Annotated in this window: 37 protein-coding genes; 21 read left to right on the top strand and 16 right to left on the bottom strand. The window is 61.4% G+C overall.

All coding sequences use genetic code 11. The features are described 5' to 3' along the window. Positions 1 to 90: 90 nt before the first annotated feature. Positions 91 to 909 carry a pyruvate, water dikinase regulatory protein gene (locus HX803_RS25920; RefSeq protein WP_176996340.1) on the bottom strand — a complete coding sequence of 273 codons (819 nt, stop codon included), beginning with the start codon at positions 907 to 909 and terminating at the stop codon, positions 91 to 93. 178 nt (positions 910 to 1,087) lie between these two features. Here HX803_RS25920 and ppsA point away from each other — a divergent pair, with 178 nt between their 5' ends. The 8 genes from ppsA to HX803_RS25880 all read left to right on the top strand — a co-directional run bounded on the left by ppsA (position 1,088) and on the right by HX803_RS25880 (position 9,188). Beyond that, positions 1,088 to 3,463: a phosphoenolpyruvate synthase gene (gene ppsA, locus HX803_RS25915; protein ID WP_178924609.1), complete on the top strand. Its 2,376-nt coding sequence runs from the start codon at positions 1,088 to 1,090 to the stop codon at positions 3,461 to 3,463. 106 nt (positions 3,464 to 3,569) lie between these two features. Continuing rightward, the gene (locus tag HX803_RS25910) at positions 3,570 to 4,559 is read left to right on the top strand and encodes an alpha/beta fold hydrolase (RefSeq protein ID WP_178924607.1); all 990 of its coding nucleotides are present in this window, start codon (positions 3,570 to 3,572) and stop codon (positions 4,557 to 4,559) included. A 188-nt stretch (positions 4,560 to 4,747) separates the two neighbouring features. After that, positions 4,748 to 5,239 (top strand): ribonuclease E activity regulator RraA, encoded by a 492-nt coding sequence (rraA, locus tag HX803_RS25905; protein WP_178924604.1) that lies wholly within the window; start codon positions 4,748 to 4,750, stop codon positions 5,237 to 5,239. A 25-nt stretch (positions 5,240 to 5,264) separates the two neighbouring features. Then, complete coding sequence (locus HX803_RS25900; protein WP_178924603.1) at positions 5,265 to 6,260, top strand: zinc transporter ZntB; 996 nt, start codon at positions 5,265 to 5,267, stop codon at positions 6,258 to 6,260. An 86-nt stretch (positions 6,261 to 6,346) separates the two neighbouring features. Continuing rightward, on the top strand, positions 6,347 to 6,592 hold the full coding sequence (locus HX803_RS25895) for a hypothetical protein (RefSeq protein WP_005790375.1): 246 nt from the start codon (positions 6,347 to 6,349) through the stop codon (positions 6,590 to 6,592). 2 nt (positions 6,593 to 6,594) lie between these two features. Then, positions 6,595 to 7,419, top strand: coding sequence for a mechanosensitive ion channel domain-containing protein (locus HX803_RS25890; RefSeq protein ID WP_122717981.1), 825 nt, complete (start codon positions 6,595 to 6,597; stop codon positions 7,417 to 7,419). Between the two features lie 87 nt (positions 7,420 to 7,506). Next, positions 7,507 to 8,097 carry an RNA polymerase sigma factor SigX gene (sigX, locus tag HX803_RS25885; protein ID WP_003193286.1) on the top strand — a complete coding sequence of 197 codons (591 nt, stop codon included), beginning with the start codon at positions 7,507 to 7,509 and terminating at the stop codon, positions 8,095 to 8,097. Between the two features lie 107 nt (positions 8,098 to 8,204). Next, positions 8,205 to 9,188: an OmpA family protein gene (locus HX803_RS25880; RefSeq protein ID WP_176996335.1), complete on the top strand. Its 984-nt coding sequence runs from the start codon at positions 8,205 to 8,207 to the stop codon at positions 9,186 to 9,188. A 60-nt stretch (positions 9,189 to 9,248) separates the two neighbouring features. Here HX803_RS25880 and cobA read toward each other — a convergent pair whose 3' ends face one another. From cobA to HX803_RS25840, 8 genes are all read right to left on the bottom strand, one after another. Continuing rightward, entirely contained in the window at positions 9,249 to 9,992 is a 744-nt protein-coding gene (gene cobA, locus HX803_RS25875; protein WP_178924601.1) for a uroporphyrinogen-III C-methyltransferase, read from the bottom strand. 10 nt (positions 9,993 to 10,002) lie between these two features. Next, positions 10,003 to 12,711 carry a nitrate reductase gene (locus HX803_RS25870; RefSeq protein WP_178924599.1) on the bottom strand — a complete coding sequence of 903 codons (2,709 nt, stop codon included), beginning with the start codon at positions 12,709 to 12,711 and terminating at the stop codon, positions 10,003 to 10,005. Then, a complete protein-coding gene (gene nirD / locus HX803_RS25865; protein WP_178924597.1) occupies positions 12,711 to 13,028 on the bottom strand; it encodes a nitrite reductase small subunit NirD in 318 nt (105 codons plus the stop codon). The genes HX803_RS25870 and nirD overlap by 1 nt, the downstream gene beginning before the upstream one ends. Next, complete coding sequence (gene nirB / locus HX803_RS25860) at positions 13,025 to 15,478, bottom strand: nitrite reductase large subunit NirB (RefSeq protein ID WP_178924595.1); 2,454 nt, start codon at positions 15,476 to 15,478, stop codon at positions 13,025 to 13,027. Before nirB ends, nirD begins: the two co-directional genes overlap by 4 nt. Before the next feature lie 234 nt (positions 15,479 to 15,712). Next, the gene (locus tag HX803_RS25855; protein WP_178924613.1) at positions 15,713 to 17,383 is read right to left on the bottom strand and encodes a bifunctional protein-serine/threonine kinase/phosphatase; all 1,671 of its coding nucleotides are present in this window, start codon (positions 17,381 to 17,383) and stop codon (positions 15,713 to 15,715) included. Further along, complete coding sequence (locus tag HX803_RS25850) at positions 17,383 to 18,594, bottom strand: NarK/NasA family nitrate transporter (RefSeq protein ID WP_178924593.1); 1,212 nt, start codon at positions 18,592 to 18,594, stop codon at positions 17,383 to 17,385. The genes HX803_RS25855 and HX803_RS25850 overlap by 1 nt, the downstream gene beginning before the upstream one ends. Positions 18,595 to 18,805: 211 nt before the next feature. Continuing rightward, positions 18,806 to 19,381: an ANTAR domain-containing response regulator gene (locus HX803_RS25845; protein WP_176996329.1), complete on the bottom strand. Its 576-nt coding sequence runs from the start codon at positions 19,379 to 19,381 to the stop codon at positions 18,806 to 18,808. 13 nt (positions 19,382 to 19,394) lie between these two features. Further along, positions 19,395 to 20,621: a CmpA/NrtA family ABC transporter substrate-binding protein gene (locus tag HX803_RS25840; RefSeq protein ID WP_178924591.1), complete on the bottom strand. Its 1,227-nt coding sequence runs from the start codon at positions 20,619 to 20,621 to the stop codon at positions 19,395 to 19,397. Between the two features lie 299 nt (positions 20,622 to 20,920). Here HX803_RS25840 and HX803_RS25835 point away from each other — a divergent pair, with 299 nt between their 5' ends. From HX803_RS25835 to HX803_RS25820, 4 genes are all read left to right on the top strand, one after another. Continuing rightward, complete coding sequence (locus HX803_RS25835) at positions 20,921 to 21,679, top strand: secretin N-terminal domain-containing protein (RefSeq protein WP_372339946.1); 759 nt, start codon at positions 20,921 to 20,923, stop codon at positions 21,677 to 21,679. Between the two features lie 195 nt (positions 21,680 to 21,874). Beyond that, positions 21,875 to 22,243 (top strand): winged helix-turn-helix domain-containing protein, encoded by a 369-nt coding sequence (locus HX803_RS25830; RefSeq protein ID WP_178924589.1) that lies wholly within the window; start codon positions 21,875 to 21,877, stop codon positions 22,241 to 22,243. After that, on the top strand, positions 22,236 to 22,697 hold the full coding sequence (locus HX803_RS25825) for a transglycosylase SLT domain-containing protein (protein ID WP_178924587.1): 462 nt from the start codon (positions 22,236 to 22,238) through the stop codon (positions 22,695 to 22,697). Before HX803_RS25830 ends, HX803_RS25825 begins: the two co-directional genes overlap by 8 nt. 85 nt (positions 22,698 to 22,782) lie before the next feature. Next, entirely contained in the window at positions 22,783 to 23,802 is a 1,020-nt protein-coding gene (locus HX803_RS25820) for a quinone-dependent dihydroorotate dehydrogenase (protein WP_178924585.1), read from the top strand. Between the two features lie 263 nt (positions 23,803 to 24,065). Here the strand turns inward: HX803_RS25820 and rmf are convergent, their stop codons facing one another. Continuing rightward, positions 24,066 to 24,281, bottom strand: coding sequence for a ribosome modulation factor (rmf, locus tag HX803_RS25815; protein ID WP_002553055.1), 216 nt, complete (start codon positions 24,279 to 24,281; stop codon positions 24,066 to 24,068). Positions 24,282 to 24,813: 532 nt separating this feature from the next. Here rmf and rlmKL point away from each other — a divergent pair. Both rlmKL and HX803_RS25805 read left to right on the top strand, forming a co-directional pair. Further along, on the top strand, positions 24,814 to 27,078 hold the full coding sequence (rlmKL, locus tag HX803_RS25810) for a bifunctional 23S rRNA (guanine(2069)-N(7))-methyltransferase RlmK/23S rRNA (guanine(2445)-N(2))-methyltransferase RlmL (protein ID WP_178924583.1): 2,265 nt from the start codon (positions 24,814 to 24,816) through the stop codon (positions 27,076 to 27,078). A gap of 139 nt (positions 27,079 to 27,217) precedes the next feature. After that, the gene (locus HX803_RS25805) at positions 27,218 to 29,602 is read left to right on the top strand and encodes a GGDEF domain-containing protein (protein WP_178924581.1); all 2,385 of its coding nucleotides are present in this window, start codon (positions 27,218 to 27,220) and stop codon (positions 29,600 to 29,602) included. A 123-nt stretch (positions 29,603 to 29,725) separates the two neighbouring features. Here HX803_RS25805 and dacB read toward each other — a convergent pair whose 3' ends face one another. Next, positions 29,726 to 31,186 (bottom strand): D-alanyl-D-alanine carboxypeptidase/D-alanyl-D-alanine-endopeptidase, encoded by a 1,461-nt coding sequence (gene dacB / locus HX803_RS25800; protein WP_178924579.1) that lies wholly within the window; start codon positions 31,184 to 31,186, stop codon positions 29,726 to 29,728. A gap of 238 nt (positions 31,187 to 31,424) precedes the next feature. On the opposite strand from dacB, the gene HX803_RS25795 reads away from it, so the two are divergent. Further along, entirely contained in the window at positions 31,425 to 31,769 is a 345-nt protein-coding gene (locus tag HX803_RS25795) for a YggL family protein (protein ID WP_033900540.1), read from the top strand. A 37-nt stretch (positions 31,770 to 31,806) separates the two neighbouring features. On the opposite strand, the gene HX803_RS25790 is transcribed toward HX803_RS25795, so the two are convergent. Continuing rightward, positions 31,807 to 32,997: a benzoate/H(+) symporter BenE family transporter gene (locus tag HX803_RS25790; RefSeq protein WP_178924577.1), complete on the bottom strand. Its 1,191-nt coding sequence runs from the start codon at positions 32,995 to 32,997 to the stop codon at positions 31,807 to 31,809. A 247-nt stretch (positions 32,998 to 33,244) separates the two neighbouring features. Here HX803_RS25790 and HX803_RS25785 point away from each other — a divergent pair, with 247 nt between their 5' ends. Next, positions 33,245 to 34,009 (top strand): GntR family transcriptional regulator, encoded by a 765-nt coding sequence (locus tag HX803_RS25785; protein WP_176996320.1) that lies wholly within the window; start codon positions 33,245 to 33,247, stop codon positions 34,007 to 34,009. Between the two features lie 156 nt (positions 34,010 to 34,165). Here the strand turns inward: HX803_RS25785 and guaD are convergent, their stop codons facing one another. The 4 genes from guaD to xdhA all read right to left on the bottom strand — a co-directional run bounded on the left by guaD (position 34,166) and on the right by xdhA (position 40,278). After that, positions 34,166 to 35,470: a guanine deaminase gene (guaD, locus tag HX803_RS25780; RefSeq protein ID WP_178924575.1), complete on the bottom strand. Its 1,305-nt coding sequence runs from the start codon at positions 35,468 to 35,470 to the stop codon at positions 34,166 to 34,168. Between the two features lie 12 nt (positions 35,471 to 35,482). Beyond that, positions 35,483 to 36,322: a xanthine dehydrogenase accessory protein XdhC gene (xdhC, locus tag HX803_RS25775; protein ID WP_028617496.1), complete on the bottom strand. Its 840-nt coding sequence runs from the start codon at positions 36,320 to 36,322 to the stop codon at positions 35,483 to 35,485. A gap of 115 nt (positions 36,323 to 36,437) precedes the next feature. Next, the gene (gene xdhB, locus HX803_RS25770) at positions 36,438 to 38,837 is read right to left on the bottom strand and encodes a xanthine dehydrogenase molybdopterin binding subunit (protein WP_178924572.1); all 2,400 of its coding nucleotides are present in this window, start codon (positions 38,835 to 38,837) and stop codon (positions 36,438 to 36,440) included. Further along, positions 38,830 to 40,278 (bottom strand): xanthine dehydrogenase small subunit, encoded by a 1,449-nt coding sequence (gene xdhA, locus HX803_RS25765; RefSeq protein WP_178924571.1) that lies wholly within the window; start codon positions 40,276 to 40,278, stop codon positions 38,830 to 38,832. Before xdhA ends, xdhB begins: the two co-directional genes overlap by 8 nt. Before the next feature lie 101 nt (positions 40,279 to 40,379). Here xdhA and HX803_RS25760 point away from each other — a divergent pair, with 101 nt between their 5' ends. The 5 genes from HX803_RS25760 to ligA form a co-directional block, all read left to right on the top strand. Continuing rightward, entirely contained in the window at positions 40,380 to 40,562 is a 183-nt protein-coding gene (locus HX803_RS25760; RefSeq protein ID WP_178924569.1) for a hypothetical protein, read from the top strand. Then, the gene (locus HX803_RS25755; protein WP_176996315.1) at positions 40,559 to 41,218 is read left to right on the top strand and encodes a GntR family transcriptional regulator; all 660 of its coding nucleotides are present in this window, start codon (positions 40,559 to 40,561) and stop codon (positions 41,216 to 41,218) included. The genes HX803_RS25760 and HX803_RS25755 overlap by 4 nt, the downstream gene beginning before the upstream one ends. Before the next feature lie 2 nt (positions 41,219 to 41,220). Further along, a complete protein-coding gene (gene smc, locus HX803_RS25750) occupies positions 41,221 to 44,709 on the top strand; it encodes a chromosome segregation protein SMC (protein WP_178924566.1) in 3,489 nt (1,162 codons plus the stop codon). Positions 44,710 to 44,968: 259 nt separating this feature from the next. After that, positions 44,969 to 45,835, top strand: a complete 867-nt coding sequence (zipA, locus tag HX803_RS25745; protein WP_178924564.1) for a cell division protein ZipA — start codon at positions 44,969 to 44,971, stop codon at positions 45,833 to 45,835. 87 nt (positions 45,836 to 45,922) lie between these two features. Further along, positions 45,923 to 48,190, top strand: a 2,268-nt coding sequence (ligA, locus tag HX803_RS25740; RefSeq protein WP_178924562.1) for an NAD-dependent DNA ligase LigA, incomplete at its 3' end; no start/stop codon positions are given.

The following is a 48,190-nucleotide window of genomic DNA, read 5'->3' as shown; positions in this document are numbered from 1 at the left end:
CTGCATTCCAGAGTTGGAACTCGGTCAGATGTGGGAGCGGCGGTGCGACGATTCGACTTGCTCGCGAAGGGGCCAGCCCGGGCAACGCAATTACTTGAACCTGCGCTCCACGCCTTTCTCCACCAAAATCTTCGCCGAAATCTCTTCCACCGAAAAATGCGTGGAATTGATGTGCGCAATGTTCTCGCGACGGAACAGGTTTTCCACTTCACGTACTTCGAACTCGCACTGGGCGTAGCTGGAGTAGCGGCTGTTGGGTTTGCGCTCGTTGCGGATGGAGGTGAGGCGGTCCGGGTCGATGGTCAGGCCAAACAGCTTGTGCCGGTGCGAGCGCAAGGCCGACGGCAGTGTCAGGTGCTCCATGTCGTCTTCGGTCAGCGGGTAGTTGGCTGCACGGATACCGAACTGCATGGCCATGTACAGGCAGGTGGGCGTTTTGCCGCAGCGGGACACGCCCACCAGAATCAGGTCGGCCTTGTCGTAATAGTGGGTGCGGGCGCCGTCGTCGTTGTCGAGGGCGAAGTTCACCGCCTCGATACGCTCCATATAGTTGGAGTTGTGGCCAATGGAATGGGACTTTCCTACCGAGTATGAGGAATGTTCACTCAGCTCCTGTTCCAGTGGCGCCAGGAACGTGGAGAAGATGTCGATCATGAAACCATTCGACGTTGCGAGAATCTCACGAATGTCCTGGTTGACGATGGTGTCGAAAATGATCGGACGAAAACCGTCTTTTTCGGCCGCCAGATTGATTTGTTGTACCATGGCCCGCGCTTTATCCACGCTGTCGATATAGGGCCGTGTGAATTTGGCGAAGGTAATGTTTTCGAACTGCGCGAGCAGGCTTTGACCCAATGTTTCGGCTGTGATGCCGGTGCCGTCGGAGATAAAGAAAGCAGATCGTTTCATTTGAGCCCTGGGCCTTAAGCTGATGACGAATCTTGGATATGATAGGCGCGATTTTGCCGTCCCGCAGTGGGCCGCATTCTCACTTATTTTCCAGGTCCAGGCCACAAACGCAGGCGAACGCTCCTACTGAGCAGCCGGCGTCCTGAGCTTTTCCAACACAGAAAGTGGAGAGATCACCTTGGTAGAGTACGTAGTTTCCCTCGATAAGCTCGGCGTCCATGATGTAGAGCATGTGGGGGGCAAGAACGCATCCCTCGGCGAGATGATCAGTAATCTTGCAGGCGCTGGCGTCTCGGTGCCTGGTGGTTTCGCCACCACGGCCCAGGCCTACCGCGACTTCCTCGAGCTGAGCGGCCTCAACGCCCAGATCCACGCCGCGCTGGACGCCCTGGACGTCGATGACGTCAACGCCCTGGCCAAGACCGGCAGCCAGATCCGCCAATGGATCATGGAAGCCGAGTTCCCCGAGAAGCTCAACGAAGAAATCCGTACCGCCTTCGCCACCTTGTCGGCCGGCAACCCGGACATGGCCGTTGCCGTGCGTTCCTCGGCCACCGCCGAAGACTTGCCGGACGCCTCTTTCGCGGGTCAGCAGGAAACCTTCCTTAACATCCGCGGCGTGGAAAACGTCATCCGTGCGGCCAAGGAAGTGTTCGCCTCGCTGTTCAACGATCGTGCCATTTCCTATCGCGTACACCAAGGTTTCGACCATAAGCTGGTGGCCTTGTCTGCCGGTGTGCAACGCATGGTGCGTTCGGAAACCGGTACGGCCGGCGTAATGTTCACCCTGGACACCGAATCGGGCTTCCGTGACGTGGTGTTCATCACCGGCGCCTACGGCCTGGGCGAAACCGTCGTACAAGGCGCGGTCAACCCCGACGAATTCTACGTGCACAAGCACACCCTTGAGGCTGGCCGCCCGGCTATCCTGCGCCGTAACCTGGGCAGCAAGGCAATCAAGATGATCTACGGCGACGAGGCCAAGGCCGGTCGCTCGGTAAAAACCGTTGAAGTCGACAAGGCCGAACGCACGCGTTTCTGCCTGACCGACGCTGAAATCAGCGAATTGGCCAAGCAAGCGATGATCATCGAAAAGCACTACAAGTGCCCGATGGACATCGAATGGGCCAAGGACGGTGACGACGGCAAGCTGTACATCGTGCAGGCCCGTCCTGAAACCGTGAAGAGCCGCACCTCGGCCAACGTCATGGAACGCTACCTGCTGAAAGAAACCGGTACCGTGCTGGTGGAAGGTCGCGCCATCGGCCAGCGCATCGGCGCCGGCAAGGTGCGGATCATCAAGGACGTGTCCGAAATGGACAAAGTCCAGCCAGGTGACGTGCTGGTCTCCGACATGACCGACCCCGACTGGGAACCGGTGATGAAGCGCGCCAGCGCCATCGTCACCAACCGTGGCGGGCGCACCTGCCACGCGGCGATCATCGCCCGTGAACTGGGTATCCCAGCGGTCGTGGGCTGCGGCAACGCCACCCAACTGCTGAAAGATGGCCAAGGCGTTACTGTGTCTTGTGCCGAAGGCGACACCGGTTTCATCTTCGAAGGTGAGTTGGGCTTCGATATCAAGCAGAACTCCATCGACGCCATGCCGGACCTGCCGTTCAAGATCATGATGAACGTCGGCAACCCAGACCGCGCCTTTGACTTCGCACAGCTGCCGAACGCCGGCGTGGGCCTGGCCCGCCTGGAGTTCATCATCAACCGCATGATCGGCGTGCACCCCAAGGCCTTGTTGAACTACGACGGCCTGCCACTGGACCTCAAGGAAAGCGTCGACAAGCGCATCGCCGGCTACAACGACCCGGTGGGCTTCTACGTCGAGAAGCTGGTGGAAGGCATCAGCACCCTGGCGGCGGCGTTCTACCCGAAAAAGGTCATCGTGCGTCTGTCGGACTTCAAGTCCAACGAATATGCGAACCTGATCGGCGGCAAGCTGTACGAACCGGAAGAAGAAAACCCGATGCTGGGCTTCCGTGGCGCTTCGCGTTACATCAGCGAATCGTTCCGTGACTGCTTCGAACTCGAGTGCCGCGCCCTCAAGCGCGTGCGCAACGAGATGGGCCTGACCAACGTTGAGATCATGGTGCCGTTCGTGCGCACCCTGGGCGAGGCGAGCCAGGTGGTGGACCTGCTGGCCGAAAATGGCCTGACCCGTGGTGAAAACGGCCTGCGCGTGATCATGATGTGCGAACTGCCATCCAACGCGATCCTGGCCGAAGAATTCCTGGAATTCTTCGACGGGTTCTCCATCGGCTCCAACGACCTGACCCAACTGACCCTGGGCCTGGACCGCGACTCGGGGATCATTGCCCACTTGTTCGACGAGCGTAACCCTGCGGTCAAGAAGCTGCTGGCCAATGCCATCCAGGCTTGCAACAAGGCCGGCAAGTACATCGGCATCTGCGGCCAAGGCCCTTCCGACCACCCTGACCTGGCCAAGTGGCTGATGGAGCAGGGCATCGAAAGCGTCTCGCTGAACCCCGACTCCGTGCTGGAAACCTGGTTCTTCCTGGCAGAAGGCCAAGCGTCCGTCTAAGGTCGTTACGTCAAAAGTGCCGGTCACTCTCACAGGGTGACCGGCATTCTTATCTGTACAGGGCGGGAATCCTTGCGGACGCCGCCCTTTTTTGTGCAAGAGCATTATGCAAAGCAGCAGCAACCTGTTTCCCGTCGCCCTGATCAGCGCTGAACGTCGTGGCGACCTGAGTGAAGATGTGTACCGCCTCAAGCCCGGTAACAGCCCCGACGGCACCGTCGAGTTGGCCGTGACCCGCTTGGGCTTGGCCGATGTCCCGGAAAACCGGGGCATCCCGGTTATTTTATTGCACGGCAGTTTTTCCAACCGGCGCTTCTGGTACTCGCCTAAAGGCATCGGCCTGGGCGCTTACCTGGCGCGGTTGGGGTTTGATGTCTGGATCCCGGAAATGCGCGGCCATGGCCTGTCCAAGCGCAATCATGACTACGCCCGCAACCGTGTGGCCGACTACGCACGTTACGATTTGCCGGCAATTGGGGCGTTCGTGCGTGAACAAAGCGCGCAGGTTCCCCACTGGATCGGCCATTCCCTGGGCGGCATCAGCCTGGCGGCGGCCCTTGGCGGGCAGCACTTGGGCGCGCCGGCGGTGGCTTCGGTGGCGCTGTTTGGCAGTCAGGTCAGTCGCACCCACTGGCCGTTGAAACTACCACCGGTGGAGTGGACGGGCCGCTTGCTGTTGAAACGCTTTGGTGAGGTCTCCGGCTCGCGCCTCAAGCGCGGCCCCGAGGATGAACCGGCCGGCGTGATGATCGAGGCCATGCGCTGGAACGGCCTGTTTGGCCGCTTTGGCGAAGGCAAGAACGATTGGTGGAAAGGCTTGGCAGAGGTCGATGTGCCGCTGCTGGCGGTGAGTGCGGCGGGTGACCAGCAAGACCCGGACTGGGCGTGTCGCAAGTTGTTCGAGCAAGTCGGTTCAGAGCACCGTCAATACCTGTGTCTGGGCAGCCAGCAAGGGTTTACCGGGGATTTCGGCCATGTGGAGATGCTGGTCAGCAAGGCCGCCCAGGCCGAAGTGTGGCCATTAGTGGCGCAATGGCTGAAAGACCCGCTGACACCTTTATTCGGGGCACAATCGGAGGTGGCGGCAACGGTTTGACGAAGCGCTCTGCCAAGGGCGTTTCACTCGTGTGTGGTTGCGGCTAAGATATGACGCGTTAAACGCTTCTGGTCATATTCAGTCGCGCAGTGGCTATTGCGTTGCGCCGTTGGGGGTGGGAAGGTCTGCCCCCGCTGTGCCTGGCGCTTCTTTCGAAAGACACCTCTTTGCCAGAAAGGAATTTTTCAATGAACCATTACGTGACCCCCGACCTGTGCGACGCCTACCCTGAACTCGTACAGGTGCTTGAGCCGATGTTCAGCAATTTCGGCGGCCGAGATTCCTTTGGTGGCGAGATCGTCACCATCAAGTGCTTTGAAGACAACTCCCTGGTCAAGGCGCAAGCCGACCTGCCGGGTGCAGGCAAAGTGCTGGTAGTGGACGGTGGCGGCTCCCTGCGCCGTGCCTTGCTGGGTGACATGATCGCCGAGAAAGCGGCGAAAAACGGCTGGGAAGGGATGGTGATCTACGGCTGCATTCGCGATGTCGATGTCATTGCCCAGACCGACCTGGGGGTGCAGGCCTTGGCGAGCCACCCGATGAAGACCGACAAGCGCGGCATTGGCGATCTGAACGTGGTCGTGACCTTTGCCGGCGTGACATTCCGTCCGGGCGAGTATGTCTATGCCGACAACAATGGCGTGATCGTGTCGCCAAGCCCGCTGAAAATGCCTGAATAAACCGCTGCAGACGAAAGGGGTGAGGATGTTCGAGGAAGAAAACGCGCAATGGGGGCTGGTGCATGCCCTGGTGCTGGACGGTAAAGGCGGTGCGCGTTCGATTGCCCGGACAGAGCTAGACGACCTGCAACTGCAGCCTCAGGAAAGCCTGTGGCTGCATTGGGATCGCAGCCACCCGCAGACTCAGACCTGGCTGCGCCGGTCCAGTGGCTTGAGCGAGTTCGCCTGCGACTTGCTGCTGGAAGAAAATACCCGTCCGCGCTTGTTGCCGCTGCCGGATGACGAATTGCTGCTGTTTCTGCGCGGGATCAACCTCAACCCGGGCGCCGAGCCGGAAGACATGGTCTCGGTGCGGATCTTTGCGGCGGCCAGTCGCGTGATTTCCCTGCGTCTGCGGCCCTTGCGCGCCACGGACGAGCTGCTGGTGCAGCTGGCGGACGGTAAAGGCCCGAAAACCGCTTCGGAACTCATCCTTTATATGGCGCAGTACCTGACTAATAAAGTGCAGGACCTGGTCACCGACCTGTCTGAAATCGTCGATTCCGAAGAAGAAAAACTCGATGCCGACGAACGGTATACTCCGGAGCACGGCAACGTTTTGCAGATCCGTCGGCGAGCGGCTGGGCTGAAGCGATTCCTTGCGCCGCAGCGGGATATTTTTGCCCAGCTGACGCGAATCAAATTGCCGTGGTTTTGTGACGACGATGCCGACTACTGGAACGAATTGAACAACAGCCTGACCCGCTACCTGGAAGAGCTGGAATTGACCCGGGAGCGCGTGGGGCTTGTGCTGGAGGCTGAAGACCGGCGCTTGAGCGTGCGCATGAACCGCACCATGTACCGCTTCGGCATCATCACCGGGATCTTCCTGCCAATGAGTTTTCTCACCGGCTTGCTGGGCATCAATGTGGGCGGCATTCCGTTCTCCGCCAGCCCCTACGGATTCGTGATTGCCTGCCTGATGATGGTGGCGGTTGCGCTCGGACAATGGTGGCTTTTTCGACGATTACGCTGGGTTTGACCTGAATATGACCTGAACGTAGGAAAGGTCCCATGTGACCCCAAGAATTTTACCCTCGTCTTTTAAATCACTTGCGAGAGGTCTTTATGCACGATCCGTTCGAACAGTCTTTGCGTGACATGCTCAATGCCTCGCCATCCAACCGGGATGACGATGCCTGCCTGGGCCGCGTGTTGAAAACCGCCAACCGTCAGGTAGGGGCGGGTGACCTGTTCGGCCTGCTCGGTCGTTGGCTGCCGGCGTTGATGATGGCCCTGAACAATGGTTCGGCCCACGTATCGCCGGTTTCCCGTCGTAAACCTCTTGCTCGCACTGCTGATAAGGCTGATTGAATATGGAACTTGATCTCTGGACCCAGAGCCTGGTCACCGCGATGACCGCATTGTGGACCAAGGTGGCTAACTTCATCCCCAACCTGTTTGGTGCCCTGGTCCTGGTGTTGCTGGGTTTTGTCGTGGCCAAGCTGCTCGACACCCTGCTGTCCAAACTGCTCGCCAAATTGGGCCTGGACCGCTTGATGGCAGGCACTGGCCTGACCAAGCTGCTGGGGCGTGCCGGCCTGCAAGTGCCGATTTCCACCCTGATCGGCAAGATCGTCTATTGGTTCGTTCTACTTATTTTTCTGGTTTCTGCGGCTCAATCCCTTGGCCTTGAGCGAGTTTCAGCTACGCTCGACATGCTGGCACTGTATTTGCCGAAGGTTTTCGGCGGTGCGCTGGTACTGCTGGTAGGTGTCTTGCTGGCGCAACTGGCCAATGGGCTGGTGCGCGGCGCCGCTGAAGGCGTGGGGTTGGACTATGCTGCCGGCCTTGGGCGGATTGCCCAGGGCTTGGTCATCATCATCAGTATTTCGGTCGCGATCAGCCAGTTGGAGGTCAAGACTGACCTGCTCAACCACGTGATCGTGATCGTTTTGATTACCGTTGGTCTGGCCGTTGCGCTGGCCATGGGGTTGGGAAGCCGGGAAATTGCCGGGCAGATTCTTGCGGGAATCTATGTGCGTGAGCTGTATCAGGTTGGGCAACAGGTGCGTATAGGCGAGGTCGAAGGACAGATCGAGGAGATCGGCACGGTCAAGACGACGGTGCTGACCGATGACGGCGACCTGGTGTCGCTGTCCAATCGGATCCTCCTGGAGCAGCAGGTCAGTAGCCGCTAACCCGGCAAACCCTGCTAATGTACGCCGCCGCAAACCCGGGTAGCCGGGCTGTAGCGGACATTGACCTGACTGTCGGCACGACTTGTTTTGAATAAAGCCCAAACGCTGTCCACGCGCTATGACCCCCGTGAGCTCTCTGATGAGGAGTTGGTCGCGCGCTCGCACACGGAGCTGTTTCACGTAACACGCGCGTACGAAGAATTGATGCGCAGATATCAACGCACTTTGTTCAACGTTTGTTCAAGGTATTTAGGGAACGATAGAGATGCGGATGATGTCTGTCAGGAAGTGATGCTCAAGGTGCTGTATGGCCTGAAGAACTTTGAGGGCAAATCGAAGTTCAAGACATGGCTATATAGCATCACGTACAACGAGTGCATCACGCAGTATCGCAAGGAACGGCGAAAGCGTCGCTTGATGGACGCGTTGAGTCTAGACCCCCTCGAGGAAGCGTCTGAAGAGAAGGCGCCAGCACCCGAGGAGAAGGGCGGACTTGATCGCTGGTTGGTGCATGTGAACCCGATTGACCGGGAAATTCTGGTGCTACGATTTGTCGCAGAGCTGGAGTTTCAGGAGATCGCTGACATCATGCATATGGGTTTGAGTGCTACAAAAATGCGTTACAAACGTGCTCTTGATAAATTACGTGAGAAATTTGCGGGCGAGACTGAAACTTAGTGCGTGGCAAATATCTCTTACGTGTAGGCAAGTTCTGTTAGACTTGTCGCCGAGTTGTCCCCCGGTTTGTGGGACTGCTTTACAATCACCAGATGGGGATTTAACGGATGAAACTGAAAAACACCTTGGGCTTTGCCATTGGTTCTCTTATTGCTGCCACTTCTTTCGGCGCTCTGGCACAAGGCCAAGGCGCAGTTGAAGGCCAGCTGTTCTACAAGAAGCAGTACAACGATAGCGTCAAGCACATCGAAGACGGCTTCAACCCTGGCGCAAGCATCGGTTACTTCTTGACCGACGACGTGTCGATCAACCTGAACTACGACACCACCAACCACACCCGTTCGAACGACGGTACTGGCAACCAGAAGATCAAAGGTGACACTGGCAGCGTGACTGCTCAGTACCACTTCGGTCAGGCCGGTGTTGATTCCCTGCGTCCATACGTAGAAGGTGGTTTCGGTCACCAATCCCGTACCAACGTACAGGCTGACGGCCACAGCGGTCGCGACCAGTCGACCCTGGCTATCGCTGGCGCTGGTGTGAAGTACTACTTCACCAACAACCTGTTCGCCCGTGCTGGTGTTGAGTCTGACTACAACCTGGACAACGGCAAGTGGGACTACTCCGCACTGGTTGGCCTGGGTGTGAACTTCGGCGGCAACGCTGGCGCAGTTGCTCCAGCTCCTACCCCAGCACCAGCTCCAGAGCCAACTCCAGAGCCAGAAGCTCCAGTTGCTCAGGTTGTTCGTGTTGAGCTGGACGTTAAGTTCGACTTCGACAAGTCCGTTGTTAAGCCTAACAGCTACGGCGACGTGAAAAACCTGGCCGACTTCATGAAGCAGTACCCACAAACCACCACCGTGGTTGAAGGTCACACTGACTCCGTAGGTCCAGACGCTTACAACCAGAAGCTGTCCCAGCGTCGTGCTGACGCTGTTAAGCAAGTTCTGGTCAAAGACGGTATCGCTCCTAACCGCGTTAGCTCGGTTGGCTACGGTAAATCCCGTCCAGTTGCTGACAACGCAACTGAAGCAGGCCGTGCTATCAACCGTCGCGTAGAAGCCTCGGTAGAAGCTCAAGCTGCTCAGTAATTACTGAGTGGTAGAAAAAAGCCCGGCTTAGGCCGGGCTTTTTTTCGCCTTGAGTTTGCCTCAGGCGCTGGCGAGCGCAACGGCGCAAGCGGCTTGAGCAGAGGCGGCAACACGGCCGATCACCAGGATCGCCGGGCTCTTAAGGGCAAATGCGTGCGCGTCTTCCTGCAGGTGCAACAGGTTGCTGCGGCATTCCCGTTGCTGGGGCAGTGATGCATTCTCGATCATCGCCACCGGCATATCGGCAGCCATTCCGCCGTCGAGCAATTGCTGGCGAATCTCCTCAAGCTTGGCCACCCCCATGTACACCACCAATGTGGTGCCGCCTTCGGCCAGTGCACGCCAATTAAGGTGGCTGTCGTCCTGAGTGTGCGCCGTCACCAGCGTCACCCCACGGCTCACACCCCGCAAAGTCAGCGGAACAGCGCAATTCGTCGCCCCCGCCAGGCCGGCGGTAATGCCGTTGACCAATTCCACTTGCACCCCACGTTCGCGCAGCCAGGCTGCTTCTTCGCCACCCCGGCCGAAAATGCACGGATCACCCCCTTTAAGCCGCACCACGCACTTGCCCTGGCGGGCATAACGCAGCATCAGGCGGTGGATGAAATCCTGCGGGGTGGAGCGGCAACCGCCACGCTTGCCGACGGTGATCACCCGCGCACCGGCACAGTGTTCCAGTACGGCCACGTTGACCAGGTCGTCGATCAGCACCACATTGGCCTCACGCAGCGCTCGCACCGCCTTGAGGGTCAACAGCTCGGGGTCACCGGGGCCTGCGCCCACCAACCAGACTTTTGCACTCATGTTGTTCCCCTCACACACTGATCGCGATTGGCTGCGGGCTGCTGGCCAAAAGACGTTTGATTTCCGGCACACAGGAGCCGCATTGGGTGCCGCAGCCCAGTTCCCGCTTGAGCCCATCCAGGTCCAGGCCCCGGGCGATACCTGTGCACACCGCGTTTTCGCTGACGTTCTTGCAGTTGCACAGCACTTTGTTGCTCGCCGCGGTTCCGCCCGGGGGGGCGCTCAACGGCGCCAACAGCCAGCGCCGCAGTTGGTCGTCGGTGCGGCCCTCCAGCCACAGGCTTTGCAACCAATGCCGCGCCAAGGTTTCGCCGGCCAGGCGCAAGGCCGTGATGCGGCCTTTTTCGATCTTCACGCGTTTGCCGATCGAGCGGCGTGGGTCGTCGTAAGCCATCACTGGCCCGTCGTTGAGGCCCAGCAGTTCATCGATTCGGGTCAACAGCTGCAGGTCGGGCGCCTCGCTATGGGCGGCGCGTATCAATAACGCGGGCCGCTCCCGCCCGGCCAGGCTGAGGCTGACGTAGGCAAAGCCCTCGCACAGCGGGCGCAGGGCTTCGAAGTGTTGCTGCACATCACCTTCGATCAACGCGAACAGTTGCCACGGCAGTTGCACCGCTTCCAGGCGCACGCCGCTGTGCTTGAGTTCCGGTTGTTTGGACAAGGGATCAAACGCCGGCTGGGTCAGCGCATTCACGCCGCCCTTGAGAAAACGATCACCCCAGTGCATGGGCAGAAATGCCTGCCCCGGGCGCAGGCTGTCATCACTGCTGACCGCCACAATCACCTGGCCGCGACGGCTTTTCAGGCTGACCAGATCACCTTCTTTGAAGCGGTGCCGGCGCAACTCATCCGGGTGCAGGCTCAACAACGCCTCGCTGACATGCCCGAACAACTGCGCCGCCGTACCCGTGCGGCTCATGCCATGCCATTGGTCGCGCAGGCGCCCGGTAATCAGGGTCAGCGGGAAGCGCGCGTCACGTTGCTCCTTCGCGGCGCGGTAAGGGTCGGCAACGAAGCGTGCCCGCCCGTTGTCGGTCGGGAACACACCGTCGGTGTACAGGCGTGAGGTACCTCCCTCGGCGCCCTGGGGGAACGGCCATTGCTGCGGGCCGATACGATCAAGCAAGGCGTGGCTGATGCCCGACAAGTCCAGGTCACGGCCACGGGTCAGCATCTTGTATTCGTCAAACACCTGCGCGGGCTGCTCAAAGGCAAACAGGCTGCTCAAACCCGGACGCAGGCGGCGCTCCAGGCGCTGTGCGAAATCCACGGTAATTGCCCAGTCCGGTCGCGCTTCTCCCGGTGGGACGATGGCACGGCGCACGTGGGAAATACGCCGCTCGGAGTTGGTCACCGTGCCTTCCTTCTCCCCCCAACTGGCGGCGGGCAACAGCAGGTCGGCGTAGGCGGCGGTCTCGGTGGTACGAAACGCCTCCTGCAGCACCACGAACGGGCAGGCGGTCAAGGCTTCGCGCACACGGTTCTGGTCTGGCAGTGATTGCGCGGGGTTGGTGCAGGCGATCCACAATGCCTTGACCTTGCCAGCTTGCACCTGCTCGAACAGCTCGACAGCCGTGAGCCCGGTAGACGCTGGCAACGAATCAACCCCCCAATACGCCGCGACCTGCTCGCGATGTTCAGGGTTGGCGGCCTCACGGTGCCCGGGCAGCAGGTTCGACAAACTGCCCGTCTCGCGCCCACCCATGGCATTCGGCTGGCCGGTCAGGGAAAACGGCCCGCAGCCGGGCCGGCCAATCGTGCCGGTGGCCAGGTGCAGGTTGATCAACGCGCTGTTTTTAGCGCTGCCCGCCGTGGACTGGTTAAGCCCCATGCACCACAACGACAGAAAACTGTGGGAGGTCCCGACCCATTCCGCACACAGGCGCAACTGCTCGACGCTGATGCCACAGAGCTGCGTGACCATCTGCGGCGTGTAGTCGTGCACCAGGCGTTTCAGCTCGGCCAGCCCCTCGGTATGCGCCTCGATAAACGCGCGGTCGATCCAGTCTTCCCACAGCAGCAGGTGCAAGATCCCATGGAACAGCGCGACGTCTGTCCCCGGCAGGATCGCCAGGTGCAGGTCAGCCAAATCGCAGGTGTCTGTGCGACGTGGGTCGATCACCAGCACTTTCATCTGCGGGCGCCGCGCCTTGGCTGCTTCCAGGCGTCGGAACAACACCGGGTGCGCGTAGGCCATGTTGCTGCCGACGATCATCACGCAGTCGCTGCTCTCCAGGTCTTCGTAGCTGCAAGGTGGTGCGTCGGCGCCCAGGCTGCGCTTGTAGCCGACCACCGCCGAAGACATGCACAGCCGCGAGTTGCTATCGATGTTGTTGGTGCCCACCAGCGCCCGCGCCAGCTTGTTGAAGCTGTAGTAATCCTCGGTGAGCAATTGCCCGGAAATATAGAACGCCACACTGTCCGGCCCGTGTTCGGCGATGGTCTGGGCGAACACGTTGGCCGCGTGCTCCAGCGCGGTGTCCCAATCGGTGCGGCTGCGCGCCAGGCCTTTGCCCAGGCGCAACTCGGGGTACAAGGCGCGGGCGGCCAAGTCGCCGGTCAGGTGCAGGCTGGAGCCCTTGCTGCACAACTTGCCGAAGTTCGCCGGGTGGTCGGGGTCGCCTTGCACGCCAATAATTTGCTCGCCGTCATGTTCGATCAACACGCCGCAACCCACGCCGCAGTAGCAGCAGGTAGAGGCGGTGGTCTGGCGGTTCATCACACAGCGTCCCGCAGGGCCAGCAGCACACGGCCGTTTTCCACGCGGGCCGGGTGGTGATGGGCGCAACCGATGTCCGGGGCCTGGGCTTCGCCGGAGGCGAGGTCGATCTGCCAGTTGTGCAACGGGCAGGCCACGCGTTTGCCGTAGATCAGGCCTTGGGACAGCGGACCGCCTTTGTGGGGGCAACGGTCATCGAGGGCGAAGACTTCGTCGTCACTGGTACGAAAAATCGCGATATCACCCTTGGGCCCGTTGATGATGCGCGATCCCAGGGTGTTGATGTCGTCGAGGGCGCAGATATCCAGCCAGTTCATGCCGGCACCTCCAGTTGTTTGACGGGGATGACCTCGAACTCCTTCTTCAGCAGCGGTTGTTCCAGGCGCTCCTTCCACGGGTCCTGTTCGAACGACAGCGAGAATTGCAGGCGCTCGTTAAGGGCCTGGCGGCGCGCCGGGTCTTCCAGCACGGCCTTCTTGATGTGCTCCATGCCCACCCGTTGCAGGTAGTGCACGGTGCGCTCAAGGTAGAAGGCTTCTTCGCGGTACAGCTGCAGGAAGGCGCCGTTGTACTCGCGCACTTCTTCGGCGGTTTTCAGCTTGACGAAGAACTCGGCGACTTCGGTCTTGATGCCGCCGTTGCCACCGATGTACATCTCCCAGCCGGAGTCGACGCCAATAATGCCTACGTCCTTGATGCCCGCTTCCGAGCAATTGCGTGGGCAGCCGGACACCGCCAATTTGACCTTGTGCGGCGACCACATGTTGAACAGGTCATGCTCCAACTCGATGCCCAGTTGTGTGGAGTTCTGCGTGCCGAAGCGGCAGAACTCGCTGCCGACGCAGGTCTTCACGGTGCGGATGGACTTGCCGTAGGCGTGGCCGGACGGCATGTCCAAGTCTTTCCACACCCCCGGCAAATCCTGCTTCTTGATCCCCAGCAGGTCGATGCGCTGGCCGCCGGTGACCTTGACCATCGGCACGTTGTACTTGTCGGCCACATCGGCGATGCGCCGCAGCTCCGACGGGTTGGTCACACCACCCCACATCCGTGGGACCACGGAATAGGTGCCGTCTTTCTGGATATTGGCGTGGGCGCGTTCGTTGATCAGGCGCGATTGTGGGTCATCCTTGGCTTCGCCCGGCCAGGTGGAAATCAGGTAGTAGTTCAAGGCCGGGCGGCAGGTGGCGCAGCCGTTGGGCGTGCGCCAGTTCAGGTAGCTCATGGTGCCGGCGATGGTCAGCAAGTGCTGCTCGCGGATGGCTTGGCGGATCTGCCCGTGGTTGAGGTCGCTGCAGCCGCAGATGGCCTTTTCGCTTTTCGGCTTGACGTCAGCGGCGCCGCCCACGGTGTTGATCAAAATCTGCTCGACCAGGCCAACACAGGAGCCGCAGGAGCTGGCGGCCTTGGTATGTTTCTTCACCTCGTCGACGCTGAACAGCCCCTGTTCCTGGATCGCCTTGACGATGGTGCCCTTGCACACGCCATTGCAACCGCAGACTTCGGCGTTGTCAGCCATGCTCATGGCCTTGTCCTGGCCTTGATGGCCGACATCGCCCAAGGCATTTTCGCCGAACATCAAGTGATCGCGGATCTCGCCGATGGCGTGGTTCTCACGGATCTGGCGGAAATACCAACCGCCGTCAGCGGTGTCGCCGTACAGGCAGGCGCCGACCAGGATGTCGTCCTTGATCACCAGTTTCTTGTACACACCGCCAATCGGGTCGGAGAGGGTGATGGTCTCGGTGCCTTCGCCGCCCATGAAGTCGCCGGCCGAGAACAGATCGATGCCGGTGACCTTCAATTTGGTCGAGGTGACCGAGCCTTTGTAGGTGGCAAAGCCCAGCTGTGCGAGGTGGTTGGCGCAGACCTTGGCCTGTTCGAACAGCGGCGCCACCAGGCCATAGGCGATGCCGCGGTGGCTGGCGCACTCGCCGATGGCGTAGACGCGCGGGTCGTAGGTTTGCAGGGTGTCGTTGACCAAAATCCCACGGTTGCAGGGAATGCCGGATTTTTCCGCCAGCTCGGTGTTGGGCCGGATACCCGCCGCCATCACCACCAGGTCGGCAGGGATGATGTCGCCGTTCTTGAACTGCACCGAGCCGACGCGACCGTTGCCCGCGTCATGCAGCGCCTGGGTCTGTTCGCACAGGCGAAACACCAGGCCACGGCTTTCCAGCTCGGTCTGCAACAGTTGGCCGCTGGTCTTGTCCAGCTGACGCTCCAGCAGCCATTCGCCGATATGCACCACAGTAACGTGCATGCCGCGCAGCATCAGGCCGTTGGCGGCTTCCAGGCCCAGCAGGCCACCGCCGATGACCACGGCGTGCGTGTGGGTCTTGGCGGTGTCGATCATGGCTTGGGTGTCGGCGATGTCGCGGTAGCCGATCACGCCCTGCAACGTATTACCGGGGATCGGCAGGATGAAAGGGGTGGAGCCGGTGGCGATCAGCAGGCGATCGTACTCCGCCTCGGTGCCGTCTTCGGCGATGACGATGCGTTTGACGCGGTCGATCTGCACCACTTTACGGTTGAGCAGCAGCTTGATGTTGTTGTCCAGGTACCAGCTCAAGTCGTTGAGCACGATCTCTTCGAAGGTTTGCTCGCCGGCCAGTACCGGCGACAGCAGGATGCGGTTGTAGTTGGTGTGCGGCTCGGCGCCGAACACGGTGATGTCGTACAGGTCGCTGCTCAGCTTGAGCAATTCTTCAAGGGTGCGAACCCCGGCCATGCCGTTGCCGATCATCACCAGTTTGAGTTTTTTCATGTCGTTCTCCGCAATGGCTCGACCAATCACGCGCAAACAAAAAAAGGCGTCCCCGCTAGTTACCTAGCGAGGACGCCTTTGTCCTGGTCCCGTTCTCTCGGGAAACTCGCCCCTTCGACGTTGAAGGTGCGGCTGTATGTGGGGTGTTGTGTCAGCTAATGCAGCGGTTGTGCCAAGTTGCCTTGTGCCCGGGTTTACGGGGCTTGCGCAAAAACTGGAGTGGGGATTTGCTCCCTAGTGGTGCAACAACCAGTACAGCAGCACCAGATTGATCAGCAGTGACACCATCGCCAGGGTCTGCCAGACCTTCAACGGTTCACGCTCCAGCAGTGGCCTGGGTCGCACGCTCAACTCGCGGCGATCGGCTTGCTCCAGCACCAGCAGCCATTCCTCGGCGGTTTCATAACGCTGCGCGGGTTGCGCCGCTACAGCCTGTTCCAGGCTCAGTGGCAGCCAATCCGGCAGGTCCGGGCGGTAGCGGCTGGCGCTGACAGCTTGGGTGAAACGCGGCCGTTGGAAAGCCTCGATTTCACCGTAGGGGTAATGCCCGGTGAGCAGGTAATACAAGGTAACGCCGACGCTGTACAAATCCTGCTGCGCTGTAGGCCGGTCACCCGCAAAGGCCTCCGGTGCGATAAAACTCGGGGTGCCAGGCAGCAAGTGAGCGCGGTCTTCAGAAAGGCCCGGGCAGTAGGCCAGGCCGAAATCCAGCACACGCAGTTCGCCGTCGTCCCCCAGCAGCAGGTTTTCCGGTTTGATGTCGCGGTGCAGGATCTGCCGTCGATGCAGCATGCCCACGGCCCGCAGCAAGCGCTCGGCGATGGACTGCCATTGCGCCAGGGGCAGCGGGCCTTGCTGCTGGAACAGCGCAGCCAGGGTTTGCCCGGGGTATTCGCGCATCACGTAGTACAAGTGCTGACGCCCGCTGGCGGCATGCACTTCCGGAAACGCGCGACCGGCCACCCGCCGTAAAAACCATTCTTCCGACAGCAGGGCCTGGCCGGCATCGTTGTCGTCGTCACGGTTGAGCGGCAAGGTTTTCAACAGCCAGGGTTGCTGCTGGGCATCGCGTACCCGGTACAGCAACGACTGTCGACTCTGCGCCAGCACGCTTTCCACCTGCCAGCCTTCAAAGCGTTGCCCAGCCTTAAGCGGCGGCGGCAAAGGCCACTGCTGCAACTGCACCAAGGCATCGCCGAGGGTGGCCGCGCCCAGCGTGTCGATGCGCACCAGCAAAGCGCTGGCGTTGTCCTGGCTGCCGGCCAGATGAGCGGCGTTGACCAGGGTGTTCACGGCCAGGTCGAGGTCGGTTTGTTCGCGCAGGATCGTGCTGATGCTGTGATCGCCCAACGTGGCCCACACCCCATCGCTGAGCAGCAGGAAGCATTCGCCCGTGCGCAGTTCGCCGTCGAGAAAATCCAGCACCAGGTGCTGATCCAGGCCGAGGGCGCGCTTGAGCACATGCTGCATGCCCGGTTGCTCCCACACATGGTCTTCGCTGATGCGCTGCAACTCGCCGTCCAGCCAGCGATACACCCGGCAATCGCCAACGTGGGCCAGGGTGAAGCGCTGGCCGCGAAACACCAGGGCGCTGAGGGTGGTCAGCAACGGCTGGCCACCGCCGTTGGCCTGCAGCCAGCGGTTTTGCGCGAGCAGCAGGCGTTCCAGGGCCTGGGCCACGCCCCAGGTTTGCGGCGTGGCGTAGTAATCCAGGGCCAGGGCCTGCAAGGTCGAGCGCGCCGCCAACCCGCCATCGGCACATTGGCTGACACCGTCGGCCAATGCGCACAGGTAACCTTTGCTGGCGGCCAGTTCCGCGACCGGCGTGACCACGCGCAGGGCGTCCTGGTTTTCGGCCCGTGGGCCGATGGCGCTGGCGTGGGCGACGCTCAGTTGCAGGCTCATCAGACGCGCGCAGCGGTCACGGCGGCCGAACCCCAAGTGGTTCTCCAGCGGCGTTTCACGCCGTGCAGGCCGAACCAGGCCAGCACGCCAAGGCTGGCGAACAACCACAGCGCCATCTGGTAACTGCCGGTGCTTTGCTTGATCGCACCCATGCCGGCCGCCAGGGCAAAACCGCCGATCCCACCGGCCATGCCGATCAGGCCGGTCATCACGCCGATCTCACGGCGAAAACGCTGCGGTACCAGTTGGAACACCGCGCCATTGCCTGCGCCGAGGCCGAGCATGGTGCAAACGAACAGCGCCAAGGCCGCATAGGAACTCGGCAGGTTGAAGCCCACCGCCGCGATGCAGATCGCCGCCACGCTGTACATGCCGAGCAGGGTGCGGATCCCGCCGAACCGGTCGGCCAAGGCGCCGCCCAACGGACGCATCAGGCTGCCGCCAAACACGCAGGCCGCGGTGTAGTAGCCGGCGGTAACCGGGCTCAGGCCGTACTGGTCGTTGAAGTAGCCGGGCAGGGCGCTGGCCAGGCCGATGAAACCGCCAAACGTGACGCTGTAGAAGAACATGAACCACCAGCTGTCGCGGTCACCCAGGGCCTTGAAGTAATCGGCCATGGATTTGGCTTTCGGGCGTTCCGGTGCATTGCGCGCCAGCCAGGCGAAGACGATCAGGGTAAGCACCAGCGGGATCAGGGCGAAGCCGAACACATTGCTCCAGCCAAACGCTGCGGCCAGCACCGGTGCGAGCAAGGCCGCAAACACGGTGCCGGAGTTGCCGGCGCCGGCGATGCCCATGGCCTTGCCCTGATGTTCGGCGGGGTACCACTGGGACGCCAGGGGCAGGGCGACGGCAAACGACGCACCGGCCATGCCCAGGAACACGCCCAGCAACAAGGCTTGTTCGTAGCTGTGGATGCCCAGCTTCCAGGCGCCCAACAGCGCGGCGATCACGATCACCTGGCCGATCAGCCCGGCGGTTTTGGGCGACAGCTTGTCGGCCAGCATGCCCATCAGAAAGCGCAGCACGGCGCCCGCCAGGATCGGCGTCGCCACCACCAGGCCACGCTGCTGGGTGGTCAAGTGCAGGTCGGCGGCGATCTGCACCGCCAACGGGCCCAGCAGGTACCAGACCATGAAACTCAGGTCGAAATACAGGAACGCGGCAAACAGGGTCGGGGTGTGCCCGGATTTCCAGAAGCTTGATTTCATCACGCACCTCAACGGTTGGGAGTCTTGTAAGAAGGCCGGGTGATGGAACAGCCGGCGAAGGCTGCCCCACCGGCCCCATGCGCTGGGGCCAAAACGAAAAAACGCCGCCACCGGGTTTGCGGGGGGCAAACCGGATGTGCGACGTCTTTGTCGTGGAGGGGCAACCGCCGTTGGTTACCTGTGATGAATGCTTAGCAAGAGCTGAGCCAAATCAGCCGAGCAGCTCACTCATGGCGATAATCTGCTCGGCCACCTGGATCAGTTTCTGCTGGCGGCTCATGGCCTGGCGGCGCATCAGGGTGTAGGCCTCTTCTTCATTGCAGCTCTTCATTTTCATCAGCATGCCCTTGGCCAGCTCGATGCGCTTGCGCTCGGCCAGTTGCTGGTCCCGTGCCTGGAGCTGGGCGCGCAGGGCCTGGTCGCTCTCGAAGCGCGCCATGGCCACGTCGAGAATCGGCTGGAGGCGCTGGGCCTGGATGCCTTCGACAATGTAGGCGCTGACGCCGGACTTGATTGCCTGGCGCATCACATTCGGGTCGTGCTCATCGGTAAACATCACGATCGGCCGTGGCTGGTCGCGGCTGACCAGCACCACCTGCTCCATCACATCGCGCCCGGGTGACTCGGTATCGATCAGGATCACGTCCGGTCGCACCGTTTCGACGCGCGCCGGCAGGTCGATGGTCAGGCCCGACTCATCGATGACCTCGAACCCGGCCTCAATCAGCGCGGCCCTAAGCCGACCGACCTTGCGCGGAGTGTCGTTGATCAACAGGATTCGCAACATATCCGTGCTCCTGTCAGCGCAAGGCTTGGCGGCTGGTGTGGTCGGTCATGGCGTGCAGGCGGAAGCTGCGCGCGTAGGCGGCGGGGTCGCTGCCGTCCCAGACCTTGCCGTCGATCAATTGGCTGCTGCGCATGTCCTGGGGGCTGCTTGAAACATTCACGGCGCTGGCGGCTTGACGATACAGGTCCAACTGCTGGACCTGGCGGGCGATGCCCAGGTAGTCCGGGTCTTCGCGCAGCAGGCCCCAGCGGCGGAACTGGGTCATGAACCACATGCCGTCCGACAGGTAGGGCAGGTTGACCTCGCCATCGGCAAAAAAGCGCAGCGCGTGAGGGTCTTGCCACTGGTTGCCCAGCCCATCGTCATAGGTGCCCAGCAGCCGGGGTTCGATGCAGTCGAGTGGCGCATCCAGGTAGTCGCGGGCGCTGAGCAGTTGTGCGGTAGAGCGACGGTTTTCCTGGCTTTCTTCAATAAAGCGGCTGGCTTCGAGAATGGCCATCACCAGCACCCGCGCCGTGTTGGGGTATTGCTCGACAAACGCCTGGGTGCAACCGAGCACCTTTTCCGGATGATCCGGCCAGATCGCCTGGGTGGTGGCCAGGGTGAAACCTTGATGTTGCTTGACTGCGCTGGCACACCAGGGCTCGCCGACGCAAAACCCGTCGATGCGCCCAGCCTGCAGATGCGCAACCATCTGCGGCGGCGGGACCACCACACTGTCCACGTCCTGCAAGGGGTGGATGCCTTGGCTCGCCAGCCAGTAATACAGCCACATGGCGTGTGTGCCCGTGGGAAATGTCTGGGCGAAGGTCAGTTTTGTTCGGCTTTGGTGCACGTGGCGATCCAGTGCCTCGGGAGTGGTCACGCCTTGCTGCTGCAGGCCGTGGGACAGGTTGATGCTCTGGCCGTTCCTGTTGAGGCCCATCAGCACCGCCATCTCGGTGGGCGCCACCCCGCCGATGCCCAGGTGCACGGCATAGATGAGTCCATACAGGCTGTGGGCGGCATCCAGCTCACCGCTGACCAGTTTGTCGCGCAGGTTAGCCCAGGAGGACTGGCGCTTGAGGTTCAGCGTCAGCCCGTAGGGTTGGGCGAAACCCTGGGTGGCGGCAACCACCAGTGAGGCGCAATCGGTCAGTGCCATGAAGCCCAGGTCCAGGCTGCTCTTTTCCGGAGCGTCACTGCCGTTGACCCAGGCCAACGGATTATTCACCGGGCTGTTGCCGACTGAATCGTTCATCAACACCTACCTTTTCTCTGAAAAAAAAGCGTCGTTCCCTCGGATGGCGCTATGGGCCATTGAAGGGTAACGACGCCTTTGTCTGTAGGCCTGCTCCGACGCTGGTGCGGGCCCTGATGCAATGTCTGTAGCAAGGCACATGCCACGCGTTGCCGTCAGCTTTTCATCAAGATTGAACGCCGCTTGCCTTTCAGTATGGCCGCTTCGCTACGCCAGACCGCTGAGGAAACCTCACCTTGCACGCTGACTCCGCCGCAACGATGACCTGTCACCGACTATGCCGGTGGGCGTTGTGTGTCGTGTTGCTGCTCAGCTGTGCAGCGGCCTGGGGTGATGAGTACCAGGCGCAGGAGGAAAGCCTGGGCACATTTTTCAATGCACTGTTGGGGCCCTTGGGTGTGGCGGTGGTGGTCAGCCGACGGGTTGAGCGCAAGCGTGTCAGTGGAACATACGACTTTGCAGCCCCCGAACAGGTGCTGGAGGCGTTGGCTCGGCAGGAGGGATTGATCTGGCACCGCGACCGGCAAACGCTTTTCCTCTACGAGGCTGCCGAGATCAGGAGTTCGGCCGTCGTGCTCCGGCATATTTCCGTCAGCAAGCTGCGCAGCCTCATGCAAGGGGCAGGGCTGGATGAGCCCCGCTTCCCTCTGCGTGATGGCGGGCAGCGCATGTTTTATGTGTCCGGGCCGCCGAGCTATGTCGACCGCGTGCTGCAAATGGCGCAATTGATGGACCGCCGGGCCGTGAAGACGCCCGTGCAGGCGCAGGCCTTCGGCGTGGTGGAGGTGCTTCACCATTTTGTAGCGGACCGCCAGGCGGGCACCGGTGCAGATAAACCTGTGGTACCGGGGATGGTTTCGATGATCGAGGCCCTGCTGGCGCGTAAACAGAAGAGCCTGCTGGCAGACAAGGGCTTTGCGGTCATTGCCTACCCCGACACCAACAGTTTGCTGGTCAGGGGCACACCTGCGCAGGTGCGGCTGGTCAAGCAATGGGTGGCGGAACTGGACGTGCCCCAACAGACGAATGAAGCACCGCCCTCTGACGTCACTCAATGAATTGAAGGGCGAAACCAGTGGTGAACCTTGGCATGGGTAGCGAATTGTCTTACCGGGTACTTCCGGAAGTCGTCGGGTCTATGGGCTTTGTCCTGCCGTACGTTGCAGAACAGGTTTTTATAGTCGTGGCGTTGATTGGGCAACCGGTGCAGGAAATAGTGATTTCAATGTCGAACGTCGGATACAGAGGTGTGCATGGCCGTCGCAAGTGATGGGTTGGCGACGGCCCTGGTTTTTGATCGCTGGACCTTGCACGGCGATGGCCGGTTGACGGGGGAGGGCGCGGACATTCAATTGCCGCCCAAGGAGGGCCAGGTACTGCGCTTGTTGCTGGCTTCCGGTGGGGCGCTGATGACCAAGGATCGCTTGCTGGAACAGGCATGGCCCCGGGGTGAGGTGGCCGAGGAGTCGCTGACGCGGTGCATCTACGCGTTGCGCAAGCACCTGAAGGCCGACAAGGGGTTTATCAAGACGATCTATGGCCGGGGGTACCGTTTTACTTGCGCGGTGCAGGCCGAAGAACCGAGGGTATGTTCGGTGTGCGGGCAGGCCCGCAATGGCTAGTGCGTGGAGCAGGAGCCTGCTGCTGGCTCTGTGGATGGGCAGCAACACGGCGTTGGCCGACTGCTGGGACGAAGCTGCCAGCCGCTATGACCTTGAGCCTGAGTTGCTGCAGGCTATCGCTGCCGTGGAGTCGGGTTATCGCACGCAAGCGGTCAACTACGACAACCGCAACGGCACGCGAGATATCGGCTTGATGCAGATCAACAGCATTCATTTGCCGCGCCTGCTCAAGCAAGGCATTACCGAAGAGCGGCTATTGAACGAGCCTTGCCTTTCGGTGGAGGTAGGCGCGTCGATCCTTGCCGAATTCGTCCGGCGTTTCGGTTACAACTGGACGGCAGTGGGCTCCTACAATGTGGGGCCGGGCCCGGGCCCGCAGCGTGAAGCCTTGCGCATGCGCTACGCCGAAAAGATCTGGGCGCGCTATGAGGCGCTGGTAGCGCGGCGCTATTGACGATTGGACGGCATGCCTCGCGCGCGCGCCGTGACCCCGGCTATAATCGCCGCCACCTTTACCGCCATCCGAGTCTAGCCCGCCCATGTATACCCTGGCCCGCCAGCTGTTGTTCAAACTCTCTCCGGAAACCTCCCACGATCTGTCCCTGGACCTGATCGGTGCCGGTGGCCGACTGGGGCTCAATGGCCTGGTATGCAAGGCGCCGGCGAAAATGCCGGTGTCGGTGATGGGGCTGGACTTCCCCAACCCGGTCGGCCTGGCTGCCGGCCTAGACAAGAACGGCGCGGCCATCGATGGCTTCGCACAGCTGGGTTTCGGTTTTGTCGAAATCGGCACCGTGACCCCACGGCCACAACCGGGCAACCCCAAGCCACGCATCTTCCGCCTGCCGGAAGCCGAGGCGATCATCAACCGCATGGGCTTCAACAACCTGGGGGTTGATCACCTGCTGTCACGGGTGCAGGCGGCGAAGTACACGGGGATTCTCGGGATCAATATCGGCAAGAACTTCGACACCCCGGTTGAACGTGCGGTGGATGACTACCTGATCTGCCTGGACAAGGTCTACGCCCACGCCAGCTACGTCACCGTCAACGTCAGTTCGCCCAATACCCCGGGCCTGCGCAGCCTGCAGTTCGGCGATTCCCTCAAGCAATTGCTCGAAGCCCTGCGTCAGCGCCAGGAAGACCTGGCCATGCGCCACGGCAAGCGCGTGCCGCTGGCCATCAAGATTGCCCCGGACATGAGCGATGAAGAAACCATACTGGTGGCCCAGGCCCTGGTGGATTCGGGCATGGACGCTGTGATTGCGACCAACACCACCCTCAGCCGTGTCGGTGTCGAAGGGCTGGCCCATGGTGACGAGGCGGGCGGTCTGTCGGGCGCGCCGGTGCGTGACAAGAGCACTCATATCGTCAAGGTACTGGCCGCCGAGTTGGCGGGGCGCCTGCCGATCATCGCCGTGGGTGGCATCACCGAAGGCAAGCATGCGTCCGAGAAAATCGCGGCCGGTGCCAGCCTGGTGCAGTTGTACTCGGGCTTTATCTACAAGGGCCCGGAACTGATTCGCCAGTCGGTGGATGCGATCGCTGCACTGCGCTGATGCTTCTATTGCAGGAGCAGGCTTGTGTGGGAGCGGGCTTGCTCGCGAAAGCGGTGGGTCAGTGAAACAAGTTTCGACTGAAAGAACGCCTTCGCGAGCAAGCCCGCTCCCACAGTGAGTCCGAGTACGTCGGGTAGTTTTTCCCAGCCAATAAAAAGGGCTCCATAAAGGAGCCCCCTGGGCCGAAGCCCGCCGCCCGGATGGGGCGTGCATGGTAAGTCGTTACAAATCCAAAGGTGGTGTGTCGGAATTAAGTGCCCTGATTAGCCGACGGCGTGAAGTTCGTTGAGTCTGTGGATGCCCGCAGTGCCAGTCATACCGTCCCAGTTGTCGCCGCGTCCTTCTCGCCAGCCGTTGATCCAGGCTTGGCGTACCGACGGTAGAGTAAATGGGCAAAGCTCACGGGATTTTCCATGAACGCCATATTGATATCCGCGTAAAAATGCTCTTTCCAACGGATCACGCTTAAGTCTTCTCATAGGGTGTTTCCCTCACTTGTTGACTGTCTAGATATCCTTCGGCCTCGTCCGAGGCCGGGCAGAGTTTTTCTGCCGTTGGTGGGCTCGCTGCCGGCGTGGCGAGCCAATGTGTCGGCGTCGTTACGGCGCCAACCTGTGTTGAGTTCTAACCAATAGGTCACATGGATTCAATGACCGTTTTGTCATAAGCACGTAACGATAACGATGCTATAGCCATAAGCTGGGATGGCTTTTCGCCCCATTTGTCTGGCAAAGCCAGCTATGATGCACCCTGCATAGAGGATGGGTTTAATCCTTTAGTGAGAATGCCCGCTCGTTGCAGTCGGTTATTATTCGACGAAGGGTCGGAATATTTCTTTTTGTTGCCATCGTTTATTTATCTGCCCCGGCAATCACGGCCCAAAGGCCCGGCAGCCGGGGTGGGACGGCACATTCGTGCCACGCGAGCACTCTTCAAGAAAAGTGCTTGATTGAAAACCGAGCCGGCGATGCGTCGCCCGTTCATTTATTGCTGAAAAGCCTGGAATGCCCCATGTCGGACCGTTTTGAACTCTTCCTCACCTGCCCCAAGGGCCTCGAAGGCCTGCTGATCGAGGAAGCCGTCGGGCTTGGCCTTGAGGACGCCCGCGAGCACACCTCGGCCGTGCGCGGCATGGCCGACATGGAAACCGCCTATCGCCTGTGCCTCTGGTCGCGCCTGGCCAACCGCGTGTTGCTGGTGCTCAAGCGCTTCCCGATGAAGGACGCCGAGGACCTCTACCACGGCGTGCTGGATATCGAATGGGCCGACCACATGGTGCCGGATGGCACCCTGGCGGTGGAATTCAGCGGTCACGGTTCGGGCATCGACAACACCCACTTCGGCGCCTTGAAGGTCAAGGACGCCATCGTCGACAAACTGCGCACGCCGACCGGCGAGCGCCCGTCCATCGACAAGATCAACCCGGACCTGCGCATCCACCTGCGCCTGGACCGTGGCGAAGCCATTCTTTCCCTTGATCTGTCCGGCCACAGCCTGCACCAGCGCGGCTATCGCCTGCAGCAGGGCGCGGCGCCGCTGAAGGAAAACCTGGCTGCCGCAATCCTGATCCGCGCCGGCTGGCCGCGCATTGCTGCCGAAGGCGGTGCGCTGAGCGACCCGATGTGCGGCGTGGGCACCTTCCTGGTCGAGGGCGCGATGATCGCCGCCGACATGGCCCCCAACCTCAACCGCGAACTGTGGGGCTTCACCACCTGGCTGGGTCACGTCCCGGCGTTGTGGAAGAAGTTGCACGCCGAGGCCACCGAACGTGCCGCCATCGGCATGAACAAGCCGCCGCTGTGGATCCGGGGCTACGAAGCCGATCCGCGTCTGATCCAGCCCGCGCGCAACAACATCGAGCGTGCTGGCCTGAGCCATTGGATCAAGGTGTACCAGGGCGAAGTCGGCACCTTCGAGCCGCGCCCGGACCAGAACCAGAAAGGCCTGGTCATCTGCAACCCGCCTTACGGCGAGCGTTTGGGTGATGAAGCCAGCCTGTTGTACCTCTACCAGAACCTCGGCGAGCGTCTGCGCCAAGCGTGCATGGGCTGGGAGGCGGCGGTGTTCACCGGCGCGCCCGACCTGGGCAAGCGTATGGGCATCCGCAGCCACAAGCAGTATTCGTTCTGGAACGGCGCATTGCCGTGCAAGTTGCTGCTGATCAAGGTCAACCCGGATCAGTTCGTCACCGGCGAGCGCCGCACCCCGGAGCAGCGCCAGGCCGAGCGTGAGCAAGCCGCTTATGATCAAGCCCCGGCTGCGCCGCAAGAGCGCCAATACAACAAGAACGGCAACCCGATCAAACCCGCACCGGCACCTGTGGTCGAGCAAGCGCGGCTGAGTGAAGGCGGTCAGATGTTCGCCAACCGCCTGCAGAAGAACCTCAAGTTGCTGGGCAAGTGGGCCAAGCGTGAAGGCGTGGATTGCTACCGTGTGTACGATGCCGACATGCCGGAATACTCCATGGCCATCGACCTGTACCACGATTGGGTGCATGTGCAGGAATACGCCGCGCCTAAATCCATCGACCCGGAAAAAGCCTCCGCGCGTATGTTCGATGCCCTGGCTGCCATTCCCCAGGCGCTGAACATCGACAAGAGCCGCGTGGTGGTCAAGCGCCGCGAGCGCCAGAGCGGCACCAAGCAGTACGAGCGCCAGAGCGCCCAGGGCAAGTTCACCGAGGTCAGCGAGGGCGGCGTGAAGCTGCTGGTCAACCTCACCGACTACTTGGACACCGGCCTGTTCCTCGATCACCGCCCGATGCGCCTGCGCATCCAGAAGGAAGCGGCCGGCAAGCGCTTCCTCAACCTGTACTGCTACACCGCGACCGCCAGTGTGCATGCAGCCAAGGGCGGCGCGCGCAGCACCACCAGCGTCGACCTGTCCAAGACCTACCTGGACTGGGCCCGCCGCAACTTCTCCCTCAACGGTTTCTCCGACAAGAACCGCTTGGAGCAGGGTGATGTGATGGCCTGGCTGGAGGCCAGCCGCGATGAGTTCGACCTGATCTTCATCGACCCGCCGACCTTCTCCAACTCCAAGCGCATGGAAGGCATCTTCGACGTACAGCGTGACCACGTGCAGTTGCTCGACCTGGCCATGGCGCGCCTGGCACCGGGCGGCGTGCTGTACTTCTCGAACAACTTCCGCAAGTTCGCGCTGGAGGACAACCTCAGCGAACGCTACGCGGTCGAGGAAATCAGCGACAAGACCATCGACCCGGACTTTGCGCGCAATGCCAAGATCCATCGGGCGTGGAAAATCACCGCGCGCTGATCGCCGTGACACAAAAGCCGCAAGCCTGATAATTCCGGGTTTGCGGCTTTTTTACGCTGGTCAAACCCTGGGCCGCTAGCTATAACTAAGGCCTAGCCAAAGTGACACCCCCCGCACGCTGGCGTTGTGAGTGTTGCCTATGCCGATGCAAGCCGTCCGCCCGAAAATCCTTGGCTTTATCAGTGAGCAGGCGTCGGCTTGGCTGGTGGCATTGGTGGTGTTATTGGCCGGTTGCTCGCTGACGGCCATCATCGCGTGGGCGGCTGCCGACCTCTATCAACAGCAGGTTCGCCAACGTTTCCAGCTGCTCGTCAACGAACGCTACACCCGTCTTCAAGAGCGCTTCGAGGACCAGGAACAACGCCTGGGCAGCCTGCGGCGTTTCTTCGTCAACTCCGATGATGTCTCCCGCGAAGAGTTTGACGGCTTCGCCCAACCCCTGCTGTTGCGCGCCCGGGCCTATGCCTGGGCGCCTCGGATTTTTCGCGACCAACGCAGCCAGTTTGAACAGGAAATCTCCCGTCAGCGCGGCACGCCTTTCAGCATTCGGGAGCTGAACTCGTCGGGCGACCTGGCTCCCGCTGCCGAGCGCGATGAATACGTACCGGTGTTGTACAGCCAGACCCAGAGCCTGCTCGGTTCGCCCCTGGGCTTTGACTTGCTGGCCCAACCCCTGCGGCGTTCGGCCCTTGAACGTGCACAAAAGACTGGCAAGCCTGCGGTGTCCCAGCCCATGCAACTGGTGGGCGTTGAGCCCGCTTATGCTGCCGGCGTGCTGCTGGTGGCGCCGGTCAGCAAGCTGTCGGAAACCGAGCCCTTCGGTTTTGTGATGGCGGTGATCAGCATGCGCCAACTGGTTGCCGACGGCTTGCCCAAGCCGAACCGCGACAACCTGGTGATGCAGATCATCGACACTTCCGACACCCAGCAACGCGTGCTCTACGCTTCCAGCAACGCGGTGGGCGACAGCGATCTTACGGCCGCGCGCCGTCTCAGCCTGGGCGATCATGTCTATGCCCTGAACCTGCGGGCGAGCCAGGTGTTCGACCTGGCCAATCACTCCTCCCTGAGCACCATCTTGACCATGGGCGGGCTGCTTAGCCTGTTGCTCAGTGCCTTGCTTTATGTGTTGGTCAGCCAGCGCCAGCGGGCGCTGAAGATGGTCGAGCAGCGCACTGAACAATTGCGTTTGCGTGAGCAGGAATTGCGGGGCGCACACGGGCAATTGCGCAGTGTGCTGAACGCCGCCACCCAGGTCGCGATCATCGCCACGGATTTGCGTGGGGTGATCAATACCTTTAACGCCGGTGCCGAGCAGATGCTGGGGTTCAAGGCTGACGCGGTGCTGGGGCGCATGACCCTGGAAAGCCTGCACCTGGCATCGGAGCTGGACGCACGCGCCGCCAGCTTGAGCGTGACCTTGGGCAAACGCATTCCCCCAAGCCAGGCGATGCTGGTGGAAAGCCCGGACAATCTGCACGAGGCCAGGGAGTGGACGCTGCTGCGCCAGGACGGCAGCCAACTGACCGTGAATATGCTTGGCACTGTATTGCTGGATGACCATGGCCTGTGGATCGGGCACTTGGCGATCTACCTGGATGTCACCGAGCAGAAACGCGCCTACGAAGCCTTGGCCGCACGCGACCGCCTGCTGAAAAAGCTCAGCGCTCACGTGCCCGGCGGGATCTTCCAATTCACCCTGGAACCCCAGGACCAATGGCGTTTCATCTACGCCAGCGATGGCATGCGCGATATCTATGAAATCGAGCCGGGGGTGCTGCAGCAGGACGCGAGCAAGGTGTTCGAGCGCATTCACCCGCTGGACGCAGAGCGGGTGCGGGTGTCGATTCGCCTGTCAGCCTTGCAGTTGAGCCATTGGCGCGAAGAGTATCGCGTGCTGTTGCCGCAACGCGGCCTGCGCTGGATTCGGGGTGAAGCGACGCCAGAAGAACTGCCGGGCGGCGGTACGTTGTGGCATGGCTATGTGTCGGACATTTCCGACCTCAAGCGGGTGGAGGAGGAGTTGCGTGCGCTCTCGATTACCGACTCCCTCACCGGCATCCATAACCGGCGCTATTTCCAGGATCGCCTCAAGGCCGAGATGAGCCGGCTCAACCGCACCTCGGGGGCGTTGTCGTTGATCATGCTCGACATTGACCACTTCAAGCGCATCAACGATCAGCACGGCCACGGAGTGGGCGACGGTGTATTGCAGGAAGTGTGCAAGCGCATCAGTCAGCGCCTGCGCCGCACCGACGTGTTCTGCCGCCTGGGGGGCGAAGAGTTTGTGGTGCTGTGCCCCAACACCGATGCAGGCCAGGCCTACAGCCTGGCGATGGAACTGTGGCAGGCCTTGCGCAGTGTGCCGATGGAGTCGGTTGGGGTGGTGACCGCGAGCTTTGGCGTGGCCAGTTGGCGGGTCGATGAAGGCATCGATGGGCTGTTGCTGCGCGCGGATTCGGCGGTGTATATGGCCAAGCAGGCGGGTCGGGACCGTGTGGAGGCTGAACGGCTGAGCGCCTGATCCTCGACGCATGACAACTGTGGGAGCGGGCTTGCTCGCGAATACGCAGTGTCAGTCTCAGATGTATCGACTGATCCAACGCTTTCGCGAGCAAGCCCGCTCCCACTGGGTGTTGCGTGCTGCCTAGAGGACCGGGGCGGCGGCCACCGCTTTGGGCTGGCGATACAGGTCGAGCAACACCTGATCCAGCACGGACGAAGCGCCCCACGGTTTCGAGTCGTTGAGAATCGCCACCACCACCCAGCTGTTGCCGTTGTTGTCGCGGCTGAACCCGGCGATGGCGCGCACGGTATTCAAGGTGCCGGTCTTCACGTGGGCTTCGCCGCGCATGGCCGTGGTTTTCAGGCGTTTGCGCATGGTGCCGTCGGTGCCGGCAATCGGCAGCGAGCTGATGTATTCCGCCGCGTAAGGCCCTTTCCAGGCCGCTTGCAGCATGGCCGCCATCTCACGGGCGCTGACCCGTTCGGCGCGGGACAGGCCGGAGCCGTTCTCCATCACCAGGTGCGGCGCGGTGATGCCTTTTTTCGCCAGCCATTGGCGCACCACGCGTTGCGCAGCCTTGGCGTCGTCGCCGTCGGCATCGTTGCGGAACTGCGCGCCCAGGCTCAGGAACAACTGCTGGGCCATGGTGTTGTTACTGTATTTGTTGATGTCGCGGATGATCTCGGCCAGGTCCGGCGAGAATGCGCGGGCCAGCACCTTGGCATCTTTGGGCACGGGGGCCTGGATATCACGGCCCTGGATGGTGCCGCCCAGTTCCTGCCAGATCGCGCGCACGGCACCGGCGGTGTAGGTGGCGTGGTCAAGCAGCGACAGGTAGGTCTGCGAGCTGCAGCCATCGCCCAGTTGGCCACTGACGGTGACGGTGACGCTGCCATCGGCCGCCGTGACCGGGTTGTAGCGTACGTCGCCGGTGCACTGCTTGGCGTTGGAGACTTTCACCTGGTTGTCGATGCGAATGCTGGCAATCGGCGGTTCGACCGACACGATCACCCGGCCCGAATCGTTGCGGGTCACGAAGCGCAGGGCCTTGAGGTTGACCAACAGGGCGTCCGGCTTGACCAGGAACGGCTTGTTCTCGTCGTTGCCGTCGTCGTTGAACTCCGGCAATTGCGGTTGGTTGAAGAAGCCGCGGTCCAGCACCAGGTCGCCGGTGACTTGCTGCACGCCGTTGGCCCGCAGGTCACGCATCAGCAGCCAGAGCTTTTCCATGTTCAGCTTGGGGTCGCCGCCACCCTTGAGGTACAGGTTGCCGTGCAACACGCCGCCGCTGAGGGTGCCGTCGGTGTAGAACTCGGTTTTCCATTGGTGGTTGGGGCCGAGCATTTCCAGGGCGGCGTAGGTGGTCACTAGCTTCATGGTGGAGGCGGGGTTGACCGATACGTCGGCGTTGAACACGGTGGGGGTGCCGGGGCCGTTGAGCGGCAGCATCACCAGGGACAGGGAGGTGTTGGGAATCTTGGCTTTCTGCAGGGCCTGTTGGACATTCGGCGGCAGCGTGTTGTTGATCGGGGCGGCGGTGACGGAAAAGGCCAGGGGCAGGAGAACACTGGCAAGCAAAAAGGGACGCAAAGATTTGATCATAAGAAGTAAAACCCTACTGCTGAGGAGGGTGAAAAAGGCGAGGGGTAAATAGGAAAAATCCCTCAATGGTCATGAAAGTGTCGGCATTATGCCCCAAGGTGGATCCACTTGTAGCTGAACGATAGCTGGTATTGGGCGTTTTTTTTGCGGGTCAATGGCCGCCTGTCCCAGAGAGTCGGGCAATCGCCGCCTTAAACTGCTAAAGTGCCGCCCGTTATTACTTAAGAGGATTGTTCCAATGGCGACTAACCGTTCCCAGCGTCTGCGCAAAAAACTGTGCGTTGATGAATTTCAAGAGCTGGGTTTCGAACTGAACCTGGACTTCAAAGAAGACCTGAGTGAAGAAGCGACCGACGCTTTCCTCGAAGCATTCATTAAAGAAGCCATGGAAGCCAATGGCCTGGGCTATGTTGGCGGCGATGACTTCGGTCTGGTTTGCCTGCAGAAGCGTGGCTCGGTCAACGAAGAACAGCGCGTAGCTGTTGAAAGCTGGCTCAAAGGCCGCAGCGAACTGAAAAGCGCTGAAGTCAGCCCGCTGCTGGACGTGTGGTATCCGGAAAAGCCGATCAACGCGGCTAAGTGATACTCAAAAAAACGGCGACCTGAGGGTCGCCGTTTTTTTATGCCTTGCGCCAGTTCAGAATCAGCAGCGTCAACACCCCCGCCACAATCCCCCAGAACGCCGAACCGATGGAGAACAGCGTCAAGCCAGACGCGGTGACCATGAAGGTGATCAGCGCCGCTTCCCGCTCCTTCGGCTCATTCATGGCAATGCTCAAGCCATTGATGATCGAGCCAAACAGCGCCAAGGCTGCAATCGACAGCACCAGTTCCTTGGGCAAGGCGGCGAACAATGCCGCCAAGGTAGCGCCAAACACCCCGGCAATCCCGTAGAACACACCGCACCACACCGCCGCGGTGTAGCGTTTGTTGCGGTCTTCATGGGCATGGGGGCCGGTGCAGATGGCCGCGCTGATCGCCGCCAGGTTGATGCCGTGGGAACCGAAGGGCGACAGCACCAGGGAAGCCAAGCCGGTGGCTGTGATCAGCGGCGAGGCCGGCACGGTGTAGCCATCAGCGCGCAGCACGGCAACACCGGGCATGTTCTGCGAGGTCATGGCCACCACAAACAGCGGGATGCCGATGCTGATGGTGGCGGCCAGGGAGAAGTTCGGGGTGGTCCACACCGGCGTCGCCACTTCCAGGTGAAAGCCGCTGAAATCCAGCAACCCCATCAGCCCCGACAGTGCGGTGCCGATCACCAATGCGGCCAGTACCGCGTAGCGCGGCGACAGGCGCTTGATCACCAGGTAAGTGAAAAACATCCCCAGCACCAGGCCGGTGCGATGCTGCGCGGCGACGAAGATCTCGCTGCCGATCTTGAACAGGATGCCGGCGAGCAAGGCCGCCGCCAGCGATGCCGGGATACGCTTGACCAGTTTTTCAAAGCTGCCGGTCAGCCCGCAAATCGTCACCAGCACCGCGCAAGTGATGTAGGCACCGATGGCTTCGCCATAACTCACGCCGCCCAGGCTGGTGATCAACAGCGCCGCGCCGGGGGTGGACCAGGCAATGGTGATCGGCGTGCGATAGCGCAGGGACAGGCCGATGCTGCACACTGCCATGCCGATGGAGATCGCCCAGATCCACGAGGAAATCTGCGCCGTGGTCAAGCCAGCCGCCTGGCCGGCCTGGAACATCAGCACCAGGGAGCTGGTGTAGCCGGTCATCATGGCGATGAAACCGGCCACGACGGCGGACGGCGAAGTGTCGGCCAACGGGCGCAACGGCGCTTGGGTGGCGTGTGTCATGGCGAGGTGTTCCTTTTACCTGAGGCTTTTTACCGATGAAGGCGCGGATTCAAGCCTAAACTCAAACGTAACCACTCATTGCAATACAGCCGACACCGCAAACAGCCGTACAGTGTGTTGGCGCAACCGGTTGTGTACAATGTGCCCTGGTTTTAGGTGATACTTGCCAGCGACACGCTGTTGCCGTATTACGATAAAGCTGCCGCATTACCGTCAATTCGCCGCCGTTCTCCAAACCCGAGTGCCCATGAACGAACAGTTGCAACCTCTCAAGAAACAACCGCGAGCTGGCAAGGCCGGTCGCAGCGGAACCCAGGACGATATCGTCTATGCGCATATCTTCGAGGCGATCCTTGAACAACGCCTGGCACCCGGTACCAAATTGAGTGAAGAGGCACTGGGCGAAATCTTTGGCGTCAGCCGCACCATCATTCGCCGTGCGCTGTCGCGCCTGGCCCATGAAGGCGTGGTGCTGCTGCGGCCCAATCGCGGTGCCGTGGTTGCCAGCCCGAGTGTCGAAGAGGCCCGCCAGGTGTTCATGGCGCGGCGTCTGGTGGAGCGCGCGATCACCGAGCTGGCGGTGCAGCACGCCACCGCCGAGCAACTGGCCGAACTGCGCCAGATGGTCAACGACGAGCGCGACAGTTTCTCCCGGGGCGATCGCGGTGCGGGCATTCGTCTTTCCGGCGAATTCCACCTCAAGCTGGCCGAAGCGGCGAAGAACGCGCCGTTGATCAGCTTCCAGCGCAGCCTGGTGTCCCAGACCTCGTTGATCATCGCCCAGTACGAAAGCGGCAACCGCTCGCACTGCTCCTACGATGAACACACCCAGTTGATCGATGCGATCGAAGCGCGGGACGCGGTGCTGGCGGTGGATTTGATGATGCACCACATGGATCACATCGACAGCAAGCTCAACCTCGATGAAGAGAGCGCGTCGGATGATTTGCATGCGGTGTTTTCGCACCTGTTGCAGACCAAGAAGCCAGGGCGCTCCTCGATCAAACTCTGATCCCAATAAAAAATGTGGGGGCCGGCTTGTGTGGGAGCTGGCTTGCCTGCGATGGCATCACCTGGGTCTAACAGAAAGACCGAGGTGTCTGCATCGCAGGCGAGCCAGCTCTCACAAAAGCCCGCTCCCACATTGGGTTTTGTGGTGTACCTGAAATTAGCGCTGGTGTACGAGCTGCCCCGCCGCATACGTCTGCAACACCGTCCGATCATCCCCCAGCGTCATCAACACAAACAACGTCTCGGCGATGTTGTTCGCCTGTTTCAAGCGATAGCTCAGCAACGGCGTGGCGTTGTAATCCAGCACCAGGAAGTCCGCATCGGTGCCCGGCTGCAGCGTGCCGATCTTGTCTTCCAAGCGCAGCGCACGGGCACCGCCCAGGGTTGCCAGGTACAGCGACTTGAACGGGCTCAACCGCGCGCCCTGCAACTGCATCACCTTGTACGCTTCATTCAAGGTTTGCAGCAGCGAGAAGCTGGTGCCGCCGCCCACGTCGGTGCCCAGGCCTACGTTGAGTTTGTGTTTTTCCGCCATCGGCAGGTTGAACAAGCCACTGCCGAGGAAGAAGTTCGACGTAGGGCAGAACGCAACCGCCGAGCCGGTTTCTGCCAGGCGCGCGCATTCGTCGTCACACAAGTGTACGCCGTGGGCAAACACCGAGCGCTCGCCGAGCAGTTTGTAGTGGTCGTACACATCCAAGTAGCCGTTGCGCTCCGGGAACAGTTCCTTCACCCACTCGACTTCCTGCTTGTTCTCACTGATGTGGGTCTGCATGTAAAGGTCCGGGTATTCGCCCAGCAATTGCCCGGCCAGTGCCAGTTGTTCCGGCGTGCTGGTCGGCGCAAAGCGTGGGGTGACCGCGTAGTGCAGGCGGCCCTTGCCGTGCCAGCGTTCGATCAGTGTCTTGCTTTCCTGGTAGCCGCTTTCGGCGGTGTCGGTGAGGTAGTCCGGCGCGTTGCGGTCCATCATCACCTTGCCGGCGATCATGCGCAGGTCGAGTTTCTCGGCTGCTTCGAAGAATGCATTCACCGACTGCGGGTGCACGCTGCCAAACACCAGTGCAGTGGTGGTGCCGTTGCGCAGCAGTTCCTTGATGAAGATATCCGCGACTTCTTCGGCATGGGCCTTGTCGGCGAACTGGCTTTCGCACGGGAAGGTGTAGGTGTTGAGCCAATCCAGCAACTGCTCGCCGTAGGCGCCGACCATGCCGGTTTGCGGCAGGTGGATGTGGGTGTCGATCAGGCCGGGGGTGATCAGTGCGTCCTGGTAGTGAGTGACTTCGATGTCGGCGGGCAACGTCGGCAACAAATCACCGGCATGGCCAATGGCGCTGATCTGGCCGTTTTCGATCACCAGCAGGCCGTCTTCAAAGTACTCATAGGAGGCTTCGATCCCCACTTGCGCAGGGTCGGCGATGCTGTGCAGGAGGGCGGCACGGTAGGCTTTGCGAGTCAAAGGCATGGTGATCTCAATTCAAATGGCTTGGCTGCGGCGTGACGCCGGCAGCAGTTTGGCAATGGGTTCGGCGCTGGCGGTGTGCTGGCCGAAATTGGCGTTATAGGTGGCGATGATTTCGCCGGCGATGGAGATAGCGATCTCCACCGGCAGTTTGCCCTTCACCTCGGTGAGGCCCATGGGGCAACGCATGCGTTGCAGCTGCGCGGCGTCAAAGCCGCGATCACGCAGGCGATGTTCGAACTTGACGCGCTTGGTCTTCGAACCGATCAGGCCGAAGTAGGCGAAGTCGTTGCGTTTGAGCAGCGCGGCGGTGAGTTCCAGGTCCAGCGCGTGATTGTGGGTCATCACGATGCAGTAACTGCCCACCGGCAGGTCGGCAATTTCATCGACCGGCTCTTCGCTGACGATTTTACGCACGCCTTGCGGGATATGTTCCGGAAACTCCTGGTCACGGGAATCGATCCAGCGCACCCGGCACGGCAGGCTCGCCAGCAACGGCACCAGTGCGCGCCCCACGTGGCCGGCGCCAAACACGGCGATCTGCGCCTGCACCTGGCCCATGGGTTCGAACAGCAACACGGTCACGCCCCCGCAGCACTGGCCCAGGCTGGCGCCGAGGCTGAAGCGCTCCAGGTGGGTGTTCTGCTGGCCACGCACGAGCATGTCCCGGGCGATCTGCATCGCTTTGTATTCCAGGTGGCCGCCGCCGATGGTGTCGAAGGTTTGCGCGGCGCTGATCACCATTTTGGAACCGGCGTTGCGTGGCGTGGAGCCGAGTTCTTCGATGATGGTCACCAGCACGCAGGGTTCACCGCGGTTCTGCAGGTCGGCGAGGGCGCTGATCCAGTTGTTCATGTTCACCTCAACATCTCTGTTGTCAGTTCTGCCGTCTTCGCGAGCAAGCCCGCTCCCACAGGGGAATGCATTTCAAATGTGGGAGCGGGCTTGCTCGCGAAAGCAGCGCCCCGGTCTAAAGCGAAGCCATCTCGGTTTCAGTTTCCACAGGCGATGCAGCTTTCAACTGCCGCATCTGCTCACACCCCCACAACACCCGCTCCGGCGTCGCCGGCGCATCGATCTTCGGCTGATGGCGATAGTCGCCCAGGCTCGCCACCGCATCCTTGATCGCGCACCACGAGGCAATCCCGAGCATGAACGGCGGCTCGCCCACGGCCTTGGAATGGAACACCGTGTCTTCCGGGTTCTTGCGGTTCTCCACCAGCTTCACCCGCAGGTCCAGGGGCATGTCGGCCACGGCCGGGATCTTGTAGCTGGCCGGGCCGTTGGTCATCAGCTTGCCCTTGTTGTTCCACACCAGCTCTTCCATGGTCAGCCAGCCCATGCCCTGGATGAAGCCGCCTTCCACTTGGCCGATGTCGATGGCAGGGTTCAGCGAGGCGCCCACGTCATGCAGGATGTCGGTGCGCAGCATCTTGTATTCGCCGGTCAGGGTATCGACGATCACTTCGCAGCACGCTGCGCCAAAGGCGAAGTAGTAGAACGGCCGGCCCCGTGACTGGCTGCGGTCGTAGTAGATTTTTGGGGTCTTGTAGAAGCCGGTGCTCGACAGCGAGACCTGGGCGAAATACGCCTGCTGGATCAACGCCTCGAACGTCAGGATCTGGTCACGCACCCGCACATGGCCGTTGTGGAATTGCACATCCGCTTCGCTCACGTCGTATTTGCGTGCGGCGAACTCCACCAGGCGCTGCTTGATGGTTTCGGCAGCATTCTGTGCGGCCTTACCGTTCAGGTCGGCACCGCTGGAAGCGGCGGTTGGCGAGGTGTTGGGCACCTTGTCGGTGTTGGTCGCGGTGATCTGCACGCGGTCGATTTCCACTTGGAACACTTCGGCCACCACTTGCGCGACCTTGGTGTTCAAACCCTGGCCCATCTCGGTGCCGCCGTGGTTCAGGTGGATGCTGCCGTCGGTGTAGATGTGAATCAGCGCACCGGCCTGGTTGAGGAAGCTGGCGGTAAACGAAATGCCGAACTTCACCGGGGTCAGCGCCAGGCCTTTTTTCAGGATCGGGCTGTGGGCGTTGTACAGGCGGATCGCTTCGCGGCGCTCGGCGTATTGGCTGCTGGCTTCCAGCTCGGCGGTCATCTCTTCGAGCATGTTGTGCTCGACGGTCTGGTAGTAGTGGGTGACGTTGCGCTCGGTCTTGCCATAGTAGTTGGCCTTGCGCACCGCCAGCGGGTCCAGCGCCAGGTGGCGGGCGATGGCGTCCATCACCTCTTCGATGGCGACCATGCCTTGCGGGCCGCCGAAGCCGCGATAGGCGGTGTTGGACGCGGTGTTGGTCTTGCAGCGGTGGCCGTTGACCGTGGCGTCGCCCAGGTAATACGAGTTGTCGGAGTGGAACATGGCCCGGTCGACAATCGAGTTGGACAGGTCCGGCGAGCAGCCGCAATTGCCTGCCAGTTCCAGGTTGATCCCGTGCAGGCGACCGTTGTCGTCAAAACCCACGTCGTATTCGATATAGAAGGGGTGGCGCTTGCCGGTCATCAGCATGTCTTCGACGCGCGGCAGGCGCATCTTGGTCGGCTGGCCGGTGAGGCGTGCAACCACCGCACACAGGCACGCGGGGCTGGCGGCCTGGGTTTCCTTGCCGCCAAAACCACCGCCCATGCGGCGCATGTCCACGACGATCTTGTTCATCGACACGTCCAGCACTTCGGCCACCAGCTTCTGCACTTCGGTGGGGTTCTGTGTGGAGCAGTAGACGATCATGCCGCCGTCTTCGGTGGGCATTACCGAGGAGATCTGGGTTTCCAGGTAGAAGTGTTCCTGGCCGCCGATGTGCAGGGTGCCCTGGATACGGTTTTTTGCCGTGGCCAATGCGCCCGCCGAATCGCCGCGCTGGTGGGTGTGGCTGTCGAGCACAAAGTGCTTCTTGCGAAACGCCTCGACCACGTCCAGCACCGGCTCCAGGTCTTCGTATTCGATCACGGCGGCCATCGCCGCTTTGCGTGCGGTTTCCAGGTCGCGGGCCGCCACCGCCAGCACCACCTGGCCAACGAACTGCACGGTGTCGATGGCCAGCAACGGGTCGCCGGGCATCAGCGGGCCGATGTCTTTCAGGCCCGGCACGTCTTCGTGGGTGATGGCAATGCGCACGCCTTCAAAGGCGTAGCAGGGCGCGGTGTCGATGCTGATGATGCGCGCATGGGCGCGGTCGGACATGCGTGCATACAGGTGCAACTGGTTGGGGAATTCCAGGCGGTCATCGATGTACTGCGCTTCACCGGACACATGCTTGGCGGCGCTGTCATGCTTGACGCTGCGGCCCACACCGGAGGTGAGGTCCTGGGCGAACAGCTCGGCCAGTTCAGCCTGGGTTTTAACGACGGCGTGATGGTTAGACATAAGCGGTCACCCGAGTCTCGATGTGTGGCGTTTGCAGCTCGATGAAGTATTTGCGCAGCAGGTTCTGGGCGCTGAGCAGGCGGTATTCCTTGCTGGCGCGGAAGTCCGACAGCGGGGTGAAGTCTTCGGCCAAGGCGGCGCAGGCTTTTTCCACGGTGGCAGCGTTCCAGATCGCGCCGATCAGCACGGTTTCGCAGTGCTTCGCACGTTTGGGGATGGCGGCCATGCCGCCAAAAGCCACGCGGGCATCGCTGATCACACCGTTGTCGAGCTTCAGGTTGAACGCGGCGCAGACGGCGGAAATGTCATCGTCCAGGCGCTTGGAAACCTTGTACGCACGGAACAGCGCGTGGCCCTTGGGCACAATGATCTTCTCGATGAACTCGCTGTCCTGGCGGGCGGTGACGCGGTAGTCGATGAAGTAGTCTTCCAGCGCCAGGGTGCGGCGGGTGTTGCCTTTGCACAGCACGATCTGCGCGCCGAGGGCGATCAGCAGCGGCGGCGAATCGCCGATGGGCGAAGCGTTGCCGATGTTGCCGCCCAGGGTGCCCTGGTTGCGGATCTGCAAAGAGGCGAAGCGGTGCAGCAGGTCGCCGAAGTCCGGGTAAGCGTGGTGCAGCGCGGCGTAGCAGTCGGAGAGGGCGGTGGCGGCGCCGATTTCCAGGCGGTCGTCGAAGTCTTCGATGCGCTTCATCTCGTCGATATTGCCGACGTAGATCATCACCGGCAGCGTGCGGTGGAACTGAGTGACTTCCAGTGCCAGGTCGGTACCGCCCGCCAATAGCCGGGCTTGCGGATAGGCGTCATAGAGGTCAGCCAGGTCGGCGACGGTCAGCGGCACCAGGCAGCGCTTGTCGCCGCTGTTGAGTTCGCCGGTTTGCGTCGGCGCGATGGCTTTGAGCTGGGCGATCGTCTCGGCCTGTCGGCTGTCGAACTGGTCCTGCGGTTTGTTGCAGCACGCCTGTTCGGCGGCGGCCAGGATCGGCCGGTAGCCGGTGCACCGACACAGGTTGCCGGCCAGGGCTTCGTGGGCCTTTTGGCTGTCGGGGGCATCGCTGTTCTTTTGCAGGGCGAACAGCGACATCACAAAACCCGGGGTGCAAAAGCCGCATTGCGAGCCGTGGCACTCGACCATGGCCTGTTGCACGCTGTGCAGTTGGCCCTGGTGCTTGAGGTCTTCGACGCTGATCAGTTGCTTGCCGTGCAGGGATGACACAAAGGTCAGGCACGAATTGAGGCTGCGGTAACGGATCTGCTCGACGCCGTGTGCATCGGTATGCAGCTCGCCGACCACCACGGTGCAGGCACCGCAATCGCCGCTGGCGCAGCCTTCCTTGGTACCGGATTTGCCCAAATGCTCGCGCAGGTAGTTGAGCACCGTCAGGTTGGGGTCCAGGGCGTGCTCGCTACGGAGTTCCCTGTTAAGTAAAAACTGGATCACGGAAGGCCTCGCAGACTCATTATTGTTGTTAACCGCTTTGCGCCGAATCTAGTCATCTCTGACTTTTCGGTCAATGATTTTCTGACCAGAAGGTCAAGAAAATGCAGTCGCAACACTTTCAATTATGGTCCAGTCTTCTGGAACCGGCGTTTTCAGGGGCTTTTGGCTTTTCAACATTGCTTATTTCATGCCAAATTCGCCACGGTGGGCGTAGCGCCATCAGCGGGCCAATGCGCTACACTGCCGCGCTTGTACCGATAGAAGATTTTGAAGGGAAAACATGACGTTCAAGGCGCCGGACAGTCTCGCCGAGCAAATTGCTCACCACCTCGCCGAACGTATCATTCGCGGCGATCTCAAGCCTGGGGAGCGGATCCAGGAACAGAAGGTCACGCTGGCACTCAACGTCAGCCGTGGTTCCGTGCGTGAAGCCTTGCTGATCCTCGAACGCCGCCACCTGATCGCGATCCTGCCGCGCCGTGGCGCCCACGTCACCGAGCTCACCGCGCACAAGGTGCAGAGCCTGTGTACCTTGATGGGCGAGCTGTACATCCTGCTGGGCAACGCCGTGGCCCAAGGCTGGCAGACCCAGGCCGACATGGGCCCGTTCCTGCAGATCCAGCAGCGCCTGGTGGCGAGTTTCGAGCGCCAGGACATCCGCGCGTTCGTCGAAGAAAGCTTCAACGTGATGCGCGCCGCGTACCCCTTCGCCAATAACCCGTACCTGCAGGAAACCGTCGAGAACCTGCAACCGGCGATGAACCGCGCCTATTACCTGGCGCTGGATCAGCGCAAGGCGTCGATGAGCGAGTACCTGACGCTGTTCGAGCAACTGCTCGCCGCCGTGCTCGCCCGTGACCTGGTGCAGATCCGCCAAGTGCTCTCGGCCTACGGCCAGCGCAGTTGCTCGCTGGTCATCGCTGCGTTGGCGGACGCCTAAACGTGCGGCTCAAGTGCATCAAACTGGCGGGGTTCAAATCCTTCGTCGACCCGACCACGGTGAACTTCCCCAGTAACATGGCGGCGGTGGTCGGGCCCAACGGTTGCGGCAAGTCGAATATCATCGACGCCGTCCGCTGGGTGATGGGCGAGAGCTCGGCGAAAAACCTGCGTGGCGAGTCGATGACCGACGTCATCTTCAACGGCTCCACCAGCCGCAAGCCCGTGAGCCAGGCCAGCATCGAACTGGTGTTCGATAACTCCGATGGCACCTTGATCGGCGAATACGCGGCCTACGCGGAAATCTCCATCCGCCGCAAAGTGACCCGCGACAGCCAGAACAGCTACTTCCTCAACGGCACCAAGTGTCGCCGTCGGGACATCACCGATATTTTCCTCGGCACAGGCCTGGGCCCGCGCAGCTACTCGATCATCGAACAGGGCATGATCTCCAAGCTGATCGAAGCCAAGCCCGAAGACCTGCGCAACTTTATCGAGGAAGCGGCCGGCATCTCCAAGTACAAGGAGCGCCGCCGCGAGACCGAAAACCGCATTCGCCGTACCCATGAAAACCTCGCTCGCCTCACCGACCTGCGCGAAGAGCTGGAGCGCCAGTTGGAGCGCCTGCACCGCCAGGCCCAGGCCGCCGAGAAGTATCAGGAATACAAGGGCGAAGAGCGCCAGCTCAAGGCACAACTGTCGGCCCTGCGCTGGCAGGCGCTGAATGATCAGGTGGGCCAGCGCGAAGCAATCATCGGCACCCAGGAAATCAGCTTTGAGGCCCTGGTGGCCGAGCAGCGCAACGCTGACGCCAGCATCGAGCGCCTGCGTGACGGTCACCATGACCTGTCCGAGCGTTTCAATCTGGTGCAGGGCCGCTTTTATTCGGTGGGCGGCGACATTGCCCGCGTCGAGCAAAGCATCCAGCACGGCCAGCAGCGCCTGCGCCAGTTGCAGGATGATTTGAAAGAAGCCGAACGTGCGCGCCTGGAGACCGAATCCCACCTGGGCCATGACCGCACCTTGCTGCTGACCCTCGGCGAAGAGCTGGACATGCTCACCCCCGAGCAGGAAGTCACCAGCGCCGCTGCCGAAGAGGCCGCCGCCGCCCTGGAAGAATCCGAAACCACCATGCACGGCTGGCAGGAGCAGTGGGACACCTTCAACCTGCAATCCGCCGAGCCGCGCCGCCAGGCTGAGGTGCAACAGTCGCGCATCCAGCAACTGGAAACCAGCATGGAGCGCCTGGCCGAGCGCCAGCGCCGCATGCAGGAAGAGCGTGCGTTGCTGTCTGCCGACCCGGAAGACGCGGCGATCATGGAACTGAGCGAGCAGCTGGCCGAAAGCGAAATGACGCTGGAAGAGCTGGAAGCCAGCGAAGAACAACAAGTGGAGCGCCTGGAGCAACTGCGTCAGCAACTGCAACAGGCGACCCAGGCCCAGCAGCAGGCCCAGGGTGATCTGCAGCGCTTGAACGGGCGCCTGGCGTCCCTTGAAGCCTTGCAGCAGGCCGCGCTGGACCCCGGCACCGGTACCGCCGAATGGCTGCGCGACCAGCACCTGGCCGAGCGCCCACGCCTGGCCGAAGGCTTGAAAGTGGAAGCGGGTTGGGAGCTGGCGGTGGAAACCGTGCTGGGTGCTGACCTGCAAGCGGTGTTGGTGGATGATTTTGGCGGGTTCGACCTGTCGGGTTTTGCCCAGGGTGACTTGCGTTTGCTCAGCCCTGCGGCGGACGGTATGCGAGTATCGGGCAGCTTGCTGGATAAGGTTGAAGCAGCGATTGACCTGTCGCCGTGGCTGGGTCAAGTCAAACCGGTGGATTCGCTGGAGCAGGCGCTGGCCCGGCGCGGTCAACTGGGGGCTGGTGAAAGCCTGATCAGCCGCGACGGCTATTGGGTCGGCCGGCACTTCCTGCGGGTGCGTCGCGCCAGTGAAGCAGAGAGCGGCGTGTTGGCCCGGGGCCAGGAGATCGTCAACCTGATCGCCGAGCGTGAAGAGCGCGAAGCCACCCTTGAAGGTCTGGAAACCCAGCTGCAAACCCTGCGCGCCACCCAGCGCCAGCAAGAGACCGGCCGCGAACACCTGCGCCGCCTATTGCAGGACGAAGCGCGCCAGCAAGGCGAGCTGAAAGCCCAGCTGTCCGCGAGCAAAGCCAAGGTCGAGCAACTGACCCTGCGCCGTACCCGCCTCGACGAGGAAGTCGCCGAGATGGGCGAGCAGCGCGCCCTGGAACACGAACAGATTGGCGAGGCGCGCCTGCATTTGCAGGAAGCCCTCGACAGCATGGCGCTGGACACCGAGCAGCGCGAACTGCTGCTGGCCCAGCGCGACAGCCTGCGCGAGCGCCTTGACCGCGTGCGTCAGGAAGCCCGTCAGCATAAAGATCACGCTCACCAGTTGGCGGTGCGTCTGGGTTCGCTCAAGGCTCAGCACGCGTCCACGGCCCAGGCCCTCGAGCGTTTGGAGATGCAGTCCGAACGCCTCACCGAAAAGCGCGAGCAACTGAGCCTCAACCTGGAGGAGGGCGAAGCGCCGCTGGAAGAGTTGCGTCTCAAGCTCGAAGAGCTGCTCGACAAACGCATGACCGTCGACGAAGAACTCAAGACCGCGCAGATTGCCCTGGAAGACGCCGACCGCGAACTGCGCGACGCCGAGAAGCGCCGCACCCAGGCCGAGCAGCAATCCCAGCTGATCCGCGGCCAGCTCGAACAGCAGCGCATGGAATGGCAAGCCCTGACCGTGCGCCGCAAGACCCTGCAGGACCAGTTGCTCGAAGACGGCTACGACCTGCACGGCGTGCTCAATACCCTGACCGCCCAGGCCAACGAGAAAGAAGCCGAAGAAGAACTTGAGCGCATTGCTGCACGTATCCAACGCCTCGGCGCGATCAACCTCGCGGCCATCGACGAATACCAGCAGCAGTCCGAGCGTAAACGTTACCTGGACGCCCAGGACGCCGACTTGGTCGAAGCCCTGGACACCCTGGAAAACGTGATCCGCAAGATCGACAAGGAAACCCGTAATCGTTTCAAAGATACCTTTGATCAGATTAATGGCGGTTTACAGGCCTTATTCCCGAAAGTTTTCGGTGGAGGCAGCGCTTACTTGGAACTGACGGGCGAAGATCTACTCGATACAGGGGTAACGATCATGGCGCGGCCTCCGGGCAAGAAGAACAGCACCATCCATTTGTTGTCCGGCGGCGAGAAGGCCCTGACCGCATTGGCCCTGGTATTTGCGATCTTCAAGTTGAACCCGGCGCCGTTCTGCATGCTCGATGAAGTTGACGCCCCGCTGGATGACGCTAACGTTGGACGGTATGCACGCCTGGTTAAGGAGATGTCCCAGACTGTGCAGTTCATCTATATCACCCACAACAAGATCGCCATGGAAATGGCCGATCAACTGATGGGTGTGACGATGCACGAACCGGGCTGTTCGCGCCTGGTGGCGGTGGACGTGGAAGAAGCGATGGCGATGGTGGAATCCTGAACCACGCTTTGAAAGAGAATTTTCAGCAGGATGTAAGGTGATGGAGCCGGCTGTGAAATATGGCAAATGGACATATTTGTTCAAGGCATTTTGACAGACGGTGTAAAGTTATCTTTGGTCGTGCTAGTTTAATGTCAATTTTTCGTGTGCGTGGGCAAAACGTCAGTCAGAACATAGAGTTGGCGCCACGTTTTAAAGCGGTTTGCACGGTGCTAAACCCCTTATTTTTCAGCATTTTTTATTAGAGGCACGGGATTACATGGAAATCGGTCTGCGCGAGTGGCTGATCGTCATCGGCATTATTGTCATTGCCGGTATTCTTTTTGATGGCTGGCGCCGGATGCGTGGCGGCAAGGGCAAGCTCAAGTTCCGCCTGGACCGAAACCTGTCCAACCTGCCGGACGACGACGGCAGCGCCGAGCTGCTGGGGCCGCCCCGTGTGCTGGATACCCATAAAGAACCGCAACTGGACGAGCACGACCTGCCGTCGATGAGCGCACCGCTGCGAGAAGCCCGTGAGCCGTCCTCCAAGCGTGGCAAGCGCAACAGTGCGCCGGTCGCCGAGCCGCATCAGGGCGACCTGAACCTCGACGTCGATGAAGGCCCGAGCTTCAGCAGCCGCGACGATGATTTCCCGGACGAGAACATTGGCAAGAGCACCGCGCCGCGCCAGTCGGTGAACGACCAGCCGGCCGCTGAAGAAGTGCTGGTGATCAGCGTGATCTGCCGCGACGCCGCCGGCTTCAAGGGCCCGGCACTGTTGCAGAACATCCTGGAAAGCGGCCTGCGTTTTGGCGAGATGGACATCTTCCACCGTCACGAAAGCATGGCGGGTAACGGCGAGGTGCTGTTCTCCATGGCCAACGCGGTCAAGCCGGGCACGTTCGATCTGGACGACATCGACCTGTTCAGCACTCCGGCCGTGAGCTTCTTCCTCGGTTTGCCAGGCCCGCGTCACCCGAAACAAGCGTTCGACGTGATGGTGGCGGCAGCCCGCAAGCTGTCCCAGGAACTCAATGGCGAACTCAAGGACGACCAACGCAGCGTCCTGACCGCCCAGACCATCGAACACTACCGTCAGCGCATCGTCGAGTTCGAGCGTCGCGCCCTGACACAGAAACGCTGAGGTTCGATCTTAAGCGTTGTCTGTAGAATCCGTGCACTAACATATTGAGCAGCTTCGGCTGCTCTTTTGCTTTATGAGAGAACACCCATGACCGCCGCCCACACCCGCATCCTCGAACTGCGCGCTGAACTGGATCAGCACAATTACCGCTACCACGTCCTCGACGAGCCGAGCATTCCGGACGCCGAGTACGACCGGCTGTTCCACGAGCTCAAGGCCCTGGAGGCCGAGCACCCGGAGCTGGTCACGCGGGATTCGCCGACGCAGCGGGTGGGCAGTGCGGCGCTGTCGGCGTTCACCCAGGTCAAGCATGAGATCCCCATGCTCAGCCTTGGCAACGCATTCGATGAAACCACTATGCTGGAATTCGATCGCCGGGTCACCGAAGGTCTCGACCTGCCGGTGGGCGACCTGTTCGGCGGCGGCGCGGCGGTGGAATACAGCTGCGAACCGAAACTGGACGGCCTGGCGGTCAGCCTGTTGTACCAGGACGGCGAGTTGGTACGCGGTGCCACCCGGGGCGACGGCACCACCGGCGAAGACATCAGCGTCAACGTGCGCACCGTGCGCAATATTCCGTTGAAACTGCACGGCAGCGGCTGGCCGGCGACCCTGGAAGTGCGTGGCGAAGTGTTCATGTCCAAGGCCGGGTTCGAGCGGCTCAATGCTTCGCAACTGGAAGTCGGCGGCAAGACTTTCGCCAATCCGCGCAACGCCGCTGCGGGAAGCCTGCGTCAGCTGGATTCGAAGATCACCGCCAGTCGGCCGCTTGAGTTCTGCTGCTATGGCGTGACCACCGATATCAGCGACACCCACATCGGCAACCTGCAACAGCTGCAGAAGTGGGGCATGCCCATCAGCCACGAGCTGAAGCTGGCCAAGGGCATCCAGGATTGCCTTGAGTACTACCGCGATATCGGCGAGCGGCGTAACAGCCTGCCATACGAGATCGACGGCGTGGTATTCAAGGTCAACAGCATTGCTTCCCAGCGTGAACTGGGCTTCCGCGCCCGCGAACCGCGTTGGGCCATCGCCCATAAATTCCCGGCCATGGAAGAGCTGACCGAGCTGCTCGACGTGGAATTCCAGGTCGGCCGCACGGGCGCCGTCACCCCGGTGGCGCGTCTCAAGCCGGTCAAGGTCGCGGGTGTCACCGTGTCCAATGCCACCTTGCACAACATGGACGAAGTGGCGCGACTGGGCGTGATGATTGGCGATACCGTGATCATCCGCCGTGCCGGTGATGTGATCCCGCAAGTCGTCTCCGTGGTGCTTGAGCGCCGTCCGGAAAACGCCCGCGCGGTGCCTATTCCCGAGAGCTGCCCGGTGTGCGGTTCCCATGTTGAGCGCACCCAACTGGTCAAGCGCAGCAAAGGCAAGGAAACCGTCAGCGAAGGCGCGGTGTACCGCTGCGTCGGGCGCCTGGCGTGTGGGGCACAGCTCAAGCAGGCGATCATTCACTTTGTCTCGCGCCGCGCCATGGACATCGACGGCCTGGGCGACAAGACCATCGAGCAATTGGTAGACGAGAAGCTGATTGGCTCGCCGGCTGATCTCTACAAACTCAAGTACGAACAGATCATCGACCTGGAAGGCTTTGCCGATATCTCCAGCAAGAAGCTGATCACGGCCATCGAAAACAGCAAGACGCCGACCCTGGCGCGCTTTATCTACGCCTTGGGTATTCCCGATGTGGGCGAGGAGACCGCCAAGGTGCTGGCGCGCTCCCTGGCGTCTCTGGAGCGCGTGCAGAAGGCCTTGCCGGAAGTGCTGACGTACTTGCCTGACGTGGGCCTGGAAGTGGCGCATGAGATTCACAGCTTCTTTGAAGACAGCCATAACCAGGAAGTGATCGGTGCATTGCTGTCGCCTGAAGAGTGCGGCCTGCAGTTGCAGGATCAGGGCGACTTGAGCGCCGAGTTCGCCGCCAGTACCACCTTGGGCGGGTTGCTCGACAAGCTGCACGTGCCGAGCGTTGGCCCGGGGGCGGCGCAGAAGCTGGCGGACAAATTCGGCAGCCTCGAAGGTGTGATCAAGGCCGATTGGCTCGACATGCGTCAGGCGCTGCCCGAGAAGCAGGCCAAGGCCGTGCGTGACTTCTTTGATAACCCCGACAACGCCAACCGCGCCCTGGCCATCGAGCAACAGCTCCGCGACTTCGGCATGCATTGGCAGAGCGAGAAAAAAGTCGTCGAAGGCTTGCCCGAAGCAGGGCATACCTGGGTGCTCACCGGCTCCCTGGAGCGGATGAGCCGTGACGTGGCCAAGGACAAGCTGGAGAGCCTGGGGGCCAAGGTGGCCGGCTCCGTTTCGGCGAAAACCCACTGCGTGGTCGCCGGGCCGGGTGCGGGCTCC

Origin of the sequence: Pseudomonas sp. P7548 (assembly GCF_013386585.1) — a bacterium.
Classification (GTDB): domain Bacteria; phylum Pseudomonadota; class Gammaproteobacteria; order Pseudomonadales; family Pseudomonadaceae; genus Aquipseudomonas.
The sequence above is the reverse complement of the archived record's forward strand: the minus strand, read 5'-3'. Positions and strand labels throughout refer to the sequence as shown.

Excerpts from the sequence above, each read along its gene's own strand:
- HX803_RS25840 (WP_178924591.1), bottom strand. The coding sequence starts at position 20,621 with ATGAACGATTCAGTCGGCAACAGCCCGGTGAATAATCCGTTGGCCTGG.
- rlmKL (WP_178924583.1), top strand. The coding sequence starts at position 24,814 with ATGTCGGACCGTTTTGAACTCTTCCTCACCTGCCCCAAGGGCCTCGAA.
- zipA (WP_178924564.1), top strand. The coding sequence starts at position 44,969 with ATGGAAATCGGTCTGCGCGAGTGGCTGATCGTCATCGGCATTATTGTC.
- guaD (WP_178924575.1), bottom strand. The coding sequence starts at position 35,470 with ATGCCTTTGACTCGCAAAGCCTACCGTGCCGCCCTCCTGCACAGCATC.
- HX803_RS25880 (WP_176996335.1), top strand. The coding sequence starts at position 8,205 with ATGAAACTGAAAAACACCTTGGGCTTTGCCATTGGTTCTCTTATTGCT.
- HX803_RS25790 (WP_178924577.1), bottom strand. The coding sequence starts at position 32,997 with ATGACACACGCCACCCAAGCGCCGTTGCGCCCGTTGGCCGACACTTCG.
- HX803_RS25855 (WP_178924613.1), bottom strand. The coding sequence starts at position 17,383 with ATGAGCCTGCAACTGAGCGTCGCCCACGCCAGCGCCATCGGCCCACGG.
- HX803_RS25830 (WP_178924589.1), top strand. The coding sequence starts at position 21,875 with ATGGCCGTCGCAAGTGATGGGTTGGCGACGGCCCTGGTTTTTGATCGC.
- HX803_RS25920 (WP_176996340.1), bottom strand. The coding sequence starts at position 909 with ATGAAACGATCTGCTTTCTTTATCTCCGACGGCACCGGCATCACAGCC.
- HX803_RS25785 (WP_176996320.1), top strand. The coding sequence starts at position 33,245 with ATGAACGAACAGTTGCAACCTCTCAAGAAACAACCGCGAGCTGGCAAG.
- dacB (WP_178924579.1), bottom strand. The coding sequence starts at position 31,186 with ATGATCAAATCTTTGCGTCCCTTTTTGCTTGCCAGTGTTCTCCTGCCC.
- HX803_RS25820 (WP_178924585.1), top strand. The coding sequence starts at position 22,783 with ATGTATACCCTGGCCCGCCAGCTGTTGTTCAAACTCTCTCCGGAAACC.
- rraA (WP_178924604.1), top strand. The coding sequence starts at position 4,748 with ATGAACCATTACGTGACCCCCGACCTGTGCGACGCCTACCCTGAACTC.
- HX803_RS25795 (WP_033900540.1), top strand. The coding sequence starts at position 31,425 with ATGGCGACTAACCGTTCCCAGCGTCTGCGCAAAAAACTGTGCGTTGAT.
- HX803_RS25805 (WP_178924581.1), top strand. The coding sequence starts at position 27,218 with ATGCCGATGCAAGCCGTCCGCCCGAAAATCCTTGGCTTTATCAGTGAG.
- xdhB (WP_178924572.1), bottom strand. The coding sequence starts at position 38,837 with ATGTCTAACCATCACGCCGTCGTTAAAACCCAGGCTGAACTGGCCGAG.
- HX803_RS25900 (WP_178924603.1), top strand. The coding sequence starts at position 5,265 with ATGTTCGAGGAAGAAAACGCGCAATGGGGGCTGGTGCATGCCCTGGTG.
- nirD (WP_178924597.1), bottom strand. The coding sequence starts at position 13,028 with ATGAACTGGCTGGATATCTGCGCCCTCGACGACATCAACACCCTGGGA.
- HX803_RS25845 (WP_176996329.1), bottom strand. The coding sequence starts at position 19,381 with ATGTTGCGAATCCTGTTGATCAACGACACTCCGCGCAAGGTCGGTCGG.
- HX803_RS25890 (WP_122717981.1), top strand. The coding sequence starts at position 6,595 with ATGGAACTTGATCTCTGGACCCAGAGCCTGGTCACCGCGATGACCGCA.
- xdhC (WP_028617496.1), bottom strand. The coding sequence starts at position 36,322 with ATGAACAACTGGATCAGCGCCCTCGCCGACCTGCAGAACCGCGGTGAA.
- HX803_RS25825 (WP_178924587.1), top strand. The coding sequence starts at position 22,236 with ATGGCTAGTGCGTGGAGCAGGAGCCTGCTGCTGGCTCTGTGGATGGGC.
- HX803_RS25910 (WP_178924607.1), top strand. The coding sequence starts at position 3,570 with ATGCAAAGCAGCAGCAACCTGTTTCCCGTCGCCCTGATCAGCGCTGAA.
- nirB (WP_178924595.1), bottom strand. The coding sequence starts at position 15,478 with ATGAAAAAACTCAAACTGGTGATGATCGGCAACGGCATGGCCGGGGTT.
- HX803_RS25870 (WP_178924599.1), bottom strand. The coding sequence starts at position 12,711 with ATGAACCGCCAGACCACCGCCTCTACCTGCTGCTACTGCGGCGTGGGT.
- HX803_RS25895 (WP_005790375.1), top strand. The coding sequence starts at position 6,347 with ATGCACGATCCGTTCGAACAGTCTTTGCGTGACATGCTCAATGCCTCG.
- HX803_RS25760 (WP_178924569.1), top strand. The coding sequence starts at position 40,380 with ATGCAGTCGCAACACTTTCAATTATGGTCCAGTCTTCTGGAACCGGCG.
- HX803_RS25755 (WP_176996315.1), top strand. The coding sequence starts at position 40,559 with ATGACGTTCAAGGCGCCGGACAGTCTCGCCGAGCAAATTGCTCACCAC.
- HX803_RS25850 (WP_178924593.1), bottom strand. The coding sequence starts at position 18,594 with ATGAAATCAAGCTTCTGGAAATCCGGGCACACCCCGACCCTGTTTGCC.
- rmf (WP_002553055.1), bottom strand. The coding sequence starts at position 24,281 with ATGAGAAGACTTAAGCGTGATCCGTTGGAAAGAGCATTTTTACGCGGA.
- cobA (WP_178924601.1), bottom strand. The coding sequence starts at position 9,992 with ATGAGTGCAAAAGTCTGGTTGGTGGGCGCAGGCCCCGGTGACCCCGAG.